Here is a 46,944-nt window from a genome sequence, read left to right as displayed (position 1 = left end):
TCCGCCTTCGCTGCGGCCATGCGCGAAACTAACGACGGACCGCGTCCGACAGCACCCATCCATGCGTACCTCCGCCTTCGCTGCGGCCATGCGCGAAACTAACGACGGACCGCGTCCGACAGCACCCATCCATGCGTACCTCCGCCTTCGCTGCGGCCATGCGCGAAGTTACCGACGGGCTGCGTCCGACAGCGTTTATCGAGGCGGAACCGGGCCGGATGTTCAGCCCAGCGGGACGCGGCGCAGCAGGCCGTCCCTGGCGTCGGCGGCCTCCACCTCGTGCCGGGTGACCCCGAGGATGAACAGGACCGCGTCCAGATACGGGTGGGAGAGCGCGGCGTCGGCGACCTCGCGCAGCGCCGGTTTGGCGTTGAAGGCGACGCCGAGCCCGGCGGCGTTGAGCATGTCGATGTCGTTGGCGCCGTCGCCCACCGCGACGGTCTGTTCCATCGGCACCCCGGCGTCGGCGGCGAACTTGCGCAGGGCGGTCGCCTTGGCCGCGCGGTCGACGATCTCGCCGACGACGCGGCCGGTCAGCTTGCCGTCCACGACTTCCAGGGTGTTCGCCCGCACGAAGTCCAGTTCCAATTCGTGCGCCAGCGGTTCGATCACCTGCCGGAAACCGCCCGACACCACGCCGCAGCGGAAACCGATCCGGCGCAGCGTGCGGATGGTGGTGCGGGCGCCGGGGGTCAGCTCGATCCGGTCGGCGACCTCCTCGATCACCGACTCGTCCAGCCCGGCCAGCGTCGCTACCCGCTGCCGCAGCGATTCGGCGAAATCGATCTCGCCGCGCATGGCGGCCTCGGTCACCTTGCGGACCTCGTCCTCCACGCCCGCGTGCGCGGCGAGCATCTCGATGACCTCGCCCTGAATCAGGGTCGAGTCGACGTCGAACACGATCAGCCGCTTGCCCCGGCGGGCCAGCCCGGCCCGCTCCACGGCGACGTCCACCTGCTCGGCCACCGCGACCTCGGCCAGCGCCGTGCGCAGCCGGAAATCGGTGTCCGGGCCGGAGTCGGTCGCGGTGACCATCAACTCCATGCCGGTCACCGGGTAGTCGGCGATACCGCGGATGGTGTCGATGTTGGCTCCCAGCGCGGCCAGTTGCCGCGACACAGCGCTGAACGCGCGCGCGGTGACCGGGCTGCCGAGAATGACCACCGCGTGGGTGGACATCGGCTGCCTGCCGATCGCCGCGTCCACCTCAACGTCGACGTTCATGCCGACGGTGTTCATGGCCTCTTCGAGCTCGTCCTGCAACGCCTCGGCGTCGGTCGGGCAGGTCACCAGGACGCCGAGAGTCAGCCTGCCCCGGATCACGACCTGCTCCACGTCCAGCAGGCTCACTCGGTGCCGGGACATGGCCGCGAGCAGCACGGACGTCACACCGGGGCGGTCCGGCCCGGTGACGGTGACGAGGACGGTGGTGTCGGCCAACTGATGTGCTCCATGTTCGATGTTCGCCGTCGCTGTGCTGGACGTCGTTGTCGCAACGCACGGTGCGTACTGATCTCCACAAACGAGTGTGCACCCGCTGGTGACCAGCGGGTGCACACTCGTCGCGATGAATCCTACGGCGCGGCCGGACATCACCCGTCCGGCCCCGCCGGGGAAGCGCCCTACTGCGCGAGGACGTTCGGCTCGTGCAGGTCGGTGGCGTGCTTGCCCGCGCCCCAGCCGACGTGCGCCTCGGCGCGCATGCGCTCGACCATGTGCGGGTAGTGCAGCTCGAACGCGGGACGCTCCGAGCGGATGCGCGGCAGCTCGTAGAAGTTGTGCCGCGGCGGCGGGCAGGTGGTGGCCCATTCCAGCGAGTTGCCGTAGCCCCACGGGTCGTCCACGGTGACCACCTCGCCGTAGCGGTAGCTCTTGAAGACGTTCCACAGGAACGGCAGCATCGACGCGCCGAGCACGAAGGCGCCGATCGTGGAGATCGTGTTCAGCGTGGTGAAGCCGTCGCTGGGCAGATAGTCGGCGTAGCGGCGCGGCATGCCCTCGGCGCCCAGCCAGTGCTGGACCAGGAAGGTGGTGTGGAAGCCGATGAACGTCGTCCAGAAGTGCCACTTGCCCAGGCGCTCGTCCAGCATCCGGCCGGTCATCTTCGGGAACCAGAAGTAGATGCCCGCGTAGGTGGCGAACACGATGGTGCCGAAGAGCACGTAGTGGAAGTGCGCCACGACGAAGTACGAGTCGGTGACGTGGAAATCCAGCGGCGGGCTGGCCAGGATGACGCCGGACAGACCACCGAAGAGGAAGGTGACGATGAAGCCGATGGAGAACAGCATCGGCGATTCGAAGGTCAGTTGACCGCGCCACATGGTGCCGATCCAGTTGAAGAACTTCACACCGGTCGGGACCGCGATGAGGAACGTCATGAACGAGAAGTACGGCAGCAGCACGGCGCCGGTGGCGTACATGTGGTGCGCCCACACCGCGATCGACAGCGCGGCGATGCCAAGGGTGGCGTAGACCAGCGTGGTGTAACCGAAGATCGGCTTACGCGAGAAGACCGGGAAGATCTCCGAGACGATGCCGAAGAACGGCAGCGCGATGATGTACACCTCGGGGTGTCCGAAGAACCAGAACAAGTGCTGGTAGAGCAGGATGCCGCCGGTCGCAGGGTCGTAGATGTGGCCACCCAGGTGACGGTCGTAGGCCAGGCCGAACAGCGCGGCGGTCAGCAGCGGGAAGGCCAGCAGCACCAGGACGCTGGTCACGGCGATGTTCCAGGTGAAGATCGGCATCCGGAACATGGTCATACCGGGAGCACGCAGGCAGACCACCGTGGTCAGCATGTTCACGCCACCGAGGATGGTGCCCAGACCGGACACCGCCAGGCCCAGGATCCACAGGTCGGTGCCGACGCCCGGGGAGTGCAGGATGTCGGTGAGCGGCACGTACGCCGTCCAGCCGAAGTCCGCGGCGCCGCCCGGGGTGATGAAGCCCGCGGTCGCCATGCTGGCGCCGAACGCGTACAGCCAGTAGCTGAAGGCGTTCAGGCGCGGGAAGGCGACGTCGGGGGCGCCGATCTGCAGCGGGAGGATGATGTTCGCGAAGCCGAACACGATCGCGGTCGCGTAGAACAGCAGCATGATCGTGCCGTGCATGGTGAACAGCTGGTTGAACTGCTCGGTCGAGAGGAACTGCAGGCCCGGCCGGGCCAGCTCACCGCGCATCAGCAGGGCCATCAGGCCACCGATGAGGAAGAAGCCCATCGACGTGGTCAGGTACATGACACCCAGGACCTTCGGGTCCGTGGTGGTGACCATCTTGTAGATGAACGAGCCCTTCGGCCCGGTCCGAGCCGGATAAGGCCGAGTCGCTTCCAACTGAGGGACTGGCTGGGGCTCTACGGCAGTCACTGATCCTCCTGAAAGTGCCTTTAGGTCGCTCCGCAGGCTCCGCTGATCGCATCCATCCCGATGTCGGAACAGACGACAGTTCGCTTGCGCTCTCCGAATCGTAAACCCGTGAAGATGCGCTCGACCGAACGGGTCCTACTCTCTGTCGTATTTGTTCGGCCGCACCTGCGGTGTGGCGTGTTCGCGGCCCCGCATGGCTCGCGTCCGAGCGACCGCCGCTCGCGTCCGTCCGGGCTCGTCTGTTCCGTGCGGGACCGATGAGTTCTGTCGGTGGCGGGCGTCTGTAGAGGTGACACGAGTTCACCTCAGGCCAGGAGAGCAGCGATGACCGGAACCAACCGCACGAAGATCGGCGATCCCTGTTGGGTCGATTTGTACAGCTCCGACCTCGATCGGAGTATCGCGTTCTACCGCGAACTGTTCGACTGGACGGCCGAGAGCGCGGGCGAGGAGTTCGGCGGGTACGTCACCTTCCGCAAGGACGGGCGCGCGGTGGCGGGCGCGATGGCCAGGATGCCCGGCGACACCGACAGCCCGGAACAATGGACGGTGTATCTGGCCAGTTCCGGCGCACAGGCCACCGCCGACGCGGCGACGGCGGCGGGGGCGTCGCTGGTCGTGCCGCCGATGGCGGTGGGCGAGCTGGGCACGATGGCCGTGCTCGGCGATGTCGGGGGTGCGGGCGTCGGCATCTGGCAGGCCGGGACGTTCCCCGGCTTCGAGACCATGGGTCTGGTCTCCGGCGGGCAGTGGCGCGAGCACGCGGGCGCGCCGTCCTGGTTCGAGCTGCACACCCGCGCCTACGACGCCTCGTTGACCTTCTACCGGGAGGTCTTCGGCTGGTCGGACGTCTTCACCGTCTCCGACGCCCCGGAGTTCCGCTACTCCACCATCCACGCCGAGAGCCCGATGCTGGGCGGCGTCATGGACGCATCGGCCTTCCTGCCCGAGGGCGCACCCGCGGGCTGGATCGTCTACTTCGGCGCCGACGACGTGGACAAGACCGTCGAGCGGCTCACCGAACTGGGCGGGACCGTGCTCTCGCCGCCCCAGGACACGCCCTACGGCCGGATGGCCGCGGTCACCGACGCCACCGGCGCCCGCTTCAGCATCGGCGGCAATCGAGCCTGACCCGGCGGCCCGCACGCAGACCGGCACCGACCGGGGCGTAGCGTGCGGGCCGTCTGCCGGGTGGTGTATTCCTGCCCCCGAAGCGCGGCACACGGACGCCCACCGCCGCGACCTCACCCGGGGGCCGGACGGCGCCGACATGTACCCTCACTCGCATGCCGGTGAGCGACGTGATGCAGGTACGCACCCGAATTCGCGCGATTCGTCATCGGAACGGCGCGGCCGGTCACCGGTTCCGGGCGGTCGTGGCCGGGTGTGCCGCGCTCGTGCTCGCGGGCTGCGGCGGCGCCACCGACAACTCCGCCTCCATCGTGCGCACCACCACCAACATCGCGGGCGCGGGCGTGGTGGGGCTGGAGCGCGACACCACCAAGGCCTGCGCGCTGCCGAGCGCGCCCGACCCGGCGGGCGGGGACACTCGCAGCGTCACCCATGCGGCGGGCGTGTCCGAGGTCCCCGCCGACCCGCAGCGCATCGTCGTGCTCAGCACCTCCGCGCTGGACGCCGTCTGCGCGGTCGGCCTGTGGGAGCGGGTCGTGGGGACGGTGACCCTCGACGGCCCGAGCCCGCAACCGGCCTATCTGGGCACCGGCGTGCTGAAGATCCCCGGCGTCGGCACCGCCGCACAGCCGGACCCGGCCCGGATCGCAGCCCTGCATCCCGATCTGATTCTGGGCGAGAACCCCACTGGCACAGGGAGTTTCAGCGCGTTGCAGGCCATCGCCCCGACCGTGCTGGTCGGTTCGAACAACAGCTGGCAAGCCGAGTTCGCGGCGTACGCGGCGGGCATGGGACGGCGCGACGCGGCGGAGACCGCACTGCAGAACTACCGCACCGAGGCGCGCGACACCGGTGCCACGCTGGCGGCGGGCCAGACCCAGGCGTCGATCCTCAGGTTCACCGCCGACGCTCAGCGGGTGCAGGGCGGCGACAGCTTCTCCGGCCAGGTGCTCGCCGACGCGGGCGTGCAGCGTCCCGCCGCGCAGCGCGGCGCGTCGTTCGACGTGCGTGAGAGCGAGTTCGCCACCAAGGCCGAGGGCGACCTGATCTATGTGATCCTCGCGGGCCAGGAGGGCAAGAAACACGGTGAAGCGGTGCTGCGCACCGACGAGTGGAAGGAACTCGGCGCCGCCACCGATCGCCGGGTGTTCGCCGTGGAGGACAGCGTCTGGCACGGCGACGGCCTCACCGCCGCCCGCGCCCTGCTCACCGACCTGCGCAACACGCTCAACGGTTACGTGACCGACTGACCGCCCACCCCCTTGGGTGAGGTTTCCCCCACCCTTGGAGTGCGCGGACCAGCGCTGGGGTTGCTGTCGAAAAGTCCACTCGAGGACGAGATTCAGAGGTACGCCGAAAACCTCCCAATCGACCCCGAGGACACGACATGCACACGCTGACCGATTCGCTCGCCGACAACCTGTACTCCCTGCCGGTGGCACAGCCCGTCGCCGAGGTCGATCCGCACGCGGTCGTGGCGTCCACCGCCGGTTGCGACCTGACCTACGCCGAGCTGGATCGCTGGTCCAATCGCCTGGCCCGGCTGCTGCTGCGCCTCGGCGCCGGACCCGGCACCCGGATCGCGGTCGCGATCGACCAGGCGATCGAGTCCGTCGTAGCCGAGCGGGCCGCCACCAAGATCGGCGCCATCGCCGTCCCGGTGACCGACGACGGCTCCTACGCGCTCGGCACCTCGGTGGGCGTCACCACCAAGGACCAGCAGCCCGAGTCCGCGGAAGCGATCACCTGGCTGGTGCTGGACGAGCGCTCCACTCTGCAGCGCTACCTGACCAGCTCCGCCGCCCCGCTGGGCGCGGCCGACCTGGATCTTCTCCCGAAAGCCGCCTGACCGGACACAACCCCTCCCCCGCGACCCGAACAGCATGTTCGGGTCGCGCAGTGTGCCCAATACCCCCGCAGCGTCGACCGCGCCGGTTCAGAATTGAGTTGCCGCTTGCTGTGCGGCGGCAGGTACTACCGCTACCGCGGTGGCTACGGGCGGTCACTGCCGATCGGCCGGATCGCGGTCAGAACGTAGGACACGTCATGCAACAGCCTTCCCTCTCGGCGAAAGAATCCGACACAGTTCTTCCCGATGGGGCCTTCGCCCTATCGGCGGCACAGCGCGGCATCTGGTTCGCCCAGCACGTCGCCGGTGATACTCCGATCTCGATCGCCCAGTACGTCGAACTGAACGGTCCGATCGACCTCGACCTGCTCGCACGGTCGGCGCGGCAGGCCGGGCGCGAGTTCGGCACCGGCTACCTGCGCCTGGTCGAGGTGGAGGGACATCCGTTCCAATTCGTCGACCCCGCGCTCGACGACAGTCTGGAAACGCTGGACTTCCGTTCCGAACCCGATCCTGAGGCGGCCGCGCACGCGTGGATGCGCGCGGAGTACGAGGCCCCGCTGGAGCTGACCCGCGACCGGCTGGTGCGCATCGCCATGCTGCGCGTCGGCGCGGACCGCTGGTTCTGGTACTCGCGCATCCACCACATCGTGCTCGACGGCATGGGCGCGCTGACCATGGTGCAGCGCACCGGAGAGCTGTACAATGCCGCCGTCGAGGGCCGCGAAGCGTCGCCCGCGAAGGCCGAGGACCTGCGCAAGATCGTCGAGGCCGATCTGGCCTACCGCAGTTCCGAGCGGTTCGGCGCGGACCGGGAGCACTGGCAGGCGCATCTGGACGGCATGGCCGATCCGGTGAGCCTGGCCGGCCGCACCGCGGGCGTGGACGGGCATCCGCGGCGGGTCACCGGCGCGCTGCCCGCCGACACCGGTAACCTGCTGGACGCCGTCGCCGAGCAGGCGTCCTCCGGTGTCGCGCCGACCGTGGTCGCCGCCTTCGGCGCGTATCTGTCCGCGATGACCGGCGCGCCCGAAGTCGTGCTGAGCCTGCCGGTATCCGCGCGCACCACCGCGACGCTGCGGCGTTCCGGCGGCATGATCGCCAACGTGGTTCCGCTGCGGCTGCGGCTGACGCCCGCCACGACCGTCGGCGAGGTGATCCGGGCCGCCCAGGGCGAGCTGACCGGGGCGCTGCGGCGCCAGCGCTACCGGCAGGAGGACATCTTCCGCGATCTGGGCTGGCCGATGGACGAGGCCGGGTCGTTCGGCCCGTCGGTGAACCTGATGATGGTCGACACCAGAATCCAGCTCGGCCCGGTGACCGGGCGGTTGCACGTGCTGACCTCCGGGTTGATCGACGACCTGTTCGTCAACTTGTATCCGGGTGTCGGCGGCGAGAGCACGCACATCGACTTCCAGGCCAACGGCAACCTCTACACCGAGGCCGAGCTGACCGGGCAACACCGCCGCTTCCTGTCGTTCCTGCACCGTTTCCTGGCCGCCGGGCCGGACGCGCCGCTGGCGAGTGTGCCGGTGCTGTCGGATGACGAGCGCACCGGCTTCGCACCCGCCCGGGGACCCGCGGGCGTCGCGGCGCGGACGCTGCCCGCCCTCCTCGCCGAAGGCGCGGCCCGCGATCCGCTGGCGACCGCGCTGGTGGAGGGCGAGACCGCGCTGACCTACCGTCAGGTCGACGACTACACCAACCGGCTGGCCCGGGTGCTGATCGCCGCCGGCGCCGGGCCCGAGCGCACCGTTGCGATCTCCATCCCGCGGTCCATCGGGTCGGTGCTGGCGACGATCGCGGTGGCCAAGACCGGCGCGGCGTTCGTGCCGATCGATCCGACCTACCCGGCCGACCGGATCGAGCACATGGTCGGCGACAGCGGCGTCGTCGCGGGCATCACGACGGCGGCCGCGCGAAAGTCGTTGCCGCGCCGGGTGTCCTGGCTGTCGCTCGACGACGAGGGCACCGAGCGGGCGATGGCCGAGCAGGATGCCGCGCCGCTGACCGACGCCGACCGCACCGCGGCGACGCACCCGGACCAAGCCGCGTACATCATCTACACCTCCGGTTCCACCGGGCTCCCGAAAGGCGTGCTCGTCCCGCACCGAGGGCTGGCCAACCTGGTGGCGAGTTCCGGCGCCGGATTCGGCATCGACGCCGAGTCCGTCGTCGCCCACGCCGTGTCGCCGAGTTTCGACATCTCGGTGGAGGAGATCCTGGTCACCCTGGCGACGGGCGCGACGCTTGCCGTGGTGCCGCCGTCGGCGTACGCGGGCGAGGAGCTGGCCCAGGTACTGCGCGCCCACCGCGTCACCCACCTCAACGTGACCCCGGCCGTGGTCGGCTCGCTCGACCCGGCGACGCTGCCACAGCTGCGCACCGTGATCGTGGGCGGCGACGCCTGCCCGCCCGAGCTGGTGACCAAATGGTCGGGCCGGACTTTGTTGAACGGCTACGGGCCCACCGAGACCACCATCACCGTCACCCTCAGCGCCCCGCTGACGCCGGACGGTCCGGTCACCATCGGCAGTCTGGCCCGCGACGTGTCGGCGGTGGTCCTGGATCCGTGGCTGCGTCCGCTGCCGCCGGGCACCGTCGGCGAGCTCTACCTCGCCGGTCCCGGCGTCGCGCGCGGGTACCACCGGCGCAACGGGCTGACCGCCGACCGTTTCGTCGCCGACCCGTACGGCACGGGCGAGCGGATGTACCGCACCGGCGATCTCGTGCGCTGGGTGCACAACGACGGCCGCGTCGAATTGGAGTACCAGGGACGCAGCGACTTCCAGGTGAAGGTGCGCGGTTTCCGCATCGAGCTCGGCGAGATCGATGCCGCCTTGCAGCGGCAGCCCGACGTCGACTTCGCGCTCACTATCGGTGTCGAAACCGGTTCGGGCGCCACCGCGCTCGTGTCGTACGTGCTGCCGGAGCCGGGTGCGCAGATCCACCCCGAGGCGCTGAAAGCCGCGGTAGGAGAATCGCTTCCGGCCTACATGGTGCCCGCGGTGATCATGGTGCTCGACCGTCTTCCGCTCACGCCGCTTGGCAAGGTGGACCGCAAGGCGCTGCCCGCACCGGAATTCGGCGCGCGGACCACCGCGAGCAGGCCGCCGTCCACACCGCGCGAGGAGACGCTCGCCGCGCTGTTCGTGGAGGTGCTCGGCCTGGAATCGGTGGGGGTCGACGAGAGTTTCTTCGCGCTCGGCGGCGACAGCATCGTCTCGATCCAGCTGGTGTCGCGGGCGAAGGCGGCCGGGCTCGGGTTCGGCGCACGGGATGTCTTCGAGCGCAAGACGGTCGCCGCGCTGGCCGCGGTGGCCACCGATGTGCCGACCGGAGTGGTGCACGAGCTGCCCGGCGGCGGAGTCGGCGACGTAGAGCTGACGCCGATCGTGCACGCGATGCTCGAGACCGGTGACACCTGGCGGCGGTTCGCCCAAGCGGTGCTGATCGAGCTGCCGTCGGGCATGGAGCGCGCGGATCTGACCGCCGCGCTCACAGCGCTGCTCGACCGGCACGATCTGCTGCGTTCGACGCTGCGGCGCACCGGCGACGGCTGGAACTGGGTGGTCGCCGAACCCGGTGCGGTGAACGCGGGCGCCCTGCTGGAAATCGTGACCGCGGACGGTGATCTCGACGCGACCTGCGAGCGTGCGTTGCAGCGCGCCGCCGACCTGCTCGAACCGGAGTCCGGCGTGGTCGCGCGATTCGTGTGGATCGAGCGTGCCGACGCCGCGCCGCTGCTGTGGCTGGTGCTGCACCACCTCGTCACCGACGGCGTTTCCTGGCGGATCCTGCTGCCGGACCTCGCCACCGCCGCGCTGGGCGCCGAGCTCGCTCCCGTCGGCACCTCGTTCCGGCGCTGGGCGCACGGCCAGCGCGAGCACGCGGCGTCGCGCACCGGCGAATTGCCGTTGTGGCAACGCGTCCTGGCGACACCCGACCCCGCGCTCGGCTCGGCGCCGATGGACCCGGCCGTCGATGTGGTGGGCTCCATGGCGCACCTGACGACCGTCGTACCGCCGGACTTCGCGCAGTCCGTGCTCACCACCGCGCCGGATCGTTTCCACTGCGGCGCCGACGACGTGCTGCTGGCAGCCCTCGCGCTGGCGGTGGCACGGTGGCGCGACCGCAGCTCCACGCTGTTCACTCTGGAGGGCCACGGCCGCTCGGAAACCGTCCTGCCGGGCGCCGACGTGGCGCGCACGGTGGGCTGGTTCACCAGCGTCTACCCCGTCGCGGTCGATCTGACCGGCATCGACGTGGCGGACGCGTTCGCGGGCGGGGCCGCGGCGGGCTCCGCGATCAAGGCGACGAAAGAACAGCTGCGCGCGCTGCCGGACAAAGGCATCGGATTCGGGATGCTCCGCTACCTGGTCCCGAGCACGGCGGCGGCGCTCGCAGACGCGCCCACCCCGCAGATCAGCTTCAACTACCTCGGACGCGCGTCCACCGGCGGCGACGCGGAACCGTGGCTGCCGCGCCGGCTCGCCGCGACCCAGGACGACCGCGCGCCGCTGGCCGCCGCGGTCGACATCAACGCCGTGCTCACCGATGCCGGACTCGAGGTGACCTGGGGCTACGCCGGACGGCTTTTCGAGGAGGCGGATCTCGGCGAACTCGCCGCGCTGTGGGAGCAGGCGCTCGACGCGCTCGCTCGGCACGTCGCGTCCGCGAGCGCGGGCGGACGCACACCATCGGACTTCGATCTGGTCACCGTCACACAGGCGCAGATCGACGACTGGGAGCGCGCCTACCCGAACCTCGCCGACGTGTGGCCGCTCTCACCACTGCAGTACGGCCTGCTCTTCCACGCGCTCTACGATTCCGACACCGCCGACGGCTACACGGTGCAGTCGCTGCTCACCTTGGCGGGCACCGTCGACGCGGCCCGGTTGCGCCGCGCCGCACAGGCTTTGGTGACCCGGCACGAGAACCTGCGCGTCGCCTTCGTCGAGACCGAGGACGGCCCGCGCCAGCTCGTCCTGGCCGACGCCGAGATCGAGTGGCGGGAAGCGGATCTCACCGGCATCGCCGACGAGGCCGAGCGCGCCGGGGAAGTCGACCGGTTGATCGCGGTGGACGCCCGCACCCGGTTCGAGCTCACCCGGCCCCCGCTGCTGCGCTGCACGCTCATCCGGATCGCGCCGGACACCTACCGTTTCGTGCTGACCAACCACCACCTGGTGCTGGACGGCTGGTCGACCCCGCTGCTGGTACGCGAACTGCTCACCCTCTACGTCACCGACGGTGACGCCGCGGCCCTGCCGCCCGCGCATTCCTATCGTGAGTTCCTGACCTGGTTGGAGACCAAGGACGACACGGAATCCCTCGCCGCATGGACCGAGTCGCTGGCCGGTATCGACACGCCGACCCGCGCGGTGCCCACCCTCGCCGGAATCGAATCGACCGAAACCGGCATGACCTCCGTCGACCTGTCCCGCGACACCGTCGCCGGGCTGGAGGCCGCGGGCCGGGAAGCGGGCGCGACGGTGAACACCCTGGTGCAGGCCGCGTGGGCGATGCTGCTGGCCATGCTCACCGGGCGCACCGACGTGGTGTTCGGCGGCACGGTCTCGGGACGGCCGCCGGAGCTTGCCGGGGTCGAGGAGATGGTCGGCCTGTTCATCAACACGCTGCCGGTGCGGGTGCGGCTGGATCCGGCGGAAAAGGTCGCCGACCTGCTCGCGCGCGTGCAGTCCGAGCAGGCGCGGCTGATGGACCATCAGCACGTCGGATTGGCCGCCATCCACCAGGCGGTGGGCCTCGCCGAATTGTTCGACACGCTCACCGTATTCGAGTCCTATCCCATCGACCGCGAAGCGCTGTCGCAGGCGCTGGACATCGCGGGCATGCGGGTGCTCGACGTAGAGGGCACCGACGCGACGCCCTACCCGCTGAACCTCATGGTGATCCCGCTGCGCGGCGACGACGGCCGGGACACGCTGCGGATCACGCTGAAGTACATGGCCGACCAGCTTCCGGCGGAGGATGCCCGGCCGCTGCTGGATCGCTTCGTCCGGCTGCTGACCCAGCTCGCGGACAACCCGCACGCGCTGGTCTCCCAGTTGCAATACTGCGACGACGCCGAGCGCGCCACGCTGGCGCCGGTACGCGGCCCGGAGTCCGTGCCGCCCGCCACGCTGCCCGAGCTGCTCACGGCGGGCGCGCGAATCGATCCGGACGCGATCGCGATCACCGCGGGCGAGCTCACCATGTCCTACGCGGAACTCGACGCCTGGTCCAACCGCTTCGCCCGGGTACTGCTGCGCCGCGGCGTCGGGCGAGAGGTGTTCGTCGTGCTGGCGCTCACCCGTTCGCTGGAATCGGTGGTCGCCGTGTGGGCGCTGGCCAAGACCGGCGCGGCGTTCGCTCCGCTGGACCCGAACTACCCGGTGGAACGTATCGAGCACATGCTCACCGACTCCAAGGCCCCGATCGGCGTGACGGTCACCGCGACCGGCGAGACGCTTCCCGGCACGATCGACTGGCTGCTGCTCGACGACCTGAACACCATCCGCCGGGTGATGACGGTGTCCGAAGCGCCGATCACCGACGAGGAGCGCGGCGGGCCGATCGACCTCGATCAGACGGCGTACCTGATCTACACCTCCGGCTCCACCGGCAAACCCAAGGCCGTGCTGCTCAGCCACCGCGGCATCGCGAACCTGGTGACCGCGCAACGGGAGACGCTCGCGCTCGATCACACCACCAGCGCGCTGCAAGTGGCCTCGCCGAGTTTCGACGCCTCGGTGTTCGAGCTGCTCATCGCGCACGGCGCGGGCGGCAGGCTCGTGGTGTCGCCGCCGGATGTCTACGGCGGGACGGAACTGGAGACGCTGCTGCGCACCCAGCGCGTCACCCACGCCGTGATCACGCCGTCGGCGCTGGCCACCATGGAACCCGCCGGGCTGGAACACTTGCGCGTTCTCGCGGTCGCGGGCGAAGCGGCGACGCCGGAGCTGATCGAGCGGTGGGCGCCGGGCAGGCGGATGGTGAACCTGTACGGCCCCACCGAGTTCAGCATCTGGGCGACCGGACCGGGCGAACTCGTCAGCGGGGAGCCGATCACGATCGGCGGCCCCATCCGCGGCGCGGACACCGTGGTGCTGGACGCCTGGCTGCGTCCGGTGCCGATGGGAGTGCCCGGTGAGCTGTACCTCGCGGGTCCCGCGCTCGCGCGCGGCTATTTCAACCGGTTCGAGATGACCGCGAGCAGGTTCGTCGCCGACCCCTTCGGCGAACCCGGCGAGCGGATGTACCGCACCGGCGACATGGTGCGCTGGGTCGACAACGGTGCCGGTCCCGAGCTGGAGTACCTGGGCCGCAGCGATTTCCAGGTGAAGATCCGCGGCCTGCGTATCGAGCTGGGCGAGATCGACGCGGTGCTCTCCCGCGACGACGAGGTCGAATACGCGGTGACCATCGGGCGCACCGGCCCCGCCGGGACGACCGTGCTGGTCTCCTACGTGCTGCCCGTCGAAGGCGCGCGGCTGGACGTCGAGCGACTGCGTGCGCAGGTGGCCGCCGAGCTGCCCGGCTACATGGTGCCCGGTTACCTCGTCGTACTGGAGACCATCCCGCTCACCCCGGTCGGCAAGCTGGATCGCAAAGCCCTTCCGGTGCCGGACTTCTCCGACAGCCACCGGCCCTACCTCGCGCCCCGCGGCCCCGTCGAGGAGGCGGTGGCCGCCGTGTTCGGCGAGGTGCTCGAACGGGAGCGCGTCGGCGTCGACCAGTCGTTCTTCGAACTCGGCGGCAACTCGCTGAGCGCGACCAAGGTGGTGGCGCGAGTCAACGCGGCGCTCGGCTCGCGGATCGCGCTGCGTGATCTGTTCGACGCGCCGACCGTGGCCCAGCTGTCCGCCCGGGTGGTGCCCGCCACCGGCGCCGCACCGGGCGGGTCCGGCCTCGCGCCCCGCATCCGGCCGGACCGGGTTCCGCTGTCTCCCGCGCAACAGCGCATGTGGGTGCTCAACCGGATGGATCCGGCTTCCGCCGCCTACAACATCGCGGTGGCACTGCGGCTCACCGGAGAGCTGGACGTCCAGGCGCTGCGCGCCGCGCTCGTCGACGTGGTGGACCGGCACGAGAGCCTGCGCACGCTCTACCCCGCCGACGCGGAAGGGCCGCGTCAAGTCGTGGTCGACGCCGACGTGGCCGTGCCCGCGATGCCGGTGACCGACACCGAGGACGGCGCGGAACTGCGGGAGCGGATCACCGAATTGGCGGGAACCGGCTTCGATCTCGCCACCCAGCCGCCGCTGCGGGTCGGCCTGTTCCGGATCCACGGCGACGTCGAGCCCTCCGCGAGTGCGGGACCGGTCTCGTCGGCTCCTTCCACCGGCGAAGCTCCGATCTCGTCCGGGCCCGTCAGCGCGACCGCACCGGTCTCATCGAGTCACACCGCGAGTTCCGGCGAGATCGCCGCCGCCACGCCGCCGGTGCACGTCGTCGTGCTGGTGGTGCACCACATCAGCGCCGACGGCGCGTCGATGGCGCCACTGGCCGCCGACCTGGTCGCCGCCTACTCCGAACGGTCCGCGGGCGGGCACGCCGTCCGTGTCCCGCTGCCGGTGCAGTACGCCGATTTCGCGCTGTGGCACCGCGAGGTGCTCGGCGACGAGGCGAATCCGGAATCTTTGGCGGCGCGGCAGATCGAGTTCTGGCGCGCGACCCTGGCCGGCGCGCCCGACGTGCTGGAACTGCCCTCCGACCGGCCACGCCCCGCGGTGCAGACCATGCACAGCGCCGACTTCGGCTTCACCGTCGACGCCGAGACGCACCGGGCGCTGGTGGATTTCGCCACCGCGCACCACGTCAGCCCGTTCATGGTCGTGCACGCGGCGCTCGCGGTGCTGCTCGCGCGCCTGGCCACCACCGACGACGTGCTGATCGGCACCCCGGTCGCCGGACGCGGCGAGGAAGCGCTGGACCAGCTCGTCGGCATGTTCGTCAACACCCTGGCACTGCGCACCCCGGTCGATCCGGGCGCGGGCTTCGCCGCGTTCCTGGACACCGTCCGGTCCACGGACCTGGACGCCTTCGCCAACGCGGACGTGCCGTTCGAGCGGCTGGTCCAGGTGCTGGATCCGGCTCGCTCGACCGCGCACCACCCGCTGTTCCAGGTCTCGCTGTCGCTGCAGAACTTCGTCGAACCCGTGCTGGAACTGCCCGGCCTGCGGTTCGAGGTGGAGGACTTCGAGCGCGACGCCTCCCAGTTCGACCTGACCTTGGATCTGCGCGAGCGCTTCGCCGCCGACGGTCCGGCGGGCATCGAGGCCGTCCTGACCTACGCCACGGATCTGTTCGACGAGGCGACGGTGGCCGCGTTCGCCACCCGGTGGCGGCGCGTGCTCGCGGCGGTGCTGGCGCGGCCCGAGGTACGCATCGCCGATATCGACATTCTCGACGACACCGAACGGGCGACGTTGGTACCCGTGCGCGGCCCCGCCGCGGCGGCGACCACGATCCTGCCGGACCTGCTGGCCGAGACCGTGCGGCGGTACCCGGACCGCATCGCCTTGGTGTCCGACGGGCAGACCACCACCTATGCCGAGATCGACGCGCACGCCAATCGCCTGGCCCGAGTGTTGCTCGAGTCGGGCGGCGGTCCGGAAACCGTGGTCGCGCTGGGACTGCCGCGTTCGCCGGAACTGCTCATCGGCATGTGGGCCGCGGCGAAAGCCGGCGCGGCGTTCCTTCCGGTCGATCCGAAGCACCCGGTCGAGCGCATCGATCACATGCTCACCGACTCCGGCGCGACGCTCGGGCTGACCCTCGCCGCGTTCCGGCCCATGCTGCCCGACAGCACGAACTGGCTGGTGCTCGACGACCTCGCGCTCGTCGAGCGGTGGAGCGCCGCGAGCAGCCGACCGCTGGGCGAGCGTGAGCTGCCGGGCCCCATCCGGCCGGACAACGCGGCGTGGATGATCTACACCTCCGGCTCGACCGGCACACCGAAGGGCGTCTCGGTATCCCATCGTGGCATCGCGGATCTCGTCGCGGCGCAACGAGTTTCGCTCGGATTGGACGAGCACTCCCGGGTGCTGCAGGTGGCGTCACCGAGTTTCGACGCGTCGGTGTTCGAGGCGATCATGGCGTTCGGTTCCGGCGGCGCGTCGGTGGTGGCACCGCCGGAGGTGTTCGGCGGCGGCGCGCTGGCGGAGCTGATCGACACCGAACAGCTCAGTCACATGGTGATCACGCCATCCGCGCTGGCGACCCTCGACCCCGCCGAGGTGACCAGCGTCCGGGTGCTCGCGGTGGCAGGCGAGGCGGTCGGCGCGGAACTGGTCGAGCGCTGGGCCACCGGACGCACCATGGTCAACCTGTACGGACCCACCGAATCGACCATCTGGGCAACAGGTTCGGCGCCGCTGGCGGTGGGCGCCCCGGTAACCATCGGCACGCCGGTGCAGGGCGCGCAGGTGCTGGTCCTCGACGACCGGCTGCGCCCGGTCCCCTTCGGCGTGGCGGGCGAGCTGTATCTCGCCGGGCCGTCGCTGGCGCGCGGGTACCACGCACGGCCGAGTCTGACCGCGGCCCGCTTCGTCGCCGGCCCCTTCGGCACGGCGGGTGAACGGATGTACCGCACCGGCGATCTCGTGCGCTGGATCCGCGGCGACTCCGGACCCGAACTGGAGTACCTGGGCCGCACCGACTTCCAGGTCAAAGTGCGGGGACAGCGGATCGAGCTGGGCGAGATCGACGCGGTGCTCGGCCGCGCCGACGGCGTGGACTTCGCGGCGACGCTCGGCGTGCCCGGCCCCACCGGGGCCACCGGGGCCACCGCGCTGGCCGCCTACCTGGTCCGCACGCCCGGCTCCGAGCTCGACGTGGCGAAGGTGCGCGCCTTCGCCGCCGACATCCTGCCCGGCTATATGGTGCCCTCGGCGTTCGTCGTGCTGGACGAGATCCCGCTCAACGCGGTCGGCAAGCTGGACCGCAAGGCGCTGCCCGCACCGGAGTTCCGCGCCGACCGCACCGAGTATCGCGCGCCCGACACGCCGACCGAACAGCAGCTGGCCGCGATCTTCGGCGAGTTGCTGGGGGTGGCGCGGGTGGGCGCCGACGACTCGTTCTTCGCGCTGGGCGGAGACAGCATCCTGGCGATCCAGCTGGTGTCGCGCGCCAAGCAGCAGGGGATCACCTGCACCCCGCTCCAGGTGTTCGAGCACCGCACGGTGGCGGCGCTGGCCGCGGCCGTCGACGCGGCGGGCGCCGCGGTGACCTTGGACGAGTTGCCCGGCGGCGGCGTCGGCGAAATGCCGCTCACGCCGATCGCGCACTACATGCTGGAGCGCGGCGGAAACTACGACCGCTTCGCCCAGACGGCGGTCCTGGAGCTACCGGTCGGCATCGAGCGGTCGCAGATCGTCACCGTGCTCGCCGCCGCGGTGGACCGGCACGACATGCTGCGCGCCCGGCTGGTGACCGACGGCGCGGACGGCCCGCGCATACTGGTCGGCTCCCCCGGATCGGTCGACGTGGACGCGCTGGTGCACCGCGTCGAGTTCAGCGCCGTCGACCCGATCGAACTGCACGAGTTCGCCATGACGGAGCTGGACGCCGCCGCCGACCGGCTCGACCCGGCCAACGGCACGGTATTGCAATTCATCTGGCTCGACCCGGTGGGCGACGCGGGTTCGCGCACCCGATCGGGCCGGTTGATCGTGCTGGCGCATCACTTGGTGATCGACGGGGTGTCCTGGCGCATCCTGATCCCGGACCTGGTGGCCGCGTGGGCCCAGGTGTCGGCGGGCGCCACCCCGGTGCTGGCGGAGACCGGAACCTCGATGCGCCGGTGGGCCCACGCGCTGACCGAGGAGGCGCACTCCGAACAGCGGGTCGCCGAACTGGCGTACTGGCACGACGTGCTCGCCGGACCCGATCCGCTGATCGGCGGCCGGGAACTCGATCCCGCCGTCGACCGGACCGGCACGCTGCGCATGGTCGAGCGGGAGGTGTCCGCCGAGGTCACCACCGCGCTGCTCACCACCCTGCCCGGCTTGTTCCAGGGCAGCGTCAACGACACGCTGCTGGCCACCTTGGCGCTGGCCCTGGTGCGCTGGCGCGCCGGTGACCCGTCGGCGCTGCTGCGCCTGGAAGGCCACGGCCGTCAGGAAGAAGTGGTGCCCGCCGCCGATCTGTCCCGCACCATCGGCTGGTTCACCAGCATCTACTCGGTACGCCTCGACCTGGCACAGATCGACATCGACGACGCGCTGGCCGGTGGACCCGCATTGGGCGCCGCGATCCGCGCCGTGAAGCACCAGTTGCTCGCGGTGCCCGACAAAGGCATCGGCTTCGGCCTGTTGCGCTACCTCAACGCCGAGACCGCGCGGCAGTTGCCGCGACGGCTGCCGGGCCGGGTCGGCTTCAACTACCTCGGCCGGTACTCCACCGGGGACATCCCGGCCGGACTCGAGGGCCTGGGCTGGCTGCCGACCGACGAACTGGGCGACGTGCACGTCGCCGAAGACCCCGGCGTGCCGCTGCAATCGGCGATCGACGTGAACGCGGTCGTGATCGGCGACCGGTTGCGGGCGAGCTTCGGCTTCCCGTCCACGCTGCTCGATCAGGACGAGGTCGCCGAACTGGCCGATCTGTGGATCGACGCCCTGAGCGTCGCGGCCCGGTTCGCCCATACCCCGGCGGCGCGTACCGCCGCCGAGGAAGAAGCGGCGGCCACGGCGTCTCCGGCCGTGCCCGCGGCGGGCGGCCTCGGGCTGGACGTGGTGCTGCCGATCCGGCTCGGGGGCGAGCAACCCGCGCTGTTCTGCATCCACCCGTCGTCCGGGATGTCCTGGACGTACCTGGGATTCGCCGACGCGCTCGCACCCGGCCGCCCGATCTACGGGCTGCAAGCGCCCGACCTCGGCGGTCACGAACCGCCCGCGCGCTCGATCGACGAGTTCGCCGAGCGGTATGTGCGGGAGATCCGGGCCCTGCAACCCGAGGGGCCGTACCACCTGCTCGGCTGGTCGTTCGGCGGCCTCATCGCCCACGCGGCGGCGGCGAAGCTGAAGGCCCAAGGCGCCGAGGTGGGCGTAGTCGCGCTGCTGGACGCCGACACCGCCGACATCGACGGCGACAGCATCGAACGGCTCACCGCGGGCTCGTTCGTGAACACCTTCGGCGCGGTGTTCGGCATCCACGACGTCCCGGCGGACGCGACCGCGCAGCAGGCGGCCGATCTGATCCGCGAACGGCTCGGCGGCGTGTCGCTCATCGACGCCGCGACGCTCGAGCGCATGGCCGCGTCCTACAACGCCGCCGCGCGGACCAGAACCGGTTACCGCCGTCCGGTGTTCGACGGCGACATCGTGTACTTCAGCGCGATCGTCGACACCTCCGACATCTTCGGTCCGGACGGCTGGGGGCCGTACGTGACCGGCGAGATCATCAACCACGACATCGAGGCGACCCACGACGAACTGACCGCGCCGCACGTGCTGCCGGTCGTCGCGCGCGTGCTCGATGCACATCTGGGAGGCCGAGGATGAATTCCGACCAAGGAGTCGTCGTCGAGGGGATCGAGAAATCCTTCGGCACGGTCAAGGCATTGCGCGGAGTCGACTTCGCGGCCGAGCCGGGCGAGGTGCTCGGCATTCTGGGACCGAACGGCGCGGGCAAGACCACCACGGTGAACGTGCTGTCCACGCTGATCCGGCCGGATCGCGGCCGGGCGACGGTCGCCGGGTACGACGTGCTGGCCGATCCCGCGGCGGTCCGCCGCAGCATCATGCTGACCGGCCAGTACGCCGCGCTCGACGACATGCTCAGCGGCTACGAGAACCTGGTGATGTTCGGCAGGCTGATGGGCCTGCGCAAGCGGACCGCCCGGGCCCGCGCGGACGAACTGCTCGCCGAGTTCGACCTCGAACGCGCGGCGGGCCGCCGGGTCGGCACCTACTCCGGCGGCATGCGCAGGCGCATCGACATCGCCTGCGGTCTGGTCGTGCGGCCCGACGTGGTGTTCCTGGACGAACCGACCACCGGCCTGGATCCGCGCAGCAGGCAAGGGGTGTGGGACCTGGTCGCCGGCTTCAAGAAGGCGGGCATCACCACCCTGCTCACCACCCAGTACCTGGAGGAGGCCGACGCGCTCAGCGACCGGATCATCGTCATCGATCACGGCGTGGTCATCGCCCAGGGCACCGCCGACGAGCTGAAGGCGCGCACCGGCGGCAGCTACTGCGAGGTGGTGCCGCTGAATCTGCGGGACCTGCCCGCCATCGCCGCCGCGCTGGGCCACCTGTTGCCACAGGAGAATCGGGACGCGCTCGGTCCCGATTCCGATCGGATCGCCATACCGGCACCGGACGGTGCGAAGACACTGCTGGAGGCGCTGCGCAGGCTGGACAGCGCGGGCTTCGATCTCGTGGACGTCGCACTGCGCCGCCCCTCGCTCGACGACGTATTCCTCCAGCTGACCGGGCATCTGGCGACGACGGAAGAGATCGCACGGCGGGAGGCCGCGTCGTGACGGCGGCGGCGACCTGGCTCAGCCAGACCCGTGCGACGCCGCTGCGGCCCCAGCAGTGGTGGGTACTGACCACCCGCTTGATCGCACCCTCGATGCGAACCGGCGAGGTGCTCACCTCGGTGCTCGCGCCCGTGACGTTCACCGCCAGCTTCTACATCCCGCTGAAGACCATCATGACCGTCATCGGCACGGGGTTCAGCAGTTACGCGCAGTACATGATGCCGCTGGTCATCCTGCAGGCCGCCGCGTTCACCGCGGTCTCGGCGGCCTTCCGCGCCGCCACCGACTCGGTGGCCGGGCTGAACCGGCGCTTCGGCTCGATGCCGATCGGCCCGCTGGTCCCGGTCACCGCGCGCCTGGCCGGCAGCGTCTTCCGCCTGATCATCGCCTTGATCAGCGGGTTGATCTGCGGATACGTCATCGGGTTCCGCTTCTACCTCAGCCCCGCCCACACAGTCGGCTTCGTGTTGTTCTCGGTGCTCGTCGGGGTCGCGCTGATCTGGGGCGGGGACGTGATCGGCACCTTGTCGCACAACCCGGAGGCGACGGCGCAGGCGCTGGTGTTGCCGCCGCTGATCCTGGGCATGCTGTCCACCGGGATCGCGCCTGCCGATCAGTTCCCGGAATGGGTGCAACCGTTCGTGCGCAATCAGCCGGTGTCGCAGTGGGCCATCGCCTTGCGGGCGCTGGCCGGTGACAGCGGACCGAACGCCGGTGCAGTGACCTGGTCGCTGATGGGTCCGCCGCTGGTCTGGGCGCTGGGCTATCTGGCCAGCTCCGTCCTGCTGTCGATGCGGCTGAGCGCGAGGAGGGCGTGATGGCACTGCTGACCGAACACTCGGACGAGTTGCTCACCGGCTCGGAGATATCGGGGTCGGCACTGGTGCGGCACACGCTGATCCAGACCCATCGACTGCTGCTGCGCTGGGCGCGCAACCCGGTCACGCTGTTGGAGACGCTGATCATCCCGTGCCTACTGCTGATCATGCTGAACACCGTCATCGGCGGGCAGATCCGGAAGTTCACCGGCGAGAGCGCGCTGTACGGCTCGGTGCCCTTGGTCGCTCTGGTCGGCGCGCTCTCCGGCGCGGTCGCGGGAGGTGTCCTGCTCGGCCGCGAACGCGACGCGGGCCTGCTCGCCCGCTTCTGGGTGCTGCCCGTGCACCGTGCCTCCGGACTCGCCTCGCGGGTGCTCGCCGAGGGCTGCCGCATTTTCGCGTGCACCGTCTCCGTCGTGCTGGTTGGCTTCGTGCTCGGGTTCCGCTTCCACGAAGGTGTCGCGGCGACGATCGTCTTCCTGTTCCTCCCGACGTTCTTCGGCGTGGCCTTCGCCACCATCGTCACCTCGGTCGCCGTGTTCACCGCGAAAACGACTCTGGTGGAGAGCATCACCATCCTCACCTCGCTGATGATGTTCTTCAGCACCGGCTTCGTGCCGCTGGTCGCCTTCCCGAAATGGATCCAGCCGGTGGTGCACAACCAACCCATGTCGGTGGGCGTCGACGCCATGCGCGCGCTCGCCTACGGCGGGCCGCTCGCGCGCCCGCTCACCCTCACCGTCGTGTGGTCGCTCGGCGCGATCGTCCTGTTCGCGGTTCCCGCGAGCATCGGCTATCGCAGGGCCAGCAGGCGCTGAGCCGCACAGCGAACTCCCAGCGTGAACCCAGCCGGACACAGCGCCCGTTCCTGACGTCGCGAAGGACGATGTCGACGAACGAAGGGGCACATCGTGGGCGAACGACGCGGCGAGGCGCACGAGCAAGGTGTTGTTCTGAGCGTGCCTCGGACTGGTAGGAGCGTCGGAAGATGCTGACCAAGTCCGGCATCACCGCCGATGTCCGGCTCACCGGCAACACCAGGAGCATCAGCTCCTCCGGATCGCTGGAGTTTCACCTGAAGATCCCAGCGGATGTCCAAGAGCGGACGTCACTGTAGATACGAGGCCCCCCGGACCTGCACGGATGGGGGTCGAAGTGTTGGCGGACCATCTCGCCGCTCTCCGCGAATGGGTGGCGACCCCAGAAACGTCCCGGAGCCGGGGTGGTCACTCCCCCGGTTCAGTTGACCCCCAACCCCGTAATTCGGATGAGGATTGATGCCGCGGTGGGTTTCAATTGGTGGCAGGAAGAGGACGCCCAACGGGGGACCAGCGTCCAAGACATCGTGGACCGCGCGCAGGCCGAGTGGAGGGCGAGCCAGCCGGGTCTGTCCGGATGGCCTCACGCAGCCCCACAGGGCCGGCTGAGCGTCGAAGAAGCCCACCTGACCATGCAGCAGCATCGAGGCTGCCGCGCCGCCGAGTGCCCGGGCAAGGCCTCGGCACGCCAAACGCTGATCCAGGCCGGACGCATGAAGCCGGGCACGTCAAGGGAGTACTGAGCGTCGTCGTCGCTCAGGCGGAAAAGGGGAATCCTGATGAAGAACATTGTATTTCGATTCGCGACCATCCTCGGCGCTGCGGGTGCTGTCGCTCTCACAGGTGCCGGGCCAGCGGCTGCCGCACCGACGTCGGTAGCAGCCAAGTCGTGTGACTTCACCACCTTCTTCCGCAAGCCGACCGTGTTGCATCCGGTCATCTACACCGACGTGAAAGTCTCCTGCGATGCGCCTCCGGAGTCGCACACGCTGGAGGTGAGCCTGGAGCATTTCCAGACCGGGCAGTGGGTGCGCTGGGCGATCCAGGTGGACTCCAAGATCCCTTCCCGCTCAGGACATGAGGTCCGTGTCAGCGCGGAGTGCGTGACCGGTGAGTGGAGGCACACGGTGCACGTGTATGGCAAGCTGCAAGGACGTCCGTTCGACTACACCGAAGTCGGCGACACCAAGAAGGTCTCGTCCGACGAATGCCCGAGAGGATGAGCCTGATGCCGACGTTCGACGGCAGGTACGCGGAGTACGAAGATCCGGGCCTCTGGCACCGGGTGAAGTTCTGGGGGCCGGTCCGCATCCAGAACGCGCTGTGGCGCTTGAAGCATCGGCTCCGGCGCAAGAACCCATAAACGCAAAAGGCCCCCGCGCTCGGAGGGGGTTTCTTCGTTACATCAGGTCAGCGCAGAACATCCACAGAATCCAGAAGCTGCCCGGCCCGGTCACCCTCTACGAGGAGCCGACCGACCCTGAGCACGGTTGGCGCTACGCGCTGATGCAGCTCACCGTCACCTAGATCACCGACTGACACACGAAACCCCTCCCTGGGACCTCTCCTGGGGAGGGGGCTTTGCGCTTTGACCTGGTGGGATAGGCTGACGTCATGCCGCCAGAGGACGTTACAACCAGAGCCATCGATCGGGTGTCGGCCATCAATTGGAATCGGGTTCCCGACGAAAAGGACGCCGAGGTCTGGGACCGGCTGACCGGTAACTTCTGGCTGCCGGAGAAGGTCCCGGTCTCCAACGACATTCCGTCGTGGAACACCCTGACCGCCGACGAGAAGCAACTGACCATGCGGGTCTTCACCGGCCTGACCCTGCTGGACACCATCCAGGGCACGGTCGGCGCGGTGAGCCTGATCCCGGACGCGCTCACCCCGCACGAAGAGGCGGTGCTCACCAACATCGCGTTCATGGAGTCGGTGCACGCCAAGAGCTACAGCTCGATCTTCTCCACGCTGTGCTCCACCCGCGAGATCGACGAGGCGTTCCGCTGGTCGGAGGAGAACCGCAACCTCCAGCGCAAGGCCGAGATCGTGCTGGAGTACTACCGGGGCGACGATCCGCTCAAGCGCAAGGTCGCCTCCACGCTGCTGGAGAGTTTCCTGTTCTACTCCGGCTTCTACCTGCCCATGCACTGGTCGTCGCGGGCCAAGCTCACCAACACCGCCGACATGATCCGGCTGATCATCCGGGACGAAGCGGTCCACGGTTACTACATCGGCTACAAGTACCAGAAGGGCCTGGAGCAGGTCACCCAGGCCGAGCGCGACGAGCTCAAGAACTACACCTTCGAGCTGCTGTTCGAGCTCTACGACAACGAGGTCGACTACACCCAGGACCTCTACGACGAGGTCGGCCTCACCGAGGACGTGAAGAAGTTCCTGCGCTACAACGCCAACAAGGCGCTGATGAACCTCGGCTACGAGGGCCTGTTCCCCAAGGACGAAACCGAGGTGAACCCGGCCATCCTCTCGGCGCTGTCCCCCAACGCCGACGAGAACCACGACTTCTTCTCCGGCTCGGGCTCGAGTTACGTCATCGGCAAGGCCGTCAACACCGAGGACGAAGACTGGGAGTTCTGAACCATCAGTTATGGTGTGGGACAACGGGGCCCGGCAGCGATGCCGGGCCCTTGCCTTGTCTCCGATCGCCGACCCGGCGGCGAAGACTCTGCGCCATAGCTGTATTTCGATCCAAGAGGGGGTTTCTCGATGTACCGACGACTGGCTCTGATCGCGGCGGTGCTGTTGACCGCTGCCGCGTGTCAGGACGACGGTCCGGCGGCGACTCCGCAGACCGGTGACGGATCCTTCTGGTCGAGCGTGCCGCAGACCGACGACCAGCGTCTGGAAGTGCTGCGCCGCATGCGCGCGATGGACACCTGCGCGTTGCTGCCACGAGCCGAACTGGCCGAAGTCGGGCAATTGCGCACCGTCGGCACCGACGGGCTGAACTCGTGCAGGGCCGAACTCGACAGCTCGGAACGCTACAAGGGAAAATCCGTCCACTGGACCATGGCGGGGCCGGCGCCGGAAGTGAAGAACGATCGGGGTACCACCGAGCGACTCGGCGACGTGACCATCACCTTGCTGGCGGACAAGGACACGCTGAGCGCCGAACAGGCCGGGCAACTCGTCCAGCGCTCCTGTTCGGCCACCGCACGCTTCCCCTCCTTCGCCGGGATCGGCCTGTCGGTGGACACGCCCGTGGGGGTCGAGCCGTGCCCGATCGCCAAGTCACTGATCACCACGGCGGTGTCCGAATGGAAGCGGGAGCCACGACAGGGCAGCGCGGCGGAGACGATCACCACCGTGCTGACCGGCGCCGACCCCTGCGCGGTGCTGCCGCGGCTCGGCGTCACGGCGGCCCCCGCGCAACAGCGGGTATCCAGCTGTACGTTCTCGTATCACGGCGACGAGATTCGTCTCGCGTACGAATACGGCGCGGAGTCGCTGGTCACCGCGGGCAGTCCGGCTTTCACCGTCGGCAACCGCACCGTCTACCGAGATGCCGCCGACGAACTGCGGTTCTACAACGTCGCGGTCGGACCGCCGCTCGCATCGGAGAACCGCGCTTCGCTCGGGCCGCGCCTACCCAACATCTCGCTCACCGGCAAAGCTGACGCGGCCCTCGAAGATGTTGTGCGCCAAGTACTCACGCTCTTTCCGTAGGGGGATCGTCGAGCACACCGCGCCCTCAGATGCCGAGGACCAGTTTGGCCGTCGTGAAGTAGATGATCAGACCGGTGGCGTCGACCAGGGTGGTGACCATCGGAGCGGAGACGACCGCGGGGTCGATGCGCAGCTTCTTGGCCAGCAGGGGCATGGTGCCGCCGATGGTGGCGGCCCAGCCGCAGATCAGGACCAGTGTGATCCCGACGACCAGAGCGATGCGCGGACCGACGAACAAGGCCCCGATCGCCAGGCCGACGGACGCCAGCAGTGACCCCAGCACCAGACCGACCCGGCATTCCCGCCAGATCACCCGAAACAGGTCCGACACCCGGACCTCGCCGACCGCCACCGCGCGCACGCAGGCGGTGGCGGCCTGCGCGCCCGCGTTGCCGCCCGCGCCGATCAGCAGCGGGATGAACAGCGCCAGATGCGCCGCCTGCTGCAAGGTGCCCTCGAAGAAGTCGGTCACGCTCACCGTGAGGGTCGCCGCGAACAGCAACAGCAGCAGCCACAGCGCGCGGTAGCGGGCCATCTGGAACACCCCGGCGGCCATGTAGTGGCCCTCCCACGGCGCGGATCCCGCCTGCAACGCGACGTCCTCGCTGTCGGCGGCCTCGATCACCTCGACCGCGTCATCGATGGTCAGCAGGCCGACCAGCCGGTCCTCGCTGTCCACGACCGGCAGGTTGATGTCGTTGGTCTCGCGCATCAAGCGGGCGGCCTTCTCCGCGGCGTCGGTGGCGCGCGCGAAGGCGGGCTCGGTGACGACCAGCTCCGACACCATCGTCTCCGGCTTGCTGAGCACCAGTTCGCGCAGCTCGACGATGCCGGTCAGCCGCCTGCCCACGTCCACGACGGGCAGCGTGTACACCGTCTCGGCGTTGCCGCCCTTGGCCCGCACCATGCCGAGCGCTTCGGCCACCGTGAGGTCGCGCGGCAGCGCCACCACCTCCGGCGTCATGTACTGCCCCGCGGACCCCTCCGGGTAGCCGAGCAGACTCGCGGTCATCCGCCGCTCGCGCGGGCTCAGCCCGGCCAGCGCCTTCTTGGCGACCTTGGCGGGCGCCTCGCGCAGCATTCGGGCGCGGTCGTCGGGCGCCATGCCCTCGACCAGGTCGCGGAAGCTCTGATCGCGCAGCCCCTGCAGGATCTGCTGCTGGTCCACCGGCTCGAGTTCCTCGAAGACGGCCAGCGCCAGGTCTTTGTCGAGCAGGCGGAACGCCATCCCGGCCCGCACGGCATCCATCCGGGCGAGTTGATCGGCGATGACGTGCGGCGGATGGTTGCCGAGCCAGTCCAGCGCGGCGTCCACGCGGCGGGTTTCGACGATGTCTTGGAGGGATTCGGACAGCGTCGGACGTACTTCGATGATGTCGGTTTGCGACATGAGAGGACCTCAGCACATGCGTGAGTGAACGGAGAGCTCGAAATTCACACCGCGGGCGCCGGCCCCTGCCGTCGCGACCTGACTAGGAATGCGAAGGGGCGGCGCCGCGCGGCCTTCGACTGGGAGGTTCGCTGCGCATCGCTATCCCACCTCCCTCTCGTCGCCGCCGCGGAACTCGGATATCCGCAGCGTTCGGATCAACATCTCACGGACACGAAAACGTCCTCGTGCAGCTTACATCGCTTCGGAGACGATGATCACCTTACGACAGGGTGTTGTGACCGAAGCCGCTTCACACCGGGGTCCGCGCGTCATACGAGACCTCCGCACCGGGAGACCGCTACGCGACTCGTCCGCAGCGCAAGGGACGACCGGAACCGGGGCGGTGCCCTACGGAAGCCGGGGCCGCACGGTATCGGCCGATGCGTTACCGCGCGCGTCAGCCTGACCTCTTCGTAGTCCATCGGCCGCCGTAAGACAGGGTTATACGCAGTCGGCGTCGAACTGTTGCTCCCATGCTTGGGAACCGGGACAGTGTTTGCCAGGCAAGTGCCGAAACATCGGCGCCCGCAGGCACCAGTACAGCTCACGAAAGTTTCGAAGTGTCGACAGCCACCGCCCTGATCCGCCGTCGCGCGGTCGACTTCATGCGCGTTCCGCACGGAATCTGTTGCCGCTGAGGCAACGCGGCCCTCGTTTCCGACCGGATCCCGCACGGTCGTCCACCGCCGCATCGCTCCCGCTGTGGTGTCTCCGGACGCCGAGCGTCGAATCGCACGGCGTCTTCTCGTCTTCGAAAGAACAACAATGCCTTTCCTCCCCTCGTCCCGGCGCGTCGCCCGCGCTCTCTCCGCCGCCGTAGCGGTGCTCACCGGGCTGTCCGTGCTCACCGGCTGCGGCGAGTCCGCACCGGCCAAGACCGCGGACGGCAAGACCGTGCTGCGCTACCAAGGCTCCACCGGGCAGGTGAGCCCCTTCGAATTGGCCGACGACCTAGGCTATTTCAGCAACGTCAGCCTGCATTGGGAAGGCGACACCACCAGTGGCCCCGCCAATATCCAGGCCGCGGTGACGAACCAAGTCGAGTTCGGCAGCGCGTTCAACGGCGCGGTGGTCAAGCTGATCGCGGGCGGCGCGAAGGTCACCTCCGTGCTCAGTTCCTATGGCGCGGACGAGCAGTCGTTCACCGGTTACTACGTGCGTGACGATTCCGGCATCAACTCACCGCGCGATCTGATCGGCAAGAAGGTCGCAGTCAACACCCTCGGTGCGCACCACGAATTCATCACCAGGGAGTGGCTGCATCAGCAAGGCCTGACCGAGGACGAGCTCGAGCAGGTGCAACTGATCGTCGTGCCGCCGGCCAACACCGAGGACGCGCTGCGCAAGGGACAGGTCGACGTCGCGGCCTTGGGTAGCGTCTTCCGGGACACCGCCGTCCGGCGCGGCGGCATCCACCCGCTCTACACCGACAAAGCCATCTTCGGCACGTTCGACTACGGCACCTATGTCTTCCGCAACGACTACATCGCCAAGAATCCCGAAGCGGTGGAGGACTTCGTGCAGGGCACCGCACGCGCGATCCGCTGGCTCCAGGTGACGCCCCGCGAGCAGGTGCGCGAGCGGTTCACCCAGATCATCAACAAGCGCGGCCGCAACGAGAACACCAACCTGGTGCCGTACTGGCTCAGCTCCGGAATCCCGGTGCCGGGCGCGGTGGTCGCGGACAAGGAACTGCAGATCTGGATCGACTGGCTGGTGCGCAACGGCGAACTGCCGAACGGCAAGTTGAAGGCAGCGGATCTGTTCACCAACAAGTTCAACCCCTACGCCAACGGCAAGTACAAGCCGGAGGCCGGGCCGACCGGAGAGGTGGTGGCCGCGAAATGACCACGACAGCGACGAAACTGTCGCTCACCGGAGTGAGCAAGCAGTTCGCGGTGCGCGGCTCGCACGAGCGATTCACCGCGCTCGACGACATCTCGCTGGAACTGCGCGAGGGCGAATTCCTGGTGCTGGTCGGCCCGAGTGGTTCGGGCAAGTCCACGCTGCTGGATCTGCTGGGCGGGCTGAGCAAGCCCAGCTCCGGTGAGATCCTGCTGGACGGCAAGCCGATCACCGGCCCCGGCCTGGATCGCGGCGTCGTCTTCCAGCAGTACGCGCTGCTGCCCTGGCGGACGGCCCGGTCCAACATCGAATTCGGACTGGAGGCCAAGGGTTTACGCCGCAAGGCGCGCCGCGAACTCGCCGAGCACTATCTGGAGCTGGTCGGGCTCGCCGGTTTCGGCGACCGCTACCCGCACGAGCTGTCCGGCGGCATGAAACAGCGCGTCGCGATCGCGCGCAGTCTCGCGTTCGATCCCGAGGTGCTGCTGATGGACGAGCCGTTCGCCGCGCTCGACGCGCAGACCCGGGAGTCGTTGCAGGACGAACTGTTGCGCATCTGGCGGGCCACCGGCAAGACCGTCCTGTTCATCACCCACGGCATCGATGAGGCGGTGTACCTGGGCCAGCGGGTGGCGGTGCTGACCTCACGACCCGGGCGGATCAAGGCCATCGTCGACGTCGAGATCGACCGGGACACCGACGACGACATCCGCTCCTCCGAACGCTTCCGGGATTACCGCCACGAGATCTGGACGCTGCTGCACAGCGAGGTCCAGCGGGCCGCGAGCCTGGAACTGAAGTCCTTGTCCGACCACACGGCCGATGTCGAATCCACCATCGAGAGGACGGCCAATGTCTAGTGCCATTCAGCTGAGCGATCGTCCGGTACGGGGGAGCGCGGCCGCGCCGGCCCGGCCTGCCCCGGTGCGCAGGGCCGAGACCGCGCCCTCGGTCGGAACGCAAGCCATCCGCGCGGTGAGCCGGTTGGCCTGGCGGGTGTTCAAACCGACCGTCGTCATCGCCCTGTTCCTGCTGCTGTGGCAGCTCGCCCCGACCCTCGGCCTGGTGGACGAGGTATTCCTGCCGCCGTTCTCGGTGGTCGCCCAGGCGTTCGCCGACCTGGTGGCGAGCGGGGAGATGTGGACCCACATCTCCGCGAGCCTGAACCGTTCGCTGGCCGGGTACTCGCTCGCGTTGGTGGCCGGTATTCCGGTGGGCATCGCGATCGCCTGGTACAAGCCGGTCGCGGACTTCCTGAACCCGATTCTCGAACTGTTCCGCAACACCGCGGCGCTGGCGTTGCTGCCGGTGTTCCTGCTGATCCTGGGCATCGGCGAGACCTCGAAGGTCGCCATCGTCGTCTACGCGAGTTTCTTCCCGATTCTGTTGAACACCATCACCGGCGTGCGCACCGTCGATCCGCTGCTCGTCAAATCGGCCGCCTCTCTCGGTTTCTCGCCGTTGCGGCTGTTCCAGAAGGTCATCCTGCCCGCGGCGCTGCCGTCGATCTTCACCGGCCTGCGGATGGCCGCCGCCAGCTCGATCCTCGTGCTGCTGGCCGCCGAGATGTTCGGAGCCAGGGCCGGTCTCGGCTATCTGATCACCGCCGCGCAGCAGAACTTCGCGATTCCGAACATGTACGCGGGCATCCTCGCCATCTCGCTGCTCGGCCTCGCCTTCAACGGCCTGCTGGTCGCCCTGGAACGCCGCCTGTCGCGGTGGCGCGCACCGGCCAACGCCTGATAACCATGGCCGCCCGCCCCGCGCTCGGAAGGCAGTCGTCGTGCAGGCGCTGACCAAACGTCGCGTCGTCGACTTCATGCGCGTCTGCGGCAGCGCTTGTCGCCTTGCCGCAGACCCCGCATCTCCGGTTGCCGCCGGCCCGACCCTCTGATCCGAAATGAGTTCTTCCGATGACCGCTGTACACGAATCCCCCGTCTCGACCGCTACCGATGGCGCGGTGCACGTCGCTCCCGTCGCCGGGCACATCGGCGCCGAGATCTCCGGCGTCGATCTCCGTGAGTCGCTGACCGACCAGCAGGTCGCGGCCATCACCGACGCGCTGCACACCTACAAGGTGCTGTTCTTCCGCGATCAGCACATCGATCACGCCCAGCAGATCGCCTTCTCCCGCCGCTTCGGCGCGGTCACGCCGTCGCACCCATACGACGACGACGCGCCGACGGAGTACCCGGAGATCCTCGCGGTCGACAGCCGGTTGTACGAGAAGCGGTTCGGTGTGCGCAAGCACAGCTACACCAACCACTGGCACACCGATGTCTCCGCGCTGATCAACCCGCCCGCGGCCTCCATCCTGCGCGCCGAGATCGCCCCGGAGCGCGGCGGCGACACCGGCTGGACGAACCTCGTCGCCGCCTACGAGAACCTGCCCGAGTCGCTCAAGCGCTTCGCCGAAGGGCTGCGCGCCGAGCACCGCTTCGGCGGCAACAGGCCGGCCTGGAACTCCGACAGCGACTACGCGAAGAAGGTCGCGGCCGCACCGCTGGTCACCGAGCACCCGGTCGTCCGGGTGCACCCGGTCACCGGTGAGCGGGCGCTGTTCGTCAACCCCGGCTTCACCACCCGCATCGTCGGGCTCACCCCGAACCAGAGCGACGCGGTGTTGAAGCTGCTGTTCGACGAGGTCACCCACCCCGCCTACACGGTCCGCTTCCGCTGGCAGAAGGGCAGCATCGCGTTCTGGGACAACCGGGTCACCGCGCACCTCGCCCCGAGCGATCTGGACCACCTCGATGTCACCCGGGTGCTGTACCGCACCACCCTCGAGGGCGACATCCCGGTCGGCGTCGACGGTGAGCCGTCGAAGTCCGTCGCCGGAGAGAAGTTCACCGGCGCGTAGGGAACAAACACGCGATCGGCCGGGCGCGCGAGCTCCCGGCCGATTTCGTGCGGTCACAGCACGCGAGCCGAAGCACTCGAACCGGAAACCGGCTCCCGGCCCCGCGCACCGGACTACAGCTGCGCCTGCGGAAACCCATCCGTCGTCTCCAGCACGGTCCGCTCCGCGTCCTCCCAGGTCGGGACGTGCCGCACCCACTCGGGGACCGGCTCCGACTGCGCGCCGAACAGCAATCGGTGCGGCACTACGTCACGCAGCGCACGGTGAACGTCGACGCGATCGTCGATCATGTGCGTGATGCCGAGTTCGGCGCAGTGCACCGCCTTGTCCGCCCGGGCACGGCAGAAGCGCACGTTCTCCCGTGCGATCCCGGTGCGGTCGTAGAAGTCGTGGTGGTCGAGCCACTGGCGGGTGCGCTGCTCGATCCGCGGGCCACATTTGGAAATCACCCAGGCGCGCCCCTCGAACCGTCGGACCAGGCGCGGCAATACCTCGAAAGCGCCCGCGCTGGGCGGCGTGCGCAGCGCCTCCTCGAGCCCGCCGGAGAGAAACACCGTGTCCTCGTCCCCGGGCGCTAGAGCGGCCCCCTGGATGACCCGGCCGAAATCGACGCCGAGCCGAGGCTGCGTTGCTTTGTTCCGATGTCTTCTTTCCTCGTTCATACGTTTCCAGCGTGCGACATTCGCCCGCCTACCGCCAGCGAATTCTGCTGGTGCAGCCTTCCGGAAACCCCGCGTGAATTCGATGCGTCGAGCGCCGAACGGTTGCCAGCGCGCGGCGCACTGGTAACAGTGAGATAGAGGCCGCGGCGCTCGCCGCGGCCGTCTCGGGTACACACGAAGGAGATATTCGTGCGCTTCGGCATCTTCGTCCCACAGGGTTGGCGGCTCGATCTGGTGGGCATCGACCCGGCGGACCACTGGGGGGTGATGCGAGACCTCGCCCAGCGCGCCGACGCGAACCCGGTGTGGGAATCGCTGTGGGTGTACGACCACTTCCACACCGTTCCGGTGCCCACCGAGGAGGCGACGCACGAAGCGTGGTCGCTGATGTCGGCGTTCGCCGCGACCACCTCGCGTATCCGCCTGGGCCAGATGTGTACCGCGATCAGCTACCGCAACCCGGCCTACCTGGCCAAGGTGGCCGCGACGGTCGACCTGATCTCCGGCGGACGCGTCGAGATGGGCATCGGCGGTGGCTGGTACGAACACGAGTGGCGCGCCTACGGCTACGGATTCCCGTCCGCCGGCGAACGGCTGGGCCGCCTCGACGAAGGCGTGCAGATCTTCCGGCAGGCGTGGACCACCGGTTCGGCCACCCTCGACGGCAAGTACTACCAGGTGGACGGCGCGATCGTGCGCCCGCTCCCCCTCCAGGAGGGCGGGATTCCGCTGTGGATCGCTGGTGGAGGCGAGAAGAAGACGCTGCGCATCGCGGCGAAATACGCCCAGTACACCAACTTCAGCGGCAATCCCGACGAGTTCACCCACAAGTCCGAGGTGCTGCGCGCGCACTGCGCCGACGTCGGCACCGACTTCGACGCGATCGTCCGCAGCTCCAACTTCAATGTCGTCATCGGCTCCACGCAGGCCGAAGTAGAGGATCGCCTGGAGGCGCTGAAAGCCCGCCTGACGCCCGTCATCGGCGCCGACGCGGCCAAGTCCTACTTCGAGCAGCTGTACAACAGCGGCGCCGCCACCGGCACCCCCGAGCAGATCGCCGAGAACCTGCGCCGGGTCCGGGACCTCGGCCTCGGCTACGCCATCTTCAACTTCCCCGAAGCCGCCTACGACACCTCCGGCATCGAACTCTTCGAACGCGAAGTGCTCCCGGCCCTGAGCTGACCACGCCGGGCAGGACTCACGAGCAACCGAGCCTCCGTGATTCCTGCCCCCGGAGAAGGCCCACAGTGGGCCGACGCCCTACGACCCGGCCGAACCCTTAATAGCTCGATCTCACCACGTACGCTCCCACAACGGAGCGAGTCTTACGAGCGACCGTTCGCGGCCGTCTCGCGTCCGAACAACCGAAGCGCATGCGCCGCAGGCGCGAGTCTCGGTTGTTCGGACGCGAGACACCAGGGGCCGCGAACACGCAGCGCCGCAGGCGCTGCCAACCAACACAGCTCACACCTTGCGGCCGACCGCGCTCCAGCAGTTCACCTGCGAATCGAGCCAAGACGGCGACTCGCCCTGCGGACGCCATTGATTGGTGACGACGATTCCCGGGTCCAATAGTTCCAACCCGGAGAAGAACCGGGCGAATTCGTCCCGCGTGCGTGTCTGGGCATAGACCCCGCTCTGCCGGTACACGTTGAGTGCGTCGGTCATCATCTCCGGTTCAAGGTCGGCGGTGATGTGCGAGACCACGAGGAACGATCCCGGCGCGAGAGCACCCATCAACGTCTCGACGATCCCGTAGGGGTCCTGCTCGTCGGCCAGGAAATGCAGCACGGCGACCAGGCTCAGCGCCACCGGGCGCTCCAGGTCCAGGGTCTCGCGGAGTTCGGGCGCGGACAGGATCGCCGCGGGGTCCTTCAGATCGGCGTCGACGTATGCGGTGCGACCCTCCGGCGTGCCGGTGAGCAGGGCGCGGGCATGGGTCAGCACGATCGGGTCGTTGTCCACGTAGACCACCCGCGCTTCGGGCGTCGGCGCCTGTGCCACCTGGTGCAGGTTCGGCTCGGTGGGGATACCGGTGCCGACGTCGAGGAACTGCGTCACGCCCAACTCGGTCAGCGCGTTCACCGCACGGTGCATGAACGACCGGTTCTGCCGAGCCGCGACCCGGGTGGTGGGAAACGCCGCGATCACTTTCTCGGCCGCGTCCCGATCCACTTGATAGTGGTCTTTTCCACCCAGCACATAGTCGTATATTCGAGCGCTGCTGGGCACGCTCGCGTCATGAATCGGCCTGAGCGGCTTCCCATTGCCGCCGAGATCGGTCATCGTCGTTCCCATCACTACCGGATCGCTTCTGCCCCAGCATATTCCCGAGGCGGGCAGCCCACCGCACGCTGTGCGAGGAAGAGCGCAGGATGGGGTTGCGCTTCGAGCGTAGGCGAGCGCGCGACCTCAGCGGCCGCGGAATGCGAAAAAGGGCCCCCTTCCGGAGGCCCTTGTTCGCAACCGAACTACAGCATGCAGGAGACGCAACCTTCGACTTCGGTTCCCTCCAGGGCCATCTGGCGCAGCCGGATGTAGTAGAGGGTCTTGATGCCCTTGCGCCAGGCGTAGATCTGGGCGCGGTTGAGATCGCGGGTGGTGGCGGAGTCCTTGAAGAACAACGTCAGCGACAGGCCCTGGTCCACGTGCTGGGTGGCCGCGGCGTAGGTGTCGATGATCTTCTCGTAGCCGATCTCGTAGGCATCCTCGTAGTACTCGAGGTTGTCGTTGGTCATGTAGGGCGCCGGATAGTAGACGCGCCCGATCTTGCCTTCCTTGCGGATCTCGATCTTCGACGCCACCGGGTGGATGGAGCTGGTGGAGTGGTTGATGTAGGAGATCGACCCGGTCGGCGGCACCGCCTGCAGGTTCTGGTTGTAGATGCCGTGCTCCATGACCGAGGCCTTCAGCTCGCGCCAGTCGTCCTGGGTCGGGATGTGCACGCCCGCGTCGGCGAACAGTCGCCGGACGCGCTCGGTCTTCGGCTCCCACACCCGATCGGTGTACTTGTCGAAGTACTCACCACTGGCGTACTTCGATTCGGGGAAGCCGCCGAAGTACGTACCGCGCTCGATCGCGATCCGATTCGACGCCCGGATCGCGTGATAGACCACGGTGTAGAAGTAGATGTCGGTGAAGTCGATGCCCTCTTCGGACCCGTAGTGGACCCGTTCGCGCGCCAGGTAGCCGTGCAGATTCATCTGCCCGAGGCCGATGGCGTGGGAGAGGTTGTTGCCCTGCTCGATGGACGGCACCGAGTAGATGTGGGTCTGGTCCGACACCGCCGTCAGCGCCCGGATGGCCACCTCGATGGTCTGCGCGAAATCGGGCGAGTCCATCGTCTTGGCGATGTTCAGCGACCCGAGGTTGCAGGAGATGTCCTTGCCCACCTTGGCGTAGGACAGATCGTCGTTGAACTCCGACGGCGTGGAGACCTGCAGGATCTCCGAGCACAGGTTGGAGTGGGTGATCTTGCCCGCGATCGGGTTGGCCCGGTTCACCGTGTCCTCGAACATGATGTACGGATAGCCCGACTCGAACTGCAACTCGGCGATGGTCTGGAAGAACTCGCGCGCCTTGATCTTCGACTTGCGGATGCGCTTGTCGTCGACCATCTCGTAGTACTTCTCGGTGACGTCGATGTCGGCGAACGGCTTGCCGTAGATGCGTTCCACGTCGTACGGCGAGAACAGGTACATGTCCTCGTTCTTCTTGGCCAGCTCGAAGGTGATGTCCGGGATGACCACGCCCAGCGAGAGCGTCTTGATGCGGATCTTCTCGTCCGCGTTCTCCCGCTTGGTGTCCAGGAACCGGTAGATGTCCGGGTGGTGCGCGTGCAGGTAGACCGCGCCCGCGCCCTGCCGCGCGCCGAGCTGGTTGGCGTAGGAGAACGAGTCCTCGAGCAGCTTCATGATCGGGATGACACCCGAGCTCTGGTTCTCGATCTTCTTGATCGGCGCACCGTGCTCGCGAATGTTGCTCAGCAACAGGGCGACGCCGCCGCCGCGCTTGGACAGCTGCAACGCGGAGTTGATCGAGCGCCCGATCGACTCCATGTTGTCCTCGATGCGCAGCAGGAAGCACGACACCGGCTCGCCGCGCTGCTTCTTGCCCGAGTTCAGGAACGTCGGGGTGGCCGGCTGGAAACGGCCTTCGATGATCTCGTCGACCAGTTGGCCCGCCAGCGCCTCGTCACCGGCGGCGAGCGTGAGCGCGACCATGCACACCCGGTCCTCGAACCGCTCCAGGTAGCGCTTGCCGTCGAACGTCTTCAGCGTGTACGAGGTGTAGTACTTGAACGCGCCGAGGAAGGTGGGGAACCGGAATTTCTTGGCGTAGGCCTGCTTGAACAGCTTCTTGATGAACGCGCGGCTGTACTGCTCGAGAACCTCGGCCTCGTAGTAGTTCTCGTGGATCAGGTAGTCCAGCTTCTCGTCCAGGTTGTGGAAGAAGACGGTGTTCTGATTGACGTGCTGCAAGAAGTACTGGTGGGCGGCCTCACGGTCCTTGTCGAACTGGATCTCCCCGTCCGGGCCGTACAGGTTCAGCATCGCGTTGAGGGCGTGGTAGTCGAGGACCTCGCCCGCCTCGCCGCGGACCGGGGGCTGCTCTAAGCGAGCTGTCTTTCCGGCCGGTGCTGTCGTTGCTGTTGCCAAAACAATCCCAATCCCTCTCGGACGCGCTCGACGTCCTCAGCGGTTCCCATGAGTTCGAAGCGATACAGGTACGGCACCCCGCACTTGCGTGCGATCAGCTCGCCCGCATAGCAGAAGGTGTCGCCGAAGTTCGTGTTGCCCGCCGCGATCACCCCACGCAGCAACGCGCGGTTGTGCGGATCGTTGAGGAACTTGGCGACCTGCCTCGGCACGAAGTCCTTGTCGGAACGATCGCCCCCCAGTACGTGCCGACCGCCCCCGTAGGTGGGGACGATCAGCACGTACGGATGGTCTACGCGCAGTGAGTCGGCGGTGTGCAGTGGTATGCGAGTCGCCGGGAGACCCAGCTTCTCGACGAAGCGATGTGTGTTCTCCGAAGCGCTGGAGAAGTAGACCAGCGCCGTCGTCTCCGACATGGTCGCCTTCCTCCCCTCGGGAGCGCCGTAGCGCTCGCCCCTCGGATGAACCGGAAGCGGTGGAAGCGTCAGGCCGCCACGGTCGCGAGCGACTTGATGCGGTCGGGACGGAAGCCCGACCAGTGATCGTCCCCGGCCACCACGACCGGCGCCTGCAGGTACCCGAGTGCCATCACGTAGTCACGCGCCTCGTCGTTCTCCGAGATGTCGATGACCTCGTAGTCCACCCCGGCCTTGTCGAGGGCCTTGTAGGTGGCGTTGCACTGGACGCAAGCGGGCTTGGTGTACACGGTGACGGTCATTGATGTCCCTCTCTCCTTGTGCCTGATCCACAGCCTGTGATCCGTTGCAATTCACGATCCGACGTATGCTGCGCAAACTCCTGGATCCGAGCTCGAATCCCCTGATCAGCCACCTGTGGCCGACTCGTGCCGAGTGAGGTCTCTCGCCGTCTTCCAGTACCGAAGACACTACACCTAGTGGCCGACAGATTCCTACAACACGACATGTAGCGAGTCACATCGATGAAATTCCATCGAGAGAAGTACCAGTACGCTCGATTCACCCCGACACCAAACAGTGGCGCAGATCACTCCACGGGCGTTCCAGCTTACTTTCAGCAAACTTCCTGGCGAACGAAGAGGGCCACCGCTGCGCCCCGCAGCGATGACCCTCGTTCAGACCGGAGAAGGAGCTTACACCGACGCCAATTCGCCGCGCGTGGCCTCCACCAAGTCGCGCACCGTACCGGCCAGCTGGGTCAGCGCCTCGGCATCGTCACGCGGATGCGTGGCGCCGAACCGCTCGCCGACGACCCCGAAGTGCAGGTGCGCGGACTCGACCACCCGTGCGCCCGCCACGCCCAGGGCCTTGACCGCGTCGCCGTGCGCCCACTGGGCGGCGTTCGGGCTGATCGATGCGCTCACCACGGCGGTGGGCTTGCTCTTGATCGCTCCCGCGCCGTAGGGACGGGAAGCCCAGTCGATCGCGTTCTTCAGCACCGCCGACAGCGTGCCGTTGTATTCCGGGGTCACCACCAGCAGGCCGTCCGCCTCGGCGACCGCGTCGCGCAGCGCCTGAGCGGCCGCGGGGACGGAGCCGGGGACATCGATGTCCTCGTTGTAGAACGGGATGTCGGCGAGCCCTTCGTAGAGAGTGACCTCGACACCCTCCGGCGCGCTGTGCGCCGCGGCCTCGGCGAGCCGCCGGTTGACCGACGCGGCGCGCAGGCTGCCGACGAGTGCAAGAATGCGGGTCTGGCTCATGACGACTCCTGGTGTACTGATGAGGTGGTGTCCGTACGTTCACCACACACTAACCGGACCATGGTCCGATTACTTCCCGCGGAGCCTGCGTGAGCGCTGTGAACTACCCCACACCGGACGCGTCGACCGATGGCGCCCCTCGGCTGCTCGACGTCGGCATGCCATTGCCGGGCATCTCGGAGCCCGCCGAGCGCGCCGACGCGGCGCGCAACCGTCAACTGCTCCTGGACGCGGCGCAGCAACTGGTGCGAGAGCACGGCGTCGACAGTCTCACCATGGACGCGCTGGCCAAACGCGCCGGGGTCGGCAAGGGCACGGTGTTCCGGCGGTTCGGAAGCAGATCCGGCCTGTTGCTCGCGCTGCTGGACCACTCAGAGCGGAAGTACCAGGAGTCGTTCATCTTCGGGCCGCCGCCGCTCGGACCGGGCGCGCCCCCGGTGGAACGACTGGTCGCCTTCGGGCGTGCCAGGCTCCTGGACATCGAGGTGGCAGGCGAGCTCCATCGCGCCGCCGAACTCGGCGAGGCGAGCGAACGCTTTTCCGGTAGGCCGTACGGACTACTGCGCGCGCACGTCGTGATGCTGTTGCGGCAGGCCGACGTGCCCGGGGAGGTCGCGCTGGTCGCCGACTGGCTGCTGGCGATGCTCGGCGCGGCGCTGGTCATGCACCAGATGCAAGTGCTCGGCTTCACCCGCGAGCAGATCGGCGACAACTGGGAGCGCGTCGTTCGGCGCGTCGTCGCCCGCTGAGCCGCCAGTAGACTCGGGCGCCATGGGGAACCTGCGTGCACAGATCATCAGTGAATTGGGCGTCCGGCCCACGATCGAACCGAAGGAAGAGATCCGCCGCCGGGTCGATTTCCTCAAGGACTATCTGAACGCGACTCCCGCACGAGGTTTCGTCCTCGGCATCAGCGGCGGACAGGACAGCGCTCTCGCGGGCCGATTGTGCCAGCTCGCGGCCGAGGAACTGCGCGCGGACAGCGTGGACGCGACCTTCCTCGCCGTGCGGTTGCCCTACGGCGTGCAGGCCGACGAGGCCGACGCGCGCACCGCCCTGGCGTTCATCCGGCCCGACCGGCAGGTCGTGGTCAACGTCCGGCCCAGCGCGAACGCCGCGGCCGCCGAGGCGGCGTCCGCCTTGCAGGTCCACCAGCTGCGTGACTTCGTGCGCGGCAATATCAAAGCGCGCGAACGCATGGTGATCCAGTACGCGCTGGCCGGGCAGGAGAATCTGCTGGTGGTCGGCACCGACCACGCGGCCGAGGCGGTCACCGGATTCTTCACCAAGTACGGCGACGGCGGCGTCGACCTGACCCCGCTCACCGGTCTGACCAAGCGCCAGGGCGCGGCCCTGCTCCAGGAACTCGGCGCGCCCCCGAGCATCTGGTCCAAGGTGCCCACCGCCGATCTGGAGGACGACCGGCCCGCCCTGCCCGACGAGGAAGCGCTCGGTCTGCGCTACAGCGAGATCGATGACTACCTGGAGGGCAAGGAGGTGACCCCCGAGGTCGCCGAACGGCTGGAGAGCATCTTCCACAACACCCGCCACAAGCGCACCGTCCCGGTGACGCCGCTGGACACCTGGTGGCGCTAGCCCCTCGGAGGACCTCGGTGTCCGGCGAGGAGTGCCGCCCGCGCAGCGTGCCGTCGCTCACGAAAACCGCGCACCTCATCGACACCTGGCACAGCTGGTCGTGGCGGCGCTGGATGTGAACGCGCGCCTAGCCGCCCGCGAAGGGTGGCAGGACGTCGACGCGCGGGCTCAGCGCGACCGCGGGATCTCGGGTGAGTTCATCACCGACCAGGTAGGCGCACACCGACAACATCTTGTCCAGGTCCGGGCCGTAGGCCGCCACCAAGGTCGCGCGCAGGTCGGCCACCGTCGCTCCGGCCGGGAGGTCGAGGGTCTCGCCGTCCTTGCCGACGGCGTCGGCGATCGCGGCGAAGTAGCGGATCTCAACCACCGATGGCTCCCATCGTCCGCTCCGGGGGGACGAAGCCCTCGGCGTCGATGCCGTGACCGGCCCACTTGTTCCACATCGCACCGCGCCAGAGCGTCGCGAGCTCCTCGTCGTCGGCGCCGGAGCGCAGCGCCTGGCGCAGGTCGAATTCCTGGTCGCTGAACAGGCAGGAGCGCAGCATGCCGTCCGCGGTGAGCCGGGTGCGGTCGCAGGTGTCGCAGAACTTCCTGGTCACCGTGGCGATGATGCCCACGGTGCCGGGCCCGCCGTCGACCAGCCACTTCTCCGCGGGCGCCGACGGATCGGGGCGGCCGACCTCATCGAGGGAGAACCGGGTGCCGAGCACGTCGAGCAGTTCGGCGGCGGTGACCATGTTGGCGCGGGCCCACTCGTGGTCGGCGTCCAGCGGCATCTCCTCGATGAAACGCAGCTCACAGCCCTCGTCCAGGCACCAGCGCAGCAGATCGGGCGCGCCGGAGAGGGTTTCGCGCATCAAGACGGCGTTGACCTTGACCGGGGCCAGCCCGGCGGCGCGGGCGGCGCGGATGCCCGCGAACACCGATTCGAGGCGGTCGCGGCGCGTCAACCGCGCGAAACCGGCCCGATCCACGGTGTCCAGCGAGACGTTCACCCGGTGCAGACCGGCGGCGGCGAGGCCGATCGCGCGGTGCTCGAGCCCGATGCCGTTGCTCGTCATGGCCAGCGGGATGTGCGGCACCTCGGCATGACAGCCCGCGATGATCTGTTCCAGGTCGCGGCGCATCAGCGGCTCGCCCCCGGTGAAGCGGACCTCGCGCACCCCCAGCTCCAGCACCGCGAGGCGCACCAGCCGGACGATCTCGTCCACCGTGAGCAGTTCGTGCCGGGGAATCTCCGGCAGCCCCTCCTCCGGCATGCAATAGGTACAGCGCAGCGAACACTTCTCGGTGATGGACACACGTAGGTCGCGGGCGACGCGTCCGAAACGATCCAGCAAATAGGGGGTGTCGGGACGGCCGGCGAGCGAGGGACGCCCGGAACGCACCGCCGGAATCCCGATCTCGACCAGAGTCACACGTCCATTATGACCGCCTGTCGCGATTCGTCTGCGGGCGGATTGCTCGATTTCGGCTCACTTCGGCCGCGGATAGGCGGTGAGGGCTCGCCACGGCTTCCGGCGACCTGCGCATGGCGACAGAGGCGGAGAACCGCCCGGACCGGGCGTTAGGCGTACCTCCGCCTTCGCTCCGGCCATGCGCAGGCTGAGGACGGACTACGTCCGACCGCACCCATTAGGCTGACTCGCATGAACCCTCGGCCCGCCGGCGTCTCGGCCAGGCCCGTCGACGACTATCGCGACAGCATCGAACAGCTGCTGCGGCCGCTGGCCGCGCGCGCGGTCGAGTCCGTCACGGTACCGCGGGCACTGGGCAGACAGCTGGCCGAAGACGTCCGTTCGCCGATCGATCTGCCGGTGTTCCGCAACTCCGCGATGGACGGGTACGCGGTGCGTGCCGAATCGGTGCTGGTCGCGCCGGTCACCCTGCCTTTGGCAGGCGTCGTCGCGGCGGGAGCCGCCGGCCGCGCGCCGCTGCCGCCCGGTGCGGCGATGAAGGTGATGACCGGTGCGCCGATCCCGCGCGGCGCGGACTGCGTGGTGCCGGTCGAGGACACCCGCGTCGGCGATGGCACGGTGACCATCGAGCGCGGCCGCAGCGCGGGGGAATTCGTGCGGGAACCGGGCACGGACGTCCGGACCGGTGACCTGCTCGCACGGGCGGGCACCACGCTCGCGCCCCGGCATGTCGCCGCCCTGGCCGCGGTCGGGCTGTCCGCGGTGGCGGTCTTCCGCGCGGTGCGCGGCGCGGTGATCACCACCGGCGACGAGCTGGTCGCGGCCGGAAAGCCGCTGCGCCCGGGCCAGATCTACAACTCCAACGGTGTCGCCCTCGCCGCGGCGCTCACGGCGAACGGCGTCGAGGTCGTCTCGGTGGCGCACAGTACCGACGATCCGGCGCGTTTCCGCGGGCTGCTGTCGGCCGCGATGGAGCGCGCCGATGTGGTGTTCACCTCCGGTGGTGTGTCCAAGGGCGACTTCGAGGTGGTCAAGGATGTGCTCGAACCGATGGGCGGACGGTTCGGCTCGGTCGCGATGCAACCGGGCGGCCCGCAAGGGCTGACCGTCGTCGACGGGGTGCCGGTGCTCAGTTTCCCCGGCAACCCCGTCAGCACGATGGTGTCGTTCGAGGTGTTCGCCCGTCCGATCCTGCGGCGCCTCGCCGGGCTGCCCGAGGTCGACACCTACGAGCTTCCCTTGACCAACGCCGTGCCGCGCTCGCCGGAGGGCAAGCGTCAGTTCCTGCGGGGAAGGCTGATCCGTGGGCACTCGAGTGAATCGTCCGCGTCCGGACGGCCGCGTGCGGTCGAGGTGGTGTCGGGTCCGGGCTCGCATCTCGTGGCGGCCATGGCGAAAGCCGACGTGCTGATCGATGTGCCCGCCGAAATCACCGCTCTGCCCGCGGGCGCAGTTGTGCGAGTGTGGACCTTATGAGCGAGTTGTCCCATGTCGACCACGAAGGTCGCGCCCGCATGGTCGATGTGAGCGCGAAGAGCGAGACCACCCGGATCGCCGTCGCGGCAGGCGAGTTGCGCACCACGGCCGAGGTGGTCGCGCTGGTACGGGCCGACGACATGCCGAAGGCGGACGTGCTGTCCACCGCCCGCATCGCGGGCATCGCGGGGGCGAAGAAGACCTCCGAGCTGATCCCGCTGTGCCATCAGCTGGCGCTGTCGTCGGTGCGGGTGGAGTTCGGTTTCACCGACACCGCCATCACCATCGAGGCCACCGCGAAGACCAAGGGCCCGACGGGTGTCGAGATGGAGGCGCTCACCGCGGTCGCGGTCGCGGGTCTCACCCTGCACGACATGGTGAAGGCGGTCGACCCCGCGGCAGTACTCACCGGCGTGCGCCTGCTGACCAAAGAAGGCGGCAAACGCGGTCATTGGGAGCGCCCTGCCGACGCGGCCTCGGACGAGAGCGAGGACGAGCCGGTCACCGCCGACTACGCCGAGCCCGAATTCGACGAGGAGGAACGCTCGGCCGTGGTGCTGGTCGCGTCGACCGGGGTCGCGGCGGGCACCCGCGTCGACACCACCGGTCCGGTGCTCGTGGACTGGCTGTCCGGCCTCGGCTTCTCGGTGCGGGGCCCGCTGGTCTACGCCGACGCCGAGATCGAATTCGGACTTGCCGACGCGCTGCGCTTCGAACCCGCACTCGTCATCAGCACCGGCGGGACCGGCGCCTCCCCCACCGACGCCACCCCGGAGGCCACCCTCGCCTTGCTCGATCGCGAACTACCCGGCGTGGCGGAGGCGATCCGGCAGCGCGGCACCGCGAAGTTCCCGCTGGCGGCGCTGAGCCGCGGCGTGGCGGGACTCGCGGGACACTCGGTGATCGTGAATCTGCCCGGCTCGCCGGGCGGCGTGAAAGACGGCATCGCGGTGCTGGAACCGCTGCTGGATCATCTGCTCGCACAAGTCGCCGGAGGTGGAAGTCATGACAACGGCTGAGGCTACGGTCCGGCTCGCCCGGATCAGCGACCAGCCGCTGGACCCAGCGGAGGTCGAGGAGGCGGTGTCCGGATCGCATTACGGCGCTGTCGTGGTGTTCACCGGGAAAGTCCGCGACCACGATGGCGGACAAGCCGTTTCGGCCCTGGAATACTCCGCGCACCCGCAGGCGGAGCGGTTCCTGCGCACCGTCTGCGCCGAACTCGCCGCCACGCACGGCCTGCCGGTCGCGGCCGTGCACCGCGTCGGCTCGCTCGACATCGGTGACCGCGCGATCGTCGTCGCGGTGGCGGCGGCGCATCGCGGCGCGGCGTTCGCGGCGTGCGCGGAACTGGTGGACCGGATCAAACACGAAGTCCCGATCTGGAAGCGCCAGCTGTTCGCCGACGGACTGTCGGAATGGGTGAACGCCTGCGGGTGATCTGACCGTGACATGAATCTCATGACGAATCAACACGTCCGGTATAGCGTGTGCGCGCGGTATCGCTTCACTCGGAGACCGACGGTGCGCCGCTCGGTCGCGTGGCGGAAGGGAGCACGCGATGGGAACCGATCAGGTTCTGCTCCACCGGTTCGTCATCTCGCAACTCATCGCGGCCGGGGTGGACCGCGACCGGCTGCTCCGGGAAACCGGATTGCCGGAGTGGACCATGGCGGGCGACGACCTGCACCTGCCCAGCCAGATGTTCTCCCGGCTGTGGGAGATCGGTGAACTCGAACTCGGCGATCCGGACGTCGCCCTGAACGTGGCGAGCCGCTACGAACTGACCTGCCTGGGGCTCTACGACTATCTGTTCTCCTCGGCGCCGACACTGGGGGCCGGACTGGCGACCTGCGGTCCGTACGTCACCGCGGTGACGACCAACCACCGGTTCGACCTGGTCGCGGAGAACGACGACGAAGTCACCTTGTATCTGGACATGATCGACGGGGAAGGCCGCGGCCGCGATCTCACCCAACTCTGGGGGCTGAGCGCGGTGCTCAGCCGGGCACGGCGCGTGGTGCGTGAACCGCTGGCCCCGGTGCGGGTCGCGCTGCGCCAGCACGCGCCCGCCAAGATCGGCACCTTCATCGAGGTGTTCGGCACCACCGCGATCGAGTTCGACGCGCCGGTGGACGCGATGACCTTCCGCGCCTCGGACATGGATCTTCCGCTGACCACCAGCGATCCGGTCTTGGCCGGCATCCTGCAACCGTTGGCCGCCGCGCTTCCGCCACCGCCGCCGCTGGCCACCGCATGGCCCGAACGCGTCGCGGCCGCCCTGGCGGACTGCCTGGAGGACGGCGACGCGTCCCTGGAGCGGGTGGCGCGGAGGCTGGCCACCAGCCCGCGCACCCTCCAGCGGCGGTTGCGCGAGGCGGGTACCACGTGGCGCGCCGAGCTGGACCGGGCGCGCGGCGCGCGGCTGGTCGCGGCGACCGCCACGGGGCCGCTGAGCCCCTCGCGCCAAGCCGAGATCCTCGGCTACTCCGACCCCGGATCGCTGCGGCGCGCGGCTCGGCGCTGGTCGCTGGCCACCCACGCGCCGCGCACCGAGCGGAGCTTCACGGCCTGAGGAAACGCGCGGCGATCGACCAGAAGGTCGCGTCCTCGATCGACCGGAAATCCCAGCTGTTGGTGAGGGCGTGGGTCTCGGCGACGATCGCGGGAACGTCGAAGTCGTCGCGGGTGGCGGTGCCCTTGGCCTCCAGCACCTCGATAACGTACGCGGTGGCGCTCTCCATGGAATCTGACACGGGAAACTCCCATCGGTCGCAGGACGATTCGGTCGGTCACGGATCGGCTTCCGAGCGGCGCCGCGCGCGGCAATACGCTCCCGGTGCCCACCGACCGGCGGACACGCATCCAGTCTCATGAAAAGACCGCTCCGTCACCAGCACCGAACACGACATGTCGCGACCGAAGGCGCCAATCTGCGCGCTCAGTGCGGCGTATACCGCCATACCCCGAGCATGCTCTGCGAATCCAGCGGTTCGGCGTCGTCGTGCACCGTGTCACGAAGCCGCGCCATGGCCTTGTCGGTGTGCAGACCGGCACCGATGAGACACCTTCTGTCAACCTCAGGCGGCGAGTACGCGTTGGCGGTTGCTGACGTGGGTTTCTTCGTTGTAGGCGGTGCCGCGGGTCAGG

Annotated in this window: 35 protein-coding genes; 23 read left to right on the top strand and 12 right to left on the bottom strand. The window is 68.8% G+C overall.

Features of this window, described 5'->3' with window-relative positions; genetic code table 11:
* Positions 1 to 222 precede the first annotated feature (222 nt).
* Entirely contained in the window at positions 223 to 1,440 is a 1,218-nt protein-coding gene (gene serB / locus ACWEO7_RS24835) for a phosphoserine phosphatase SerB (RefSeq protein ID WP_450020466.1), read from the bottom strand.
* Positions 1,441 to 1,622: 182 nt separating this feature from the next.
* A complete protein-coding gene (gene ctaD / locus ACWEO7_RS24830; protein WP_355078763.1) occupies positions 1,623 to 3,365 on the bottom strand; it encodes an aa3-type cytochrome oxidase subunit I in 1,743 nt (580 codons plus the stop codon).
* 324 nt (positions 3,366 to 3,689) lie between these two features.
* Between ctaD and ACWEO7_RS24825 the strand changes: the two genes are divergently transcribed.
* From ACWEO7_RS24825 to ACWEO7_RS24770, 12 genes are all read left to right on the top strand, one after another.
* Entirely contained in the window at positions 3,690 to 4,496 is an 807-nt protein-coding gene (locus ACWEO7_RS24825; RefSeq protein ID WP_379253324.1) for a VOC family protein, read from the top strand.
* Between the two features lie 155 nt (positions 4,497 to 4,651).
* Entirely contained in the window at positions 4,652 to 5,746 is a 1,095-nt protein-coding gene (locus ACWEO7_RS24820; protein WP_452426491.1) for an ABC transporter substrate-binding protein, read from the top strand.
* A gap of 137 nt (positions 5,747 to 5,883) precedes the next feature.
* Complete coding sequence (locus ACWEO7_RS24815) at positions 5,884 to 6,345, top strand: AMP-binding protein (protein WP_355078758.1); 462 nt, start codon at positions 5,884 to 5,886, stop codon at positions 6,343 to 6,345.
* A 197-nt stretch (positions 6,346 to 6,542) separates the two neighbouring features.
* Complete coding sequence (locus tag ACWEO7_RS24810; protein WP_452426489.1) at positions 6,543 to 19,856, top strand: amino acid adenylation domain-containing protein; 13,314 nt, start codon at positions 6,543 to 6,545, stop codon at positions 19,854 to 19,856.
* Positions 19,853 to 20,839, top strand: coding sequence for an ATP-binding cassette domain-containing protein (locus ACWEO7_RS24805; RefSeq protein ID WP_452426488.1), 987 nt, complete (start codon positions 19,853 to 19,855; stop codon positions 20,837 to 20,839). The genes ACWEO7_RS24810 and ACWEO7_RS24805 overlap by 4 nt, the downstream gene beginning before the upstream one ends.
* Positions 20,836 to 21,657, top strand: coding sequence for an antibiotic transporter (locus ACWEO7_RS24800; RefSeq protein WP_452426486.1), 822 nt, complete (start codon positions 20,836 to 20,838; stop codon positions 21,655 to 21,657). Before ACWEO7_RS24805 ends, ACWEO7_RS24800 begins: the two co-directional genes overlap by 4 nt.
* Positions 21,657 to 22,475, top strand: coding sequence for an ABC transporter permease (locus tag ACWEO7_RS24795; RefSeq protein ID WP_450020450.1), 819 nt, complete (start codon positions 21,657 to 21,659; stop codon positions 22,473 to 22,475). The genes ACWEO7_RS24800 and ACWEO7_RS24795 overlap by 1 nt, the downstream gene beginning before the upstream one ends.
* A gap of 170 nt (positions 22,476 to 22,645) precedes the next feature.
* Positions 22,646 to 22,774, top strand: a complete 129-nt coding sequence (locus ACWEO7_RS24790) for a hypothetical protein (protein ID WP_452426484.1) — start codon at positions 22,646 to 22,648, stop codon at positions 22,772 to 22,774.
* A 480-nt stretch (positions 22,775 to 23,254) separates the two neighbouring features.
* Positions 23,255 to 23,698, top strand: coding sequence for a hypothetical protein (locus ACWEO7_RS24785; protein WP_452426482.1), 444 nt, complete (start codon positions 23,255 to 23,257; stop codon positions 23,696 to 23,698).
* A gap of 5 nt (positions 23,699 to 23,703) precedes the next feature.
* On the top strand, positions 23,704 to 23,838 hold the full coding sequence (locus ACWEO7_RS24780) for a hypothetical protein (protein ID WP_452426480.1): 135 nt from the start codon (positions 23,704 to 23,706) through the stop codon (positions 23,836 to 23,838).
* 251 nt (positions 23,839 to 24,089) lie between these two features.
* Positions 24,090 to 25,073, top strand: coding sequence for a class 1b ribonucleoside-diphosphate reductase subunit beta (gene nrdF / locus ACWEO7_RS24775; protein ID WP_452426478.1), 984 nt, complete (start codon positions 24,090 to 24,092; stop codon positions 25,071 to 25,073).
* 129 nt (positions 25,074 to 25,202) lie between these two features.
* Positions 25,203 to 26,162: a hypothetical protein gene (locus ACWEO7_RS24770; RefSeq protein ID WP_452426476.1), complete on the top strand. Its 960-nt coding sequence runs from the start codon at positions 25,203 to 25,205 to the stop codon at positions 26,160 to 26,162.
* 25 nt (positions 26,163 to 26,187) lie between these two features.
* Here the strand turns inward: ACWEO7_RS24770 and mgtE are convergent, their stop codons facing one another.
* Positions 26,188 to 27,552, bottom strand: a complete 1,365-nt coding sequence (gene mgtE / locus ACWEO7_RS24765; RefSeq protein WP_452426474.1) for a magnesium transporter — start codon at positions 27,550 to 27,552, stop codon at positions 26,188 to 26,190.
* Between the two features lie 807 nt (positions 27,553 to 28,359).
* Between mgtE and ACWEO7_RS24760 the strand changes: the two genes are divergently transcribed.
* The 4 genes from ACWEO7_RS24760 to ACWEO7_RS24745 all read left to right on the top strand — a co-directional run bounded on the left by ACWEO7_RS24760 (position 28,360) and on the right by ACWEO7_RS24745 (position 32,300).
* On the top strand, positions 28,360 to 29,442 hold the full coding sequence (locus tag ACWEO7_RS24760) for an ABC transporter substrate-binding protein (RefSeq protein WP_452426472.1): 1,083 nt from the start codon (positions 28,360 to 28,362) through the stop codon (positions 29,440 to 29,442).
* Positions 29,439 to 30,299, top strand: coding sequence for an ABC transporter ATP-binding protein (locus ACWEO7_RS24755; protein ID WP_452426470.1), 861 nt, complete (start codon positions 29,439 to 29,441; stop codon positions 30,297 to 30,299). The genes ACWEO7_RS24760 and ACWEO7_RS24755 overlap by 4 nt, the downstream gene beginning before the upstream one ends.
* On the top strand, positions 30,292 to 31,182 hold the full coding sequence (locus ACWEO7_RS24750; RefSeq protein WP_452426468.1) for an ABC transporter permease: 891 nt from the start codon (positions 30,292 to 30,294) through the stop codon (positions 31,180 to 31,182). The genes ACWEO7_RS24755 and ACWEO7_RS24750 overlap by 8 nt, the downstream gene beginning before the upstream one ends.
* 170 nt (positions 31,183 to 31,352) lie before the next feature.
* Positions 31,353 to 32,300 (top strand): TauD/TfdA dioxygenase family protein, encoded by a 948-nt coding sequence (locus ACWEO7_RS24745; protein WP_397079573.1) that lies wholly within the window; start codon positions 31,353 to 31,355, stop codon positions 32,298 to 32,300.
* A 113-nt stretch (positions 32,301 to 32,413) separates the two neighbouring features.
* Here the strand turns inward: ACWEO7_RS24745 and ACWEO7_RS24740 are convergent, their stop codons facing one another.
* Positions 32,414 to 32,962, bottom strand: coding sequence for a hypothetical protein (locus tag ACWEO7_RS24740; RefSeq protein WP_452426466.1), 549 nt, complete (start codon positions 32,960 to 32,962; stop codon positions 32,414 to 32,416).
* A 189-nt stretch (positions 32,963 to 33,151) separates the two neighbouring features.
* Here ACWEO7_RS24740 and ACWEO7_RS24735 point away from each other — a divergent pair, with 189 nt between their 5' ends.
* Positions 33,152 to 34,144: an LLM class F420-dependent oxidoreductase gene (locus tag ACWEO7_RS24735; RefSeq protein ID WP_450020436.1), complete on the top strand. Its 993-nt coding sequence runs from the start codon at positions 33,152 to 33,154 to the stop codon at positions 34,142 to 34,144.
* Between the two features lie 282 nt (positions 34,145 to 34,426).
* Here ACWEO7_RS24735 and ACWEO7_RS24730 read toward each other — a convergent pair whose 3' ends face one another.
* The 5 genes from ACWEO7_RS24730 to ACWEO7_RS24710 form a co-directional block, all read right to left on the bottom strand.
* Positions 34,427 to 35,248 (bottom strand): SAM-dependent methyltransferase, encoded by an 822-nt coding sequence (locus ACWEO7_RS24730; protein WP_450026487.1) that lies wholly within the window; start codon positions 35,246 to 35,248, stop codon positions 34,427 to 34,429.
* Between the two features lie 185 nt (positions 35,249 to 35,433).
* Positions 35,434 to 37,515, bottom strand: a complete 2,082-nt coding sequence (gene nrdE / locus ACWEO7_RS24725) for a class 1b ribonucleoside-diphosphate reductase subunit alpha (protein WP_452426520.1) — start codon at positions 37,513 to 37,515, stop codon at positions 35,434 to 35,436.
* A 59-nt stretch (positions 37,516 to 37,574) separates the two neighbouring features.
* Complete coding sequence (gene nrdI / locus ACWEO7_RS24720) at positions 37,575 to 38,036, bottom strand: class Ib ribonucleoside-diphosphate reductase assembly flavoprotein NrdI (protein WP_355078742.1); 462 nt, start codon at positions 38,034 to 38,036, stop codon at positions 37,575 to 37,577.
* A gap of 68 nt (positions 38,037 to 38,104) precedes the next feature.
* A complete protein-coding gene (locus tag ACWEO7_RS24715) occupies positions 38,105 to 38,338 on the bottom strand; it encodes a redoxin NrdH (protein WP_039799742.1) in 234 nt (77 codons plus the stop codon).
* 393 nt (positions 38,339 to 38,731) lie between these two features.
* Positions 38,732 to 39,301, bottom strand: a complete 570-nt coding sequence (locus ACWEO7_RS24710) for an NAD(P)H-dependent oxidoreductase (RefSeq protein ID WP_450026491.1) — start codon at positions 39,299 to 39,301, stop codon at positions 38,732 to 38,734.
* Between the two features lie 158 nt (positions 39,302 to 39,459).
* Between ACWEO7_RS24710 and ACWEO7_RS24705 the strand changes: the two genes are divergently transcribed.
* Together ACWEO7_RS24705 and nadE are read left to right on the top strand one after the other, a co-directional pair.
* Positions 39,460 to 40,050, top strand: coding sequence for a TetR/AcrR family transcriptional regulator (locus ACWEO7_RS24705; protein WP_452426518.1), 591 nt, complete (start codon positions 39,460 to 39,462; stop codon positions 40,048 to 40,050).
* A 22-nt stretch (positions 40,051 to 40,072) separates the two neighbouring features.
* Positions 40,073 to 40,897: an ammonia-dependent NAD(+) synthetase gene (nadE, locus tag ACWEO7_RS24700; protein ID WP_452426464.1), complete on the top strand. Its 825-nt coding sequence runs from the start codon at positions 40,073 to 40,075 to the stop codon at positions 40,895 to 40,897.
* Positions 40,898 to 41,024: 127 nt separating this feature from the next.
* On the opposite strand, the gene ACWEO7_RS24695 is transcribed toward nadE, so the two are convergent.
* Both ACWEO7_RS24695 and moaA read right to left on the bottom strand, forming a co-directional pair.
* Entirely contained in the window at positions 41,025 to 41,267 is a 243-nt protein-coding gene (locus ACWEO7_RS24695; protein ID WP_450027045.1) for a MoaD/ThiS family protein, read from the bottom strand.
* Positions 41,260 to 42,318, bottom strand: a complete 1,059-nt coding sequence (moaA, locus tag ACWEO7_RS24690) for a GTP 3',8-cyclase MoaA (protein ID WP_452426462.1) — start codon at positions 42,316 to 42,318, stop codon at positions 41,260 to 41,262. The genes ACWEO7_RS24695 and moaA overlap by 8 nt, the downstream gene beginning before the upstream one ends.
* 231 nt (positions 42,319 to 42,549) lie before the next feature.
* Between moaA and ACWEO7_RS24685 the strand changes: the two genes are divergently transcribed.
* The 4 genes from ACWEO7_RS24685 to ACWEO7_RS24670 all read left to right on the top strand — a co-directional run bounded on the left by ACWEO7_RS24685 (position 42,550) and on the right by ACWEO7_RS24670 (position 46,369).
* Positions 42,550 to 43,794 (top strand): molybdopterin molybdotransferase MoeA, encoded by a 1,245-nt coding sequence (locus tag ACWEO7_RS24685; protein WP_452426460.1) that lies wholly within the window; start codon positions 42,550 to 42,552, stop codon positions 43,792 to 43,794.
* Positions 43,791 to 44,813 (top strand): bifunctional molybdenum cofactor biosynthesis protein MoaC/MoaB, encoded by a 1,023-nt coding sequence (gene moaCB, locus ACWEO7_RS24680; protein WP_450018728.1) that lies wholly within the window; start codon positions 43,791 to 43,793, stop codon positions 44,811 to 44,813. Before ACWEO7_RS24685 ends, moaCB begins: the two co-directional genes overlap by 4 nt.
* On the top strand, positions 44,800 to 45,234 hold the full coding sequence (locus ACWEO7_RS24675) for a molybdenum cofactor biosynthesis protein MoaE (protein ID WP_452426458.1): 435 nt from the start codon (positions 44,800 to 44,802) through the stop codon (positions 45,232 to 45,234). Before moaCB ends, ACWEO7_RS24675 begins: the two co-directional genes overlap by 14 nt.
* 121 nt (positions 45,235 to 45,355) lie before the next feature.
* Complete coding sequence (locus ACWEO7_RS24670; protein ID WP_452426456.1) at positions 45,356 to 46,369, top strand: AraC family transcriptional regulator ligand-binding domain-containing protein; 1,014 nt, start codon at positions 45,356 to 45,358, stop codon at positions 46,367 to 46,369.
* Here the strand turns inward: ACWEO7_RS24670 and ACWEO7_RS24665 are convergent.
* Positions 46,359 to 46,550: a hypothetical protein gene (locus tag ACWEO7_RS24665; RefSeq protein ID WP_452426454.1), complete on the bottom strand. Its 192-nt coding sequence runs from the start codon at positions 46,548 to 46,550 to the stop codon at positions 46,359 to 46,361. The two genes, ACWEO7_RS24670 and ACWEO7_RS24665, sit on opposite strands and share 11 nt — an antisense overlap.
* Positions 46,551 to 46,944 lie beyond the last annotated feature (394 nt).

The organism is Nocardia sp. NPDC004260, assembly GCF_053603155.1.
This window is presented reverse-complemented; position numbering and strand designations above follow the sequence as displayed.

Bases quoted from the DNA above. Each gene is read 5' to 3' on its own strand.
- ACWEO7_RS24790 (WP_452426484.1), top strand. From the start codon at position 22,646: ATGCTGACCAAGTCCGGCATCACCGCCGATGTCCGGCTCACCGGCAAC.
- ACWEO7_RS24825 (WP_379253324.1), top strand. From the start codon at position 3,690: ATGACCGGAACCAACCGCACGAAGATCGGCGATCCCTGTTGGGTCGAT.
- ACWEO7_RS24685 (WP_452426460.1), top strand. From the start codon at position 42,550: ATGAACCCTCGGCCCGCCGGCGTCTCGGCCAGGCCCGTCGACGACTAT.
- ACWEO7_RS24820 (WP_452426491.1), top strand. From the start codon at position 4,652: ATGCCGGTGAGCGACGTGATGCAGGTACGCACCCGAATTCGCGCGATT.
- nadE (WP_452426464.1), top strand. From the start codon at position 40,073: ATGGGGAACCTGCGTGCACAGATCATCAGTGAATTGGGCGTCCGGCCC.
- ACWEO7_RS24760 (WP_452426472.1), top strand. From the start codon at position 28,360: ATGCCTTTCCTCCCCTCGTCCCGGCGCGTCGCCCGCGCTCTCTCCGCC.
- ACWEO7_RS24750 (WP_452426468.1), top strand. From the start codon at position 30,292: ATGTCTAGTGCCATTCAGCTGAGCGATCGTCCGGTACGGGGGAGCGCG.
- ACWEO7_RS24715 (WP_039799742.1), bottom strand. From the start codon at position 38,338: ATGACCGTCACCGTGTACACCAAGCCCGCTTGCGTCCAGTGCAACGCC.
- nrdI (WP_355078742.1), bottom strand. From the start codon at position 38,036: ATGTCGGAGACGACGGCGCTGGTCTACTTCTCCAGCGCTTCGGAGAAC.
- ACWEO7_RS24745 (WP_397079573.1), top strand. From the start codon at position 31,353: ATGACCGCTGTACACGAATCCCCCGTCTCGACCGCTACCGATGGCGCG.
- mgtE (WP_452426474.1), bottom strand. From the start codon at position 27,552: ATGTCGCAAACCGACATCATCGAAGTACGTCCGACGCTGTCCGAATCC.
- ACWEO7_RS24730 (WP_450026487.1), bottom strand. From the start codon at position 35,248: ATGACCGATCTCGGCGGCAATGGGAAGCCGCTCAGGCCGATTCATGAC.
- ACWEO7_RS24705 (WP_452426518.1), top strand. From the start codon at position 39,460: ATGCCATTGCCGGGCATCTCGGAGCCCGCCGAGCGCGCCGACGCGGCG.
- nrdE (WP_452426520.1), bottom strand. From the start codon at position 37,515: ATGCTGAACCTGTACGGCCCGGACGGGGAGATCCAGTTCGACAAGGAC.
- ACWEO7_RS24670 (WP_452426456.1), top strand. From the start codon at position 45,356: ATGGGAACCGATCAGGTTCTGCTCCACCGGTTCGTCATCTCGCAACTC.
- ACWEO7_RS24780 (WP_452426480.1), top strand. From the start codon at position 23,704: ATGCCGACGTTCGACGGCAGGTACGCGGAGTACGAAGATCCGGGCCTC.
- ACWEO7_RS24795 (WP_450020450.1), top strand. From the start codon at position 21,657: ATGGCACTGCTGACCGAACACTCGGACGAGTTGCTCACCGGCTCGGAG.
- ACWEO7_RS24755 (WP_452426470.1), top strand. From the start codon at position 29,439: ATGACCACGACAGCGACGAAACTGTCGCTCACCGGAGTGAGCAAGCAG.
- ACWEO7_RS24785 (WP_452426482.1), top strand. From the start codon at position 23,255: ATGAAGAACATTGTATTTCGATTCGCGACCATCCTCGGCGCTGCGGGT.
- ACWEO7_RS24675 (WP_452426458.1), top strand. From the start codon at position 44,800: ATGACAACGGCTGAGGCTACGGTCCGGCTCGCCCGGATCAGCGACCAG.
- ACWEO7_RS24710 (WP_450026491.1), bottom strand. From the start codon at position 39,301: ATGAGCCAGACCCGCATTCTTGCACTCGTCGGCAGCCTGCGCGCCGCG.
- ACWEO7_RS24810 (WP_452426489.1), top strand. From the start codon at position 6,543: ATGCAACAGCCTTCCCTCTCGGCGAAAGAATCCGACACAGTTCTTCCC.
- ACWEO7_RS24805 (WP_452426488.1), top strand. From the start codon at position 19,853: ATGAATTCCGACCAAGGAGTCGTCGTCGAGGGGATCGAGAAATCCTTC.
- nrdF (WP_452426478.1), top strand. From the start codon at position 24,090: ATGCCGCCAGAGGACGTTACAACCAGAGCCATCGATCGGGTGTCGGCC.
- moaCB (WP_450018728.1), top strand. From the start codon at position 43,791: ATGAGCGAGTTGTCCCATGTCGACCACGAAGGTCGCGCCCGCATGGTC.
- ACWEO7_RS24815 (WP_355078758.1), top strand. From the start codon at position 5,884: ATGCACACGCTGACCGATTCGCTCGCCGACAACCTGTACTCCCTGCCG.
- ACWEO7_RS24770 (WP_452426476.1), top strand. From the start codon at position 25,203: ATGTACCGACGACTGGCTCTGATCGCGGCGGTGCTGTTGACCGCTGCC.
- ACWEO7_RS24740 (WP_452426466.1), bottom strand. From the start codon at position 32,962: ATGAACGAGGAAAGAAGACATCGGAACAAAGCAACGCAGCCTCGGCTC.